Origin of the sequence: Microcoleus sp. M2_D5 (assembly GCF_036701935.1) — a bacterium.
Classification (GTDB): domain Bacteria; phylum Cyanobacteriota; class Cyanobacteriia; order Cyanobacteriales; family Microcoleaceae; genus Microcoleus.
This window is the reverse complement of the sequence record NZ_JAUBRP010000039.1, coordinates 15,327-62,651: the sequence shown is the minus strand read 5'-3', so window position 1 is coordinate 62,651 and position 47,325 is coordinate 15,327. Positions and strand designations below refer to the sequence as shown.

General features: G+C 46.7%; 29 protein-coding genes. 14 read left to right on the top strand and 15 right to left on the bottom strand.

Going from position 1 to position 47,325, the window contains the following annotated elements; all coding sequences use genetic code 11:
* Window positions 1-102 precede the first annotated feature (102 nt).
* From QUA50_RS17395 to QUA50_RS17370, 6 genes are all read left to right on the top strand, one after another.
* Window positions 103-1,254 (top strand): transposase, encoded by a 1,152-nt coding sequence (locus QUA50_RS17395; RefSeq protein ID WP_333298559.1) that lies wholly within the window; start codon window positions 103-105, stop codon window positions 1,252-1,254.
* A gap of 35 nt (window positions 1,255-1,289) precedes the next feature.
* Window positions 1,290-3,254: a PAS domain S-box protein gene (locus QUA50_RS17390; protein ID WP_333265240.1), complete on the top strand. Its 1,965-nt coding sequence runs from the start codon at window positions 1,290-1,292 to the stop codon at window positions 3,252-3,254.
* Between the two features lie 9 nt (window positions 3,255-3,263).
* Window positions 3,264-3,851 (top strand): response regulator, encoded by a 588-nt coding sequence (locus QUA50_RS17385; protein WP_333265241.1) that lies wholly within the window; start codon window positions 3,264-3,266, stop codon window positions 3,849-3,851.
* A 262-nt stretch (window positions 3,852-4,113) separates the two neighbouring features.
* Window positions 4,114-4,872 carry an SDR family oxidoreductase gene (locus tag QUA50_RS17380; protein WP_333265242.1) on the top strand — a complete coding sequence of 253 codons (759 nt, stop codon included), beginning with the start codon at window positions 4,114-4,116 and terminating at the stop codon, window positions 4,870-4,872.
* A 136-nt stretch (window positions 4,873-5,008) separates the two neighbouring features.
* Window positions 5,009-6,106: a DJ-1/PfpI/YhbO family deglycase/protease gene (locus QUA50_RS17375; RefSeq protein WP_333265243.1), complete on the top strand. Its 1,098-nt coding sequence runs from the start codon at window positions 5,009-5,011 to the stop codon at window positions 6,104-6,106.
* A gap of 735 nt (window positions 6,107-6,841) precedes the next feature.
* Window positions 6,842-7,546: a rhomboid family intramembrane serine protease gene (locus QUA50_RS17370; RefSeq protein WP_333265244.1), complete on the top strand. Its 705-nt coding sequence runs from the start codon at window positions 6,842-6,844 to the stop codon at window positions 7,544-7,546.
* A gap of 256 nt (window positions 7,547-7,802) precedes the next feature.
* On the opposite strand, the gene QUA50_RS17365 is transcribed toward QUA50_RS17370, so the two are convergent.
* From QUA50_RS17365 to QUA50_RS17355, 3 genes are all read right to left on the bottom strand, one after another.
* A complete protein-coding gene (locus QUA50_RS17365; protein WP_333265245.1) occupies window positions 7,803-10,880 on the bottom strand; it encodes an Ig-like domain-containing protein in 3,078 nt (1,025 codons plus the stop codon).
* A gap of 34 nt (window positions 10,881-10,914) precedes the next feature.
* A complete protein-coding gene (locus QUA50_RS17360) occupies window positions 10,915-14,205 on the bottom strand; it encodes an Ig-like domain-containing protein (RefSeq protein ID WP_333265246.1) in 3,291 nt (1,096 codons plus the stop codon).
* Window positions 14,206-14,584: 379 nt separating this feature from the next.
* Window positions 14,585-16,795, bottom strand: coding sequence for a recombinase family protein (locus tag QUA50_RS17355; protein WP_333265247.1), 2,211 nt, complete (start codon window positions 16,793-16,795; stop codon window positions 14,585-14,587).
* 52 nt (window positions 16,796-16,847) lie between these two features.
* Between QUA50_RS17355 and QUA50_RS17350 the strand changes: the two genes are divergently transcribed.
* Window positions 16,848-18,212, top strand: a complete 1,365-nt coding sequence (locus QUA50_RS17350) for a proton extrusion protein PcxA (protein WP_333265248.1) — start codon at window positions 16,848-16,850, stop codon at window positions 18,210-18,212.
* 516 nt (window positions 18,213-18,728) lie between these two features.
* On the opposite strand, the gene QUA50_RS17345 is transcribed toward QUA50_RS17350, so the two are convergent.
* From QUA50_RS17345 to QUA50_RS17300, 9 genes are all read right to left on the bottom strand, one after another.
* A complete protein-coding gene (locus QUA50_RS17345; RefSeq protein WP_333265249.1) occupies window positions 18,729-18,866 on the bottom strand; it encodes a hypothetical protein in 138 nt (45 codons plus the stop codon).
* 10 nt (window positions 18,867-18,876) lie between these two features.
* Window positions 18,877-20,136 (bottom strand): rod shape-determining protein RodA, encoded by a 1,260-nt coding sequence (gene rodA, locus QUA50_RS17340; protein WP_333265250.1) that lies wholly within the window; start codon window positions 20,134-20,136, stop codon window positions 18,877-18,879.
* Between the two features lie 459 nt (window positions 20,137-20,595).
* On the bottom strand, window positions 20,596-20,943 hold the full coding sequence (locus QUA50_RS17335) for a VOC family protein (RefSeq protein WP_190661613.1): 348 nt from the start codon (window positions 20,941-20,943) through the stop codon (window positions 20,596-20,598).
* A 1,504-nt stretch (window positions 20,944-22,447) separates the two neighbouring features.
* Window positions 22,448-23,308, bottom strand: coding sequence for a class I SAM-dependent methyltransferase (locus QUA50_RS17325; RefSeq protein ID WP_333265251.1), 861 nt, complete (start codon window positions 23,306-23,308; stop codon window positions 22,448-22,450).
* Window positions 23,309-23,351: 43 nt separating this feature from the next.
* A complete protein-coding gene (locus QUA50_RS17320) occupies window positions 23,352-25,019 on the bottom strand; it encodes an ABC transporter ATP-binding protein (protein WP_333265252.1) in 1,668 nt (555 codons plus the stop codon).
* A gap of 844 nt (window positions 25,020-25,863) precedes the next feature.
* Window positions 25,864-27,567, bottom strand: coding sequence for a tetratricopeptide repeat protein (locus QUA50_RS17315; RefSeq protein WP_333265253.1), 1,704 nt, complete (start codon window positions 27,565-27,567; stop codon window positions 25,864-25,866).
* Entirely contained in the window at window positions 27,507-28,400 is an 894-nt protein-coding gene (locus QUA50_RS17310) for a sigma-70 family RNA polymerase sigma factor (RefSeq protein ID WP_333265254.1), read from the bottom strand. Before QUA50_RS17310 ends, QUA50_RS17315 begins: the two co-directional genes overlap by 61 nt.
* 196 nt (window positions 28,401-28,596) lie before the next feature.
* Window positions 28,597-30,813 carry a transporter substrate-binding domain-containing protein gene (locus QUA50_RS17305; protein WP_333265255.1) on the bottom strand — a complete coding sequence of 739 codons (2,217 nt, stop codon included), beginning with the start codon at window positions 30,811-30,813 and terminating at the stop codon, window positions 28,597-28,599.
* Window positions 30,814-31,031: 218 nt separating this feature from the next.
* Entirely contained in the window at window positions 31,032-31,421 is a 390-nt protein-coding gene (locus QUA50_RS17300) for a hypothetical protein (protein ID WP_333265256.1), read from the bottom strand.
* Between the two features lie 484 nt (window positions 31,422-31,905).
* Here QUA50_RS17300 and QUA50_RS17295 point away from each other — a divergent pair, with 484 nt between their 5' ends.
* Window positions 31,906-33,144 (top strand): response regulator, encoded by a 1,239-nt coding sequence (locus QUA50_RS17295; protein WP_333265257.1) that lies wholly within the window; start codon window positions 31,906-31,908, stop codon window positions 33,142-33,144.
* Between the two features lie 200 nt (window positions 33,145-33,344).
* On the opposite strand, the gene QUA50_RS17290 is transcribed toward QUA50_RS17295, so the two are convergent.
* A complete protein-coding gene (locus QUA50_RS17290) occupies window positions 33,345-39,845 on the bottom strand; it encodes an AAA family ATPase (RefSeq protein ID WP_333265258.1) in 6,501 nt (2,166 codons plus the stop codon).
* A 493-nt stretch (window positions 39,846-40,338) separates the two neighbouring features.
* On the opposite strand from QUA50_RS17290, the gene QUA50_RS17285 reads away from it, so the two are divergent.
* Window positions 40,339-40,698 (top strand): polysaccharide deacetylase family protein, encoded by a 360-nt coding sequence (locus QUA50_RS17285; protein ID WP_333057338.1) that lies wholly within the window; start codon window positions 40,339-40,341, stop codon window positions 40,696-40,698.
* Window positions 40,699-41,069: 371 nt separating this feature from the next.
* Here the strand turns inward: QUA50_RS17285 and QUA50_RS17280 are convergent, their stop codons facing one another.
* Window positions 41,070-41,294: a hypothetical protein gene (locus QUA50_RS17280; RefSeq protein ID WP_333057337.1), complete on the bottom strand. Its 225-nt coding sequence runs from the start codon at window positions 41,292-41,294 to the stop codon at window positions 41,070-41,072.
* A 127-nt stretch (window positions 41,295-41,421) separates the two neighbouring features.
* Window positions 41,422-41,583: a hypothetical protein gene (locus QUA50_RS17275; protein ID WP_333057336.1), complete on the bottom strand. Its 162-nt coding sequence runs from the start codon at window positions 41,581-41,583 to the stop codon at window positions 41,422-41,424.
* 121 nt (window positions 41,584-41,704) lie between these two features.
* Between QUA50_RS17275 and QUA50_RS17270 the strand changes: the two genes are divergently transcribed.
* The 5 genes from QUA50_RS17270 (at window position 41,705) to QUA50_RS17250 (ending at window position 47,151) form a co-directional block, all read left to right on the top strand.
* Window positions 41,705-42,868, top strand: a complete 1,164-nt coding sequence (locus QUA50_RS17270; RefSeq protein ID WP_333057335.1) for a GuaB3 family IMP dehydrogenase-related protein — start codon at window positions 41,705-41,707, stop codon at window positions 42,866-42,868.
* 738 nt (window positions 42,869-43,606) lie between these two features.
* A complete protein-coding gene (gene trxA, locus QUA50_RS17265) occupies window positions 43,607-43,930 on the top strand; it encodes a thioredoxin (RefSeq protein ID WP_006631199.1) in 324 nt (107 codons plus the stop codon).
* Window positions 43,931-44,119: 189 nt separating this feature from the next.
* Window positions 44,120-45,187: an LOG family protein gene (locus QUA50_RS17260; protein ID WP_333057334.1), complete on the top strand. Its 1,068-nt coding sequence runs from the start codon at window positions 44,120-44,122 to the stop codon at window positions 45,185-45,187.
* A 310-nt stretch (window positions 45,188-45,497) separates the two neighbouring features.
* Window positions 45,498-46,703, top strand: a complete 1,206-nt coding sequence (locus QUA50_RS17255) for an urease accessory protein UreH domain-containing protein (protein ID WP_333265259.1) — start codon at window positions 45,498-45,500, stop codon at window positions 46,701-46,703.
* Window positions 46,678-47,151, top strand: coding sequence for a hypothetical protein (locus tag QUA50_RS17250; RefSeq protein ID WP_333265260.1), 474 nt, complete (start codon window positions 46,678-46,680; stop codon window positions 47,149-47,151). Before QUA50_RS17255 ends, QUA50_RS17250 begins: the two co-directional genes overlap by 26 nt.
* Window positions 47,152-47,325 lie beyond the last annotated feature (174 nt).

Below are 47,325 nucleotides of genomic sequence, written 5' to 3'. Positions count from 1 at the left end.
AACGCATTAAATTGAGAGCCGACCGTCCTACTTAATGTTTTGTTACATACTTATAAATTTTCCCGCCGACCTACTTAAGGTAATTGTTTTCATGCTGTCATTATGCTATCTGTATGCTATCATGTTAGCATGAAAACACTGAAGTTCAAATTCTACTCCCACAAACCAAACAGATACCTGAAGCGGGCTATCAATGCTTCGGGTAAAATCTGGAATCACTGTATAGCACTGCACAAGAGGTATTATTCGATGTGGGGTAAGCATTTGAACTGTGCAAAACTTCAGAAGCACATTGCCAAACTGAGAAATAAAAATAAGCTCTGGCAACTGGTAGGAGCGCAAGCTGTACAAGATATTTGCCAGCGAATTGATAAAGCCTATCAGCTATTTTTCAAACACCATAGCAAAGGAGTTAGACCCCCCTCATTCCAAAAAGTTAAAAAGTATCGTTCATTCACTTTGAAGCAAGCCGGGTATAAGTTTCTAGGTGCTAACCGAATTAAGATCGGAAACAAAGTCTACCAGTTTCATAAGTCTAGAGAGATTGAAGGGACTGTAAAGACTGTGACCGTGAAGCGTTCACCCCTGGGAAAACTATTTTTAGCCGTTGTGGTAGATGGTGTAGACAATTCGATCTTCAAGCTCAAGTCTGGTAAAGCAGCAGGGTTTGATTTTGGATTGAAACAATTTCTAACCGTTTCTGATGGCACAAAAATAGATTGTCCTGAATTTTTCAAAGGGTCGCTTAGCTTGATTCGGAAAGCATCAAAGGAACTTAGCAGCAAAAAGAAGGGATCGAAAAGTTGGGAACGCGCCAGGAAAAATCTATGTAGACGCTATGAAGACATCACCCATAGGCGTACTGATTGGTTTTGGAAGCTTGCTCATGACTTAACCGATAAGTATGATCTGCTGTGTTTTGAAAACCTCAACCTTAAGGGGATGCAACGTCTTTGGGGAAGGAAGATCCAGGACTTAGCATTTGCTGAGTTCTTGCAGATATTAAAATGGGTTGCCAAGAAAAAAGATAAGGTCATCGTATTTATCTATCGCTGGTTTCCTTCCTCTAAAACCTGCTCTAAGTGTGGACGTGTCAACGAAAAATTAGAACTTTCCGATCGTTTCTGGCGTTGCCCTAGTTGCAACACAGGACACGATCGCGATGAGAATGCTTCAGTAAATATTTTGAACGTAGGGACATCTACGTTCGGGTTAGGGGATGTTAGACAGGCTTGCCCTGCGATCCCTGCTTGAGTCCTTAGAATCCTAACCCTGAGCGGGCGGGGAGTATGTCAAGAAACAGTGAAGAGCAGTTTCGCCATGCGTTTGAAGATGCCTCTATCGGAATGGCGATCGTTGCACTTGATGGGCACTGGATTAAAGTCAATCCTGCCTTATGTCAGATTCTTGGCTACTCCTCAGAAGAGTTGTTAGCGTTAACTTTCCAAGACATCACCCATCCTGACGATTTAGACCGGGATCTTAGTTATGCACATCAACTATTAGCAGGAACTATTTCAACTTACCAACTGGAAAAACGGTATTTCCACAAACAAGGACATATTATTTGGATTATTCTTAATGGTTCGCTAGTACAAGATGGACAAAAAAAGCCACTGCATTTTCTTTCTCAAATCCAAGAAATTACAGCTCGAAAAGAAGCTCAAAAAACGCTAGAACTTCAAAGCGTTATCATGAATAACATGGCAGGAGGAGTGTGCTCGATCAAAGCCTCAGACCTCACGATCGTCTACACCAATCCAATCTTTAATGCTATGTTTGGCTACCCAGAGGGCGAACTAGCAGGTCAACTCCTTGGTGTCTTGAATTATGTCAATACAAATTTTACACCCGATGTAACAGTTCTAGATATCGTCACTCAAATTCAACATAACGGGGAAGCGAAATATGAAGTCCAAAATAAAAAGAAAGATGGAACTCTCTTTTGGTGCAGAGTTAATACATCCATGTTTGAGCATCCTGAATACGGAACTGTATATGTTGCCGTTCAGGAAGACGCAACAGAGCTAAAACTGGCTGAGCAAGCCTTGCAAGCTACCACAAATCGCCTCAACTTTCTTCTAAACTACAGCCCCGTTGTCATTTTTAGCAGTAAACCAGCCGGCGATTATAGCGCAACTTTCATCAGCGAAAATATCAAAGATATATTGGGCTACGAAAGCCGCGAGTTTTTAGAAGATGCTAAATTTTGGGTGAATCACTTACACCCCGATGATGTAGAACCAGTGCTGAATGGCTTAGCAAATCTATCCGTTAATGATTTTTACTTCCACGAATACCGTTTGCGTCGCTCCGATGGGGTTTATCGCTGGATGCTGGCTCAGCTTAGGCTAATTCGAGATGATTCAGGTACACCAGTAGAAATCTTGGGATATTTAATTGACATTGGCGATCGCAAACAAGCTGAGTTGGAATTTCAGCAGGCAAATGAAGCAAACCAAGCCAAGACTGTCTTCCTTGCCAATATGAGCCACGAACTCCGCACCCCCCTCAACTCAATTTTGGGATTCACGCAATTGATGAGCTATGAGAGCAATCTGACTCCTTCTCTCCAAGAACGTTTACAGATTGTCAATCGTAGCGGTAGACATTTATTAGACTTAATTAACGATATTTTAGATTTATGCAAAATAGAGAGCGGACGGCTGACACTCAATCCTTCTGAGTTTGATTTGGCAAATTTGCTGACATCTATTGAAGAAATGTTCCAAGTTAAAGTCCAATCTAAAGAATTACAGCTAGTTGTCGAGCAAGAGCCAGACATTCCTCAATTTGTGCATACAGATGAGAAAAAACTATATCAAGTCTTGACAAATCTACTGAGTAATGCGATTAAGTTTACCAATCAAGGAAGCATCACCCTACGGGTAAGAACAACACAAAGAGACCAAACGTCCTGTCACCTATGTTTTGAAGTTGAGGATACAGGTGTCGGAATTGCGCCTGCAGAAATTGATAAATTATTTAAGGTTTTTGTGCAAGCCCAAGCTGGAAATAATTTGAGTCAAGGCAGCGGGCTTGGTTTAGCCATCACTCAAAAACTCGTCAAACTTATGGGCGGTCAGATTCGGGTTAAAAGCACTTTAAACCGAGGTAGCACTTTTTCCTTTGAGATTGGTGTACAGTTACCTCAAGCAGAATCCTTACCCCCAGAATCAATTAATCAAAGAGTAATTGATTTAGCTCGCGGACAACCAAGTTACCGCATTCTTGTTGTTGAAGATTTAGAATAAAATCGCCGCTTGTTAGTCGATAGCCTTACCTCGGTTGGTTTTGAGGTGAGAGAGGCAAAACAGGGAGTGGAGGCACTCTCACTGTGGGAGAGTTGGCGGCCGCACCTAATTCTGATGGATTTGCGAATGCCGATCGTGGATGGCTACACTGCTATTAAATATATTAGAAAATTTCCTAAAAGCCAAGAAACTGTCATTATTGCTTTAACTGCCAGTGTTTTTGAAGAAGAGCGAGAGAAAGTTCTTATGGCGGGCTGTAACGACTTTATAGGCAAGCCATTTCAGCAGAGAGACATTTTTGACAAAATCGCTAAGTATTTGGGAGTGCAATATATTTACGAAGTCGTAGAACCAACTACCAAAAAACTATTTGTTGAAACGCTGTCTGTAGAATATCTATCCATGATGCCCCCTCAGTGGTTAGAACAAATGTATCACGCCACTTACTATCTCGATACCGAAGTTATGAACGAATTAATTGAACAAATTCCCGAATCTAAAGCAGGTTTGTCCAAGGCACTCACTAATTATATCAATAATTTTAATTCTGACCGAATTATGGAGTTAATTCGACCTCTGCTGCCGAATCCACTGTAGTTATCGAGTTTAAGGACAAAGAAGCTATAGTGCTGCAACCAGTGACTATATTTCCAATAGAAACCAACAGGGGAAAGGATTTGGATTTTTTTGGAGATGTGTGTTGCAGATATCCATCAGCATGAGGTAAAGTCATATAAATTAGATGGAATGTGCTGTATCATATAGCAATTCTATTTCGTGTGTGAAGGGGATTTATTTTTTTTATTAACCGCAGAGGGCGCAGAGGGCGCAGAGAAAGAGAAAAGATAGAGATAGAGAAATGATTGATTTAACCGGAAAGGTAATTTTAGTAACTGGTGGCTCGAAAGGGATTGGTGCAGTGACGGTGCGGACTCTGGTTAATGCTGGGGCTGAGGTGATTTTGCATTACTTTCGCAGTCAGAAAGAAGCTGAAGCGATCGCAGCAAGTGTTGGGCGCGATCGCTGTTATTTATTGGCCGCCGATTTGATGGTGGAAAATGCTGCCTCGATTTTGTGGCGAGATGCTTTAAAATGGCGGGGTCGTATTGATATTTTAGTTAATAATGCTGGAATTATGCAGTCAGCGGGTATAGAGGACGAGTTCGATATTTGGTCTTCTGTTTGGCAGCAAACTCTACAAGTTAATTTAGTTGCCGTTGCCGATTTGTGCCGGGAAGCAATTATTTATTTTAAAACTCGCAGGGTCGGTACAATTATTAATATAGCAAGTCGCGCTGCTTTTCGCGGTGATGACCCGAATTATCTGCACTACGCCGCCTCAAAAGGTGCTATTGTTGCTTTAACTCGCAGCATTGCTAGAGGGTTTGCGGCTGATAATATTTTGGCTTTTACAGTTGCACCGGGATTTGTCAGTACAGAAATGTCTAATCAGTTTATTCAGGAGTTCGGTGAAGCTGATATTATTCGCGATATCCCGATCGGCAAAATCGCTCCTCCTCAAGATGTTGCCAATGTTATCGCGTTTTTAGCGTCGGGTTTGGCTACGCACGCTACCGGAACTACGATCGACATTAATGGAGCCTCTTACGTGCATTGAGACAGTTCTGTAAAATACCTCTCAAGGCTCACCCCGATCTCTTTTAAAACTCACTAATTTATCACTTTAGCAAGACGCTAAAAACATCATAAATGAATTAGTGTTATATGAAAAGATAGTCTGAGGAAAGTTGATTGTGACAACAGATAACGGCACCAACACCAAACGAGTTGCCATACTCATCGAAAATGGAGTTGAAGATTCGGAATTTCTAGTTCCTTACAACGCTTTAAAACAAGCAAATTTTGATGTAGTTGTCCTCGGTTCGCGGACAAACGAAAAGTATGCAGGGAAACAAGGAAAAGTTGCCCAGCAAGCTGACGGAACTACCACTGAAGCAGTGCCTGCAGAATTCGATGCAGTGATAATTCCCGGCGGCATGGCTCCAGATAAGATGCGGACTAATCCCAATACAGTAAGGTTTGTACGAGAAGCATTTGAGCAAGGAAAAATCGTCGCTGCTGTTTGCCACGGCCCGCAAGTTTTGATTGAAGCCGACTTGCTGAAAGGCAAAAATGCGACTGGTTTCTTGGCAATTAAAACAGACATGACTAATGCCGGGGCTAACTACATTAACGAAGCTTTAGTAGTTGACGGCAACTTGATCACTTCCCGCCAACCGGGAGATTTAGCAATATTTACCACCGCCATTATGGCTCGCCTCGGTTACGGCGGAAAAGAAGTCGGTTTGCCCGAAGAAACTGACACAAATGCAGAATGGTGGAAATTAGCTAATGGTTGGGGAGGTTCTACACAAGGCGACATTGTTAAAGGTTTGAATACCGCCCTCGCAGGGGAACGCTATGCTTGCGAAGCATTTGAACATTATGCGGAAAAAACCCAAGATAGCGATTTGCGATCGCTCTTGAGAGAGATGATTCAAAATAAACAGAACCACATCCTCGCTATCGAAAAGCGCCTCAACGATTTCGGTGAAAAACCCTCAATTCCCGCCCAAATTGCTGACAAATACGCTAAATTAAAAGCCTCGATGCAAGGAACCGATGAAACGTTCTTGCTGCGGAGCACTCTGGGTGATTTGCAAACCGGTGTTGTCGATATCAACAACCTGCGGGTGAAGTTCACAGATCCGGTATCAACGGCCATTTTTACAGAAATTGAATCGGATTTGTCTAAGTGTGAACAAGTCGTTGCTAAACTCTTCCGCGCCCGTGCAGTTTCCCAGGAAATTAAAGCTCCCAAACCTTCGACTAGCCCTGCTGTAAAAATGTAATCAGCAAGGGGATAAATAAGTTTGTACTTTGGTTTAGAGGTGAAAATCAGTACCAATATCGCAACTACAAACTTCCCCTGCAATCCTACAATATACGCCTTTGCGGTAAAATAAAACCCAACACTAAAAAGCAGATATTCAACTAACTGCAAGGTGGAGGGTTTTATTAAATGGGTTTTATTTTTGTTTCACCGGAACACGGCGGGTTTGAAGGAAGCTTGCGGCATCCGGGGGCGGTACAAGCCCCCCGATTCATCCGTGTACAAATAAAAAATATAGTATCCGATAAGCAGCCCCCGGATACCTCCGTAATATCATGTCCGATGGATTAATACTAATTATAAAAAATCATGCAACAGTAGCTGTAGGGTGCGTCGCTACCCTTAAATTATCAAAAAAAGCGACTATCTTACAGCGACGCACCTTACTCATAACTGTTGCATGATTTTGGAGAAGTGGTATAACCCTAGTATCCCGGTCGGGGCGGGTTTTTGAGATTGTCAATTATTGGCAGGTATTGTTGGTGAACCCGCCCCTACAACAATCGCGTTCCCTCGACCGGAAATGATATGAGGTCGCTTTCTTCAATTCTTTAAATCTTCAATTCTTTAAATCCAAAATCTAAAATCTAAAATCTAAAATCGATTGGCTTGTCCCCTCTTCCTTTAGACAGGAGACACATGGGCTATAAATGCGCTACTGTGTTGCCAATATTTTGATGAGGAAAAAAAGGCTGTGGTTCCCTTACGCGATGAAAATCCAATTACTATCACTCCCTACGTCACCTACGGGCTGATTGCCGCAAACATATTAGTATTTTTGTACGAACTCAGTTTGGGCGATCGACAATTAACCGAATTTTTCTACTCTTGGGCCGTAATTCCTTGCCAGTTAAGCAATATGTGTCGGGTTGCTCTGCCAGTTTCGCCATTTCCCGAATGGACGACACTAATTAGCTCCCAATTCCTGCACGCAGGCTTTCTCCACATTGCCGGAAATATGTTATTTTTGTGGATTTTTGGCAACAACGTAGAAGACCGTTTAGGACACGTCAAATTTATAATATTTTACCTTACTTGCGGCGTTTTAGCATCACTAACTCAGTGGTTTTTTTCCTCAGCATCGGCCATTCCTTCCCTGGGTGCTAGCGGCGCGATCGCAGGCGTCATGGGAGCTTACATTCTCAGATATCCCCAAGCCAAAGTTCTGACACTGCTGCCCTTGGGAATCTTTATTACCACCGTCAGAGTCCCCGCTTTCTTCTTTCTAGGATTTTGGTTTGCACAGCAAGCATTAAGCGGCCTGGCGTCCTTGAATGCCCCGGCAAGTGTCGGCATGGAATCCGGGGGAGTTGCCTACTGGGCCCACGCTGGTGGCTTTGTTTTTGGCGCTATTCTCGGCCCTTTGTTGGGATTGTTTTCTGAAGATAATCAGATTTAATTTTTCACCGCAGATGAACAAAAATTCACGCAGATAAACTGCCCAGGAAATCGGCGTTTATCCGCGTTTATCTGCGGTTTCAAACCTCTGATTTTTCTCAAATTTCGGCGCTATTCTCTTGCCTTTGCTGGGATTGTTTTCTGAAGATAATCGGATTTGATTTTTCACCGCAAATGAACGCAAATAAACGCGGATAAACTGCCAAGAAAATCGGCGTTTATCCGCGTTTATCTGCGGTTTCAAACCTCTTATCTTCCTAGATAAACGTTAAGTCAAATTCCGAAAGAGCAGAAACCCCAGTTACACCATTTAACTTCGCCAAAATGCGAGAATCGCTGCCGGTGAGGTTATTGCCATTGCCGTCATAAATGATGTAAGTATTGCCGCCGGAATCGTAGGCAAACAAGAAAGCAGTTCCTCCCAGAATATTTGCAGAAACCGTTGTCTGCACATTCAGCAGAACTTGGGTGTTACCGCTGAGATTGGCAAATCCGGGGGCAAAATTAAACTGATCGGCGATCGGCACACCGAGACCGCTAAAATCAGTAATCACATCGTATCCGCCCGCCGCGATCGCAGCCTCGATCGCCGCCGAAGAAGCGGCATCAAAAGCCGGCCCACCTTGTGCAGGGCTGGTATAGCGGAATAGATTGCTGCCGCCGCCCCCTGTCATGGTATCTGCGCCGAGGCCGCCTACGAGCACGTCGTTATCCAAACCGCCGTTAATCGTATCGTTGCCGCCTTGACCATCAATAGTATCGCTGCCCGACAAACCGTCCAAATTGTCCGGCAAAGAACCCCCCACTAAATTGTTAGGCCCGCTATCAGCCGGCAAGATTTGAACGGTGACAGTACCTACGCCCGGAACTGTCCCGAATCCGTCGCTGACGCTGTAGGTGAAAGCAGTTGTACCCGCTACGTTGCCGGGGATGAATTGCACTTGAGAGACAAGATTTACAGCTACGCCCAGTTGCGGTGTGCTGACATTGATAATGCTGAGTGTCCCTTTTTGTGGGCTGGAATCGTTCGCCAGTACGTCGATGAAAGTGGGCAGCAAATTATTCGTATTGGTAAAGACGATGCCGTCATCGACAGCAATCGGCGACAGGATAGTTGGAACAGTTACGGAGGTATCGAAAGAATTGATGTTAATCGCCACTGACGCTGCTGCGGTGCCGCCTTGGTCGTCAGCTACGCTGTAGCTGAAAGAACCGGCTTGCCCGATCGCGTTTGTTCCAGGTTGGAATGTCAGCCCGAGTAAATCCTGAACGGTTAACTTTTGGTTCACGGCGATCGGGTTCGTACCCGTAATTACCTGACCGAAAGTAGGATTGGGAAGTCCGACTACCGCGATCGACAGCGGCTGGCCCTCCGGGTCGCTGGGCGCCGAAATGCTCAGAGAAAGAGGCAAATTCTGCAAACCAGTCACCGTCTTGCCCGCTTCCACGATCGGCGGCTGGTTAGGAGTCGGAGATGTAAAACTCGGCGGAGTCGGCCCCCCGCCCAAAGGCGGAGGAGTTGGGGGCGCCGCAGTTGGAGTCGGGACTATGGAAGGGATCGGACTCGGAGTTGTCCCGCCCGCAGTCGGAGTCGGACTTGGACTCGGACTCGGACTCGGAACCTGTGTCGGCAATGTCCCCGGCGATGGAGTTGGACTCGGAGTTGTCCCCGGCGATGGAGTTGGACTCGGAGTTGTCCCCGGTGATGGAGTTGGACTCGGAGTCGGTGCCGGAGTCGGACTCGTTGCCGGAGTCGGAGTCGTCGCCGGAGTGGGAGTCGTCGCCGGAGTGGGAGTCGTCGCCGGAGTCGGAGTCGTCGCCGGAGTCGGAGTCGTCGCCGGAGTCGGAGTCGTCGCCGGAGTCGGAGTCGTCGCCGGAGTCGGAGAAGGACTTGTCCCCGTTGCCGGAGTCGGAGAAGGACTTGTCCCCGTTGCCGGAGTCGGAGAAGGTGTTGTCCCCGTTGCCGGAGTCGGAGAAGGTGTTGTCCCCGTTGCCGGAGTCGGAGAAGGTGTTGTCCCCGGTGCCGGAGTCGGAGAAGGTGTTGTCCCCGGTGCCGGAGTCGGAGAAGGACTTGTCCCCTCAATGGTGAAAGGATTGTCGTCTACGCGGGGTATTTGAGCTGTAGTGAACCGAGATTCATCTAGCGAGTTCGATCGAACATCAATCAACACCGCCAAAAATTCCCCAGTTCGCCTGTCCCTAATAATCGTGTTGCTAGAATTCGAGCCTTGGCCTTGGAAAATTTCTAACTCTGTAAAGTTCAGACCTCCAGCCAGACCGATCGAATCTCCCGCATTAAAATCTCTAATTACATCAGCATCGCCGATTTCGCGGCCGCCAGTAGTGAGAAACCCGTTGCTACCGGGCGACGTGCCCACCCTACCGAGAACAAAGATATCCGATCCCTCGCCTCCTGTCAGAGTATCAGACCCGCGATCGCCCGAAAGAATATCATCCCCAGCATCTCCAGACAAAGAATCATTGCCATCGCCCCCGAAGAGCAGGTCATCACCCTCGCCCCCATCACCAGTATCGTTACCAACACCGCCGGTGATAACATCCCCGCCCTCGGAACCCAACAAAATATCATTGCCAGCGCCACCTATCAGGCAGTCGTTACCCGTGTCGCCAAAAACAGTGTCACTGCCCTTGTCGCCAAAAATCAGGTCGTCCTCCCCACCGCCGCGCAGACAGTCATTGCCTTTACCGCCGTACAGCGAGTCGTTGCCTTCAGCACCCAAGACAAGATCGTTGCCCTGGTCGCCAAAAGCTACGTCACCGCCCTCGTCGCCAGAAACCAAGTCATCGCCTTTGCCGCCCCGCGCCGTGTCATTGCCGCGCCCGCCCTCAACAATATCTTTACCAGCGCCGCCGTTGAGAGAATCGTTACCGTCTTCGCCCCTGAGTAGATCGTCTCCGTCCCGACTCAAAAGTGTGTCGTCGCCGGCACCCCCGGCAATCGTGTCATTGAACAAGCTGCCGATTAAATAGTTACTGCCCTCATTTGCGACAACTAAGCCATCGACAAAAAGTGGCTCTGGGGGAGGCGTCGGAACTGTCAGAGGTGGCCGCGGCACCGGGGTGATCGAAATGTCCGGGCCCGTCCCCGTCACCATCGGCTCCGTCCCCGTCATCATCGGCTCCGTCCCCGTCATCATCGGCTCCGTCCCCGTCATCATCGGCTCCGTCCCCGTCATCATCGGCTCCGTCCCCGTCATCATCGGCTCCGTTCCCGGCGACGGCGTAGGCTGCGGCACCGTGCCGCTATCCAAACTATCCGCGTTTTCATCGGGTAGCCGCCCTTCGAGAAAAATTAGTGGTACTGCACTTGGCATTGTTCCGACTCCTTGCGACGCTACTCAAAAACTACTAAATAAACTTAAAGTCAGATGCAGTAATGACGGTGCTGAGCGCTCCTGGCACTGTAGGAATAGAATTCAACACTGCCAAATCGAAAGCTGGGAGACTGTCATCTGCCACATTCGGGTCGAAGCCGAGAACGTACTTGTTAAAAGTATTGTTCAGGTACACGAAGAAAGCTCCCGTTTTGCTCGAACCGTTTTGATTCTTCAACACTGCATTTATTGCTTGAGCGTTGTCAAATTTAGATTCAAACAAAATGACTGATTGCTTGCTAATGTCGTCGCCGCTAGACCCGATATTCCTGACGATAAAACTGGTGAAATCGAGAGTAGTTCCTGAGTTGGTTAAACCTGCGAAATTTGACGACCTGAACAAAAATCTGTCTGTCTCGCTGCCGTTAGCGTTAAAGTCAGCAATCACGTCCACGCCTTCGCTGGGAGTTTCGTAGTAGAAGAAATCATTGCCAGCATCGCCCGTGAGCAAGTCAGAACCGTTGCCACCGCCCAAAATGTCATTGCCGGCACCCCCGGAAAGCGAGTCGTTGTCATCGCCGCCCAATACCAAGTCATTGCCGAAGGCGCCGCTGAGACAGTCACTGCCGGCACCGCCGTCGAGAGTGTCGTCGCCCGCTTGGCCGTCGAGGGAGTCGCTGCCGGCCTCGCCCAACACGTAGTCATTGCCGGAACCTCCGAGTCCCGTGTCGCTGCCTTCTCCACCCAAAATCGTGTCATCGTTGTCGCCGCCCAAGATGGAATCGTTATTGATACCGCCGTCGAGCAAGTTTCTGCCCAATCCACCGTCGATGATGTCGTCGCCTGCACCGCCGTCGAGGGAGTCGTCGCCAATTCCCCCCAATAAGGTGTCGGTGCCGGTGCCTCCAAGTATCGAGTCGTCGCCGGATTCTCCCAACATCGAGTCATTGCCTGTGCCGCCGTCAATGGTGTCGTTGTTGTCACCGCCGCCTAGGATGTCATTGTCATTGCCGCCGAACATCAGGTCGTTGCCGAGTCCGCCGATGAGCGAGTCTATGCCGTCTTCGCCGTCTAGGGTGTCGTTCCCGAGTCCGCCGTCAACGGTGTCGTTGCCGATCGCACCCACCAGCGAGTCGTTGCCAGCTTCACCGAATAAGAGGTCGTTGCCGCCACTGCCATCCATGATGTCGTTGCCGTCGCCCCCAGAGAGGGTATCGTCGCCGGCCCCGCCCAGGATGAAGTCGCTGAGGTTGCTACCTGTAAAGCTGCTGGCCGGGAGTGCGCTGCGATCGACAATATTATCCACCACCGTGATGCTGAAGGATGCCGGCCCGATAGTTGCAGACCCGTCGGAGGCTGTAAACGTAAAACTGTCGCTGCCGCCTTCTGCCAGCAAGTTGTATTTGACGATGTTGTTGTTGATATCGTCTTGGCTGAATTTGCCGCCCACGTTGAGAAACGTGCTACCCCTTTGGACAAAACCTCTGCTAGCATCGGGGGCTTTGGTAATCGTGTAAACGATTTCCAAGGGGCTGTTGTCGGGATCTGTGATTAACAAATCGGCGGCAGTGATTGTCTGGGTAGGATTACTTTTTGCAACCACCACACCGTCGTTAATTATTAGCTGCGGCGGGCTACTGACGTTGATGGTTACTACCGCCTTACTGGTGCCGCCGCTGCCGTCTGAGATCGAGTAGCTGAAGCTGTCAGTACCCGAGAAGCCCGGATTCGGGGTGTACTTGAATACGCCACCGCCCACTGGAACCAGGCTCCCTTTGCTTGCTGGAGCAAAAGTCGTTACAGTCAGAGCGCTTTGTTCCTGGTCAGTGTCGTTCAACAGAACGTTGAAACTGAGTTCTTGACCCGCAACCGTGGTGAAGTTATCGTTAACGGCTCTTGGAGGTTGGTTAAAGATGGGCGGTGTTGGTGTCGGCGTCGGACTGGCTGTCGGCGTCGGACTGGCTGTCGGCGTCGGCGTCGGCGACCCCGGGAACATCGGCACCGGCTCGTCTGGGGGTGTCGGTGTCGGTGTTGGCGTCGGTGTCGGAGTCGGCGTCGGTGTCGGCGTCGGTGTCGGTGTCGGACTGTCTGTCGGCGTCGGTGTCGGCGTCGGCGTCGGACTGTCTGTCGGTGTCGGCGTCGGTAGGGGAAGCGGAGTTGCGCTGCCGGGAACTGTGGGGGCAATTACAAATGAGCTTCGTCCTAGGGTTCTGCTGTCTACTCCGGGCAATACTGCTAAAAAGTCGCCGCTGACGCCGTTGCGAATAATCGTACTGCCGGCTTTGGTTTCGGTGCTTTGGAAGATTACCAAATCTTCAAACTTGAGGTCGCCACTTAACCCGATTAAATCTTCCCCTTGGCGAAAGTCTGTGAAAATGTCGGCATCGGCGAGATCGGGCCCGCCTGTGGTGATAAATGCCGCGTTAGTGCCGTCGCTGCTGCCGCTGGGGGAACTGAATGCACCGATGACGAAGACATCTCTGCCTTCGCCTCCTGCCACTACGTCTTTGCCTGCTTCGCCCCAAATAACGTCGTTGCCAGCACCGGCGTCCACGATGTCGTCGCCGTCACCGCCAAATACTATGTCATCGCCGTCGCCGGAAAAAATTGTGTCCCCGCCGGCGTTTCCGTAGAGCCAGTCGCCTCCTTCGTTGCCAAATAGCAAGTCTTCGCCGTCGCCACCGAAGAGCGAGTCGTTGCCTTGGTCGCCCCAGAGGATGTCGTCGCCTCGATCGCCCAAAAAGCTATCGTCGCCAGATCCCCCGCGCAAGCTGTCGCTGCCTTTGCCGCCGTAAGCCGTGTCTCTGCCTTCGCCTCCGATTACCGTGTCGTTACCGTCATTGCCGTACAGCAGGTCAGGGTTATTTCCCCCATCGAGGGAGTCGTTGTCTTTGCCTCCGTACAGGGTATCGAGTCCTGAACCGCCGTCAAGAACGTCGTTGCCCTCATTGCCGAACAGCACGTCGTCATCGTCGTTGCCAAATAGTAAATCGTCGCCTCCGACTCCTTGCAAGGTGTCGTTGCCTTGCAGCCCGGAAATCACGTCTGGGCCGGGACTGCCAGCTAAGGAGTCGTTGCTTTCTGTGCCGCGGACTACGCCGCCGATGACGGCAGGCGAGGTACCTTGGCCTCCGCCCAATGTGTCGTCTATGCCACCAAAGGTGTCGTCCCCGGAGGGAGGTGGTGTTGGTGTTGGAGTCGGAGTCGGAGTTGGTGTTGGTGTTGGCGTCTCTGGTTCTGGCGTCTCTGGTTCTGGCGTCTCTGGTTCTGGTTCTGGTGTTGGTGTTGGAGGTGGTATAATTACTAATGGCACTGCACTTGGCATTATTTTGGCTCCTTTAAACGACGATCCCGATTTACTTTAAGAACTGATTAGTATCAGTTTGTTGCCACAAATGTGGCTTAAAATTGATTAATAACCCCATCATTTCTAACATACTAAATCAAAACTGCCACGGCTATAGATATTTTTTAAGCCGAGCATCTTTCGATATCAAAATATTAATGATTGCACGTTTTGATGCCTATGTTGGGTATACTTTAATATCGCGCCAGTTCGAGAGAACCTAGAAGTCGGGCTTGGAGTCAGCCCGGTTTATTTATCCACACTCAGAAAAAATAAAAATCTTCGCCGTCATAATTTTTTCTTTCCGAATGTCGAATGCTGAATACAGATTTGCCTTTTGCCTGCAGAAGTGAATGCCTTATGCTGACTGCTGACAAGAAACAGAGCTGTTAATTAGGGGCAGAAGCGGCCCGGTTTGTTCTTGTCCGCTGACGGATAGTTCGCTGTGGCAAAGGTAAAGCAGGGAACAGCGACTTAACAAATCTAGCAGAATTCGCCGCAGTCGCTGTTGGTCGGCCGCTGTTTCCTCTTCGGTTTCCCAGGGACGCCCCTGTTGCGATCGCAAAAATAAGGGAGCGCCAAACAATGTCGCCGCACCGCCGCTCAGCCACAGGGGCGAGCCGGCATCCAGCCAAAAGTGCCATTTGTGGGCGCGGCGACTGCTGCGGTACTGGAAGATGTTGGCGAGGGTGACGGCTCTGGCTGCTGGGCCTTCGGGACGCACTGGAAAGGGGTTGGCGGTGACGGTTCCTTGGCGCAACAACTGGATGAACCGGGCGATGGTTTCTGAGTCGCCGCCGTTTGTGGGTTCTACGCGCTGCATTCGCCCGTTGATTTCCCAGTAGTGGGTGGCGGTTTCCATTAACTCGCGCAGGGCTGCTAGCCGATCGTAGGGCAGGTATCTGTCGTTCATGAGAAATTTCTGGATTGCTCGATCGAGTAGGGCAATTGGGCTCGGCAACAGCCGCTCCTGCTGTTGCGATCGCTGTTGTTCGATCCACTCGACAATGTGCTCGTAGGCCCTGGCTGCTCGATGTCCCAGTCTGTCCCAGCGGGGAAAGGCTGTAATTGGCAGCAATTGAGGTCGATCGATATCTGGACAAAAACAGTGATCGGCGATTAAACCTGCTCTCACTGGGTCGATCGATTTTGGATTTTGGATTTTGGATTTTAGATTGAACATAAGGTTGGAATCTTCAGGTTCCATTTCCCCGTGTTTCTGGCTTCCCAACACTACCAGCATTTCGGCTGCGCCGTCTCGATCGACTAAACGGCCTAGTCCCGGATAAACTAAGGCTAACAAAGTCAGCAAAGCTCGAATCTCTGGGGTAGTCGAGAGGGGACGCTGATCGTTGAGAGATACGGCGGCGATACCATCTCGCGCCAGAATTTCCGTTAAACTGTAACGGGCGATCGCATCCATCCCAGGGGCAATTACGGCGATTTCCTGTGGTTCCACGGCTTCTGACTTCACCGCATCTACGATGATTTCGGCAGTTTCTCGCAGCAGTTGAGCCCGGGAAGTGGTTTGGAGCGATCGAACTTTACCGGGCAAACTCAAGCCTAAAGGATAAAAACCCTCAGAATTAACTGCTAAACTTACCGCTAACTCTCCAATCTCTGGGGCTAAACCCGCTTTTGCGTCCAAATTTTCCACAGTTTGACAGCGGTTTTCGAGTCGGGCCAGGTATTCCGTGTCAGCCCCCAAGCCCAAACGCACCCCTCCATCCCGATTGTAGGAGAACGCCCCCGCTGCACCGAAGTCGAGCATTCGATCGAACAAATGGCAACTTATCGCCGGATAATCGTCAACATCGTCTGCAATGACAGCTTGGTATCTAGAGGCCAAATGCTGCTGGTAACTGACATCCGGCAACAAATAGCGCCAGTAGAGTTCGCAAACAATCCCGTAAGTCAGGAGTCCCCGCGTCAAGCACCATTCCCGCCACCTTTCCAGCAACTCTCCCATGCTAGTCCACAGGTTTGTCGAGCCGCCCTCACCAGCAAATCCCTGTTCCAGAATGCTGGGAATCTCTTCTCTCGGCGTACCGCTGACAGCAGCAAGTTGTAATAAGTCTAGTGTTCGACGCACCATTCGATTTGGACTTACCCCTGTTTTTTGCAAAATGCCTTCGTCTAGTTCGCGACGCCAGAGTCTCGCGGCAAGTTCCAGTTCTGTTTCAGGTTGCAGCCGTAGGGGAAATTGAGCTCTCAAATCCAGCGACTGAACTAGCAGGGGCCAAAATAACAATACTTCCTGCTCAAAAAAACCGAAGGGCGTTGTGGAGTGAAAGGTATATTTTCCTTCGGTAGCGACGGCGATGCGATCGGCTAATTCTAGCCGGTTGTCTCCGTTAGCTGCTAATACTAAAATTGCTGGGGCAGTTTGTCCAGCCCGCCGCCGCCCGGAGATCGATCGCCCTGAAACTGTTGCAGGTAGAAGCTTGACAGTTTTGCTCCAAATGCAGAACTGCTCGACTAAGCGAGTGGTTTTGCCGCTGCGGGCAGATCCGACAATCCAAATTGAATCTTGGGTGGCAGTTCTCAATTTATGTAAATTTGTTACCATACCGTGAATACTTTAATCACTAATGTCTACAGCCAACTAACCAGCTTTAGCTATGAATACTTCTCCGTGGAACAGGATTGTAAAATATCTCTACAGCCTTCACCAATGGTATCGAGAAACGCCTGAGAGGGCTCTAGAACAGGCCTACGATGCTGCGTTAGCAATTAAGGCGATCGAAGACGAGCATTTTGGCGGTCAAGAAATCTCTGAGCGATCGGGAGATTACGGACAAAGCACCCTGTCTTACTTTAAATCCGAACTGCAAAAATACCTCAAGGTCATCCAAACCCGAATGGTTGAGTTTAATGCTAGCCGTTCTTTTTTGGAACTGCCGGAGCGAGTGGGGGCTAAACCCAAAACTGGGCACAGCGCTGATTATCACCACCACGGATTACATCTCAACAATAAAGATAGAGAATCCCTTATATTTGAGAAGCTAAAGTTTATTGATGGAGTTATCTACAAGTATATTGATAATAGTAGATCGACGGCAATTGTTCCGGTTGTCAGTTCAGTAAATCTGCAGGCAAAATCTACAAATAGCAGTTCTCCACCCGATCCAAAAAATAAAGGTTCAGCTAATTCTGTTCAAATTCACGATGGTGAGGTTGACACTAACTATGAAGAAGTAAATTTATTACCGCGATCGCTTTTGGGAACTTTAAATCGAATCACTAAAGATTTAGACCCTGGAGCTGAAAAAGAAGTAGTCAAGAATTTTCGCAATTCCAAAGTAAAAACAATTATTTCCCTCAGATTTATTTTGCTTTTGATTTTAGTTCCGCTGTTGACGAATCAAATCTCCAAAAACTTTCTAGTCGGCCCGATAGTTGACAATTTTAGAGGTCAAGAAAATGCTCCACTTTTCATAAATGTTAACCTGGAAGAAGAAGCATTTCAAGAACTGGAGAGATTTGAGCAGCGCCTCAAATTTGAAAGGTTAATAGGCATTGCTCCCTCGCTTTCTTTAGAGGAAACGGAAAATAAAATTGCCGCGAAAGCAGTTGAACTAGCGGAGGAATACCGCGCTGAAAGTGGTGGAGCCATTAAAAATATTTTTGCCGATTTGATTTCCTGCATGGCTTTTGCCGCGATTATCGTCACTAACAAGAAAGAGATTGAGATTTTAAAGTCTTTTATGGACGATGTGATTTACGGCCTCAGCGACAGTGCGAAAGCTTTCGTAATTATTTTGTTTACGGATGTGTTTGTGGGATTCCACTCGCCTCACGGTTGGGAAGTAATTCTCGAAGGTTTATCGAGGCATTTGGGACTGCCAGAAAATAGGCAGTTCATATTTTTGTTCATTGCAACGTTTCCAGTGATCTTGGATACGGTATTTAAGTATTGGATATTCCGTTATTTAAACCGGAGTTCGCCTTCGGCTGTTGCTACTTACAAGAATATGAACGAGTAATCAGAGGCGAAGGAAGTTCGGCAACGGATTATGTAGCGGATGTAAAGGATAGAAGGAAGAAGGAAGAAGAAAAAAAGATGTAATAATAACAAGGGGTTTCAGGCATTGATAACGTCCTCAGTTGGGCGTCCGCTGCACACATAGTTGCTTACCCATAGCGCACAAAAGCATTTATTGTTTGCGTCAGGAGTGGTTTAATTAATTTGATGTATTTAAGCTGTTGAACCTCTAAGAATCGGGACTTAAATAACTTATAGCGGTTCTCAAAAAGATGAGGTAGGAATGACACCTTATATAACCATAATAACGTATAGGGCCGGGGCCCAACTACGTCCGCGAATCTTTCTGAGAACCGCTATATAATTTTAATTGTTATTGTGGGATGGGCTCTTATAGCCCGTCCTTAAAAGACGGGCTATAAGAGCCCATCCCACTTTCAAGAGTGGAAGTTATTTAATTCTCATTACTAAATTTTATTTGGGGGCGGTTTCTCGCGCGCGCCTCACAATAATTTTATCAAACTAGACTGTCATAAAGGCTCCGCTCAGGAAGCGTAACATTTAGATGCGGCCGATCGACAAAAAAGGCGATCGCCCGCAGAATCTCTCGAAAGAAATCAAAAGGGCGATCGCATTCCCAAAACTCATTACCCATTACCAATGACCTAATTCCAACGCTTCTTGCGCTGTCGCTGGCTGGCCACAGCCTCCACCAGTCCCAGGCCGAGAAAATTACTCAGCAGCGACGCATTCCCGTAACTTAGGAAAGGCAGCGGAATGCCCGTAACCGGCGCCAAGCCAATGTTCATCCCAATATTTACGAATACCTGAAAAATCAACATTGACAGTACGCCGATCGCCAGCAAAGAACCAAAATTATCGTTAGCAGTTTGAGCGATCGTCACCAACCGGAAACAAATTAACCAGAAAACAAACAGCACGCAAATACAGCCAATAAACCCCAATTCTTCGCCAATAGCTGAAAAGATAAAGTCTGTATGCTGTTCGGGAATAAAGTTAAGCTGAGTTTGCGTTCCCTGAAACAAACCCCTGCCTTTGAGTTCCCCGGCCCCAATAGCAATCCGAGATTGAATCAAATGATATCCGCTACCTAAAGGGTCTTTCTCTGGGTTTAAAAAACCTGTCAGACGCATTTTTTGATAATCCTTGAGTACATTCCAAAAAAGCTGTCCGACTTGTCCAGAAACAACGTTCACCAACACAGCACCGAAAGTCCCCAACCAGGGCCAAGGCAGGGTTCGCCAAGCGATAATACCTGCAACAACTACCCAGGCTACCCAAATCGGTGTATACAGGTTATTGAGGAGAACTGAGATGAGAGGAGAGAATAGCAATATTAGCCAGCCGGGATTGACATTTCCCCAGTAAAACATCCCCATTGTGATCGCGCCGAAGACTAAGGAAGTACCTAAATTTGGTTCCGCAAAGATCAATCCCCAGGGTACAGCCATAATCGCCAGCATCCTCAACATATTACCCACCGTGGGGACAGTCTTGTCGTGCAGGAGAGCTGCTAAAGTGATAATCATGCCTACTTTGGCAAATTCTGACGGTTGCAGGTAAAAGCCGCCGATGTTGATCCACCGCTGGGCACCGAGCCCTGTAGTACCGATAAACCGCACTGCGATCAGGGACAAATTGATTAATATATAAATTGGCCATTTCCACTCAATCAGTGTTTGGTAACGGCATCGGGAAATGATGATAGCGAGGAACAAACCAACTGCCCCAGTTATCCAGTGCCGCCACCAGTCGATCAGCCCCTGGTTGATTTCGACGCTGCGGATCATGACTCCCCCGAAGATGGTGAGGGCGATGCAAGCGCCAAACAGCCAAGGGTCTGCTTCTTCCCAGGGTTTGAAAATTGATTTCCAGCGGTTTCTGACTTGTATTCTCTGCAGCATGAGGATTTTAGATTTTAGATTTTAGATTTTAGATTATCGAGCCGATTTTCGGAAGTTGTGGATATATTTTGGATTCACAGCCTGCACCTTACTTGAGAAGCCTCGGTGTGAGTACCTCAGATTATTCGGGGAGTTGTAGGGATGTTCCGGGAACGGAAGAAGGAACGCCCAACCGGGTATCTGGGTATTCTATTTTTTTCTGGGCGCTTACTTAATTTAGGATCGTCAATTAAATAATTTCCCTTTTTTCTTGTGGGGTGGGCCTGAAAGCCCGCCCAGAAAGGACGGGCTTTCAGGCCCATCCCACAACAGTCATGGAAAGTGGATTTTATTTAATTCTCATCCCTTAGTTCGCGCACGTGTTCAGAAACCGGGTTTTTGTCGAGAAGACGCACTGCAACTCGCAGAAACCGTTAAAAACCCGGTTTCTTGGGTTTTGATTCGTAAGCCCTAGAATTGTCAGGCCGGTTCGTAAAGATATTCAAAACCGTTCCCATCTGGATCTCTGCCGTAGAAGGATGCAGTACCGTCGCGGTGTTCGTGGATGTGGGTGACGGAAACACCATCGGCTTTGAGTTGTTCGTAGGCGGATTCCATTTCGGTACGATCGTCAAATACAAACCCAAAATGTGGCCCTGCTTGGTCGTAACTCGGACTCAACAGCGCCAATCCGTCCTCTCCTGCTTTCAAATAAGCCCAGTCTGCATCTTTCCAGACTAACTCCATGCCCAAGTTGCGGTAGAATTCAGCAGACTTCTCTATGTCTTGCACGCAGACGGCTACGTGTCCCAATCGTTTTAGTTTCATCTCTACAAAGTTTATGGTTGTTCTTTCGTTTATTGTATCTATTTTATGATTTATTGCTCGATTAATTAGGTATTTTTTCAGTTTTTTGGTCGCGGCTAACTGTACTTTTTCTACTTGTTTGCTAGCGTCGATTTCGCTGAACACTTGAATGGCGCGGTCAAAATTTTCTTGGGTTTTCTTGATGTTACCCAGTTTTTGTTCTGTTAGTGCTAGTTGATAGCAAGCTTCGGCTCGGTCTAATTTAGCGCTGGCTCGATCGACTATTTCGATTGCTTCTGGATGGTGCAGCAGGGCTCGGTCAAATTCTCCCGGTTCTCGGTACAGCGCTATACCGCTGAGAGATTTGGCTTTGATGCTGCTGTACTGGTTTTGGTCGGCGATCGCGATCGCTTGGCGGTACAAGCTCAAAGCTTTGTCTGTCTCTGGCAGGTTTTGATAGGTGGCGGCGAGAAAAACTAACTTGTATCCCGTACCCACCAACTGACTGTTTTCCCGATCGGCATAAAGTTTTTCGGCGAGTTCTTCCGCCTCTTTTTGGGTTCCGATACAGGAGTTGAGGAAAGCTAACCCGACATCGATCGAATAGCTATTACTCCCGATTTCGTCCCGCGAATTTGTCAGCTTGACAAATATCTCCATAGCTGCTTTTAATTCGCACGTTTCTATTTGACAAAAACCTATATTAATGGCAGAGTTAACTTTCCAGAATTCCAGATTAGCTTGTTTGCCGTTTTCCGGCTCGCTGCTTTTCGCTATAATTTGCAAATATTTAGTAGCTTTGATTTCTGAGATTTGATGGCATTCTATGGGTTGATTTATTTCGCCTAAGATCCGGTAAAAAACGCCTAAAATACTGTATACACCGCTCAAATAATAATCAGAAGTCAGATTGTTAACGAGAATAAATTCGGCATGATAAATGCGGTCTCGTCCGCTTCCAAAGCAGTTGGTGGCCGGCTAAGTGCGATCCTCTTTGAGGGCTTCGCTAACGAAAAATAACTTTGAAACCGGGTGACGTGGTTCGCGTCGCGAGACTTGACAACATTACTTTGATAGTTGAAGCGTAGTTGGGAAACCATCGGGATGTGGGGAGTTATCGGAGGGTAGAAAAAATAAAGTTGCGATCGCGCTTCTATTTCGATACATTTCTCTTCAAAAGGGCGATCGTACTTCTGGCCTCTGTTAATTTCAATATTCTAGAGTTTAACCTCAACCACAACTCACCGCTGACAGTCGCCAGTCCGCCAGACCGCCAGGGAATGAATTCCACGGGGCTTATAGCTAAAGTCCTCGCTATGAGGACTAATGAGTTTTTCAGTCCTCATAGCGAGGACTGTCTTCTTTGAGGCAGGGGTTTCAACCCTTGCCGGACTGCGGGTTTAACCTAGTTGTTGACACGAAGAGGGACAAAGGCTTTCGCCGTGTCCCTACTTACACAAATCCTATGTGTCATGCTGAGTGAAACGAAGCATCTCGCTCGATGCTTCGCCCAAATACCTAAGTCCTATTTTTCATAACGAACTAGAAGATGCCAGAGAAAAATATCCGGGTCGTCATGCTCGATCATCTCTTTAAACATCGAAACAAAAGGCTCATAGTCCAAAAACTGCATCTCCAAACTGAGTTGTTGCAATCCCGCTTCTTTAAAGATGCGATTTAACCGCAAGGGAGTGTAATAAATCTGGGCCTCTTGCCACTCAGCATCCCAAACTTTATTGCCGTAGACATCGATAAATCCCTCTGTAACACAGTGAGCGTGTTTGCGACTAAAATAGGCAATTTCTAAAAAGCATAACGTGGTTGGGAAATATCCGTATATCTTGCCACCTGGCTTGAGAACTTTACCAAATTCCCGTATCATCTCGCGGTTGGTTTTATCCTCACTGGAAACCACGGAATTTGCGAGTAGGACGTAATCAAATTTATCGTTCCACTCCGGTTTTTGTTCGGTGATTAGCGTGGAGTCTACTTGCTCAAACACGATTTGCTGATTGTTCAGTCGGGAATCTCCATCTGCAGTTTTCCAGTCTGCTTGTGCTTTTTCAATCGCTGTTTTGGAAAAATCGGTACAGTAGATTTGTCCAATTTGGGGGCAAAATTCTAGTAAGGTTTTCTGAAGATAAATTTCCGAGCCGCAACCGGGAATTAGGACTTTGATGTCAGGCGAGTTGGGAATATCATAGCCGGGAGAACGCTCTGGACGGATTAAGTTTTTGCAGATTTTGGGGTCTTGGGTGATGCTGAAAGCGGTGTTGGTATAATCTTCGTGGCTTTTATCCCACATCTCTTTCTCTTCTTCAAGAGATTTCGAGCCTAGGTTATGAGAAGAGGGAATTAGCCATTTGTAATCATTTGTGCCGGTCATAATTTTTAACTCCAAAATATTCAGTACAGGTCAAATCTGTGTGTCAACCGCTAACAACCAAGCCGCCGTTTTCCAGCACGTACATGACATCCGCACGCAAGGCATGGGCCATCCGGTGGGTGATCAAAATTACGGTGCGTTCTTTGGTGATGCGCTCGATGGTGGCGAGGATTTCGGCTTCTGTGGCGGGGTCGAGGGCGGATGTGGCTTCATCCAGAATCAGAATTGCTGGATTTCTCACCAAGGCTCTAGCTAAAGCGATTCTTTGCCGTTGTCCCCCGGATAACTGTCCGCCCCTGTCACCAACAAGTGTGTCGTAGCCTTGGGGTAAGGACAAAATAAATTTGTGAATCTCGGCGGCTTTGGCTGCGGCTTCGACTTGTTCGTCAGTGGCTTGTAGGTAGCCCATGCGGATGTTTTCCCGCACGGAGCAATTAAAGAGAATTACATCCTGAGAAACCAGTCCAATTTGAGAGCGGAGGGAGCGTACTGTGGCATGACGCAAATCAATTCCATCAAACAGAATGCGTCCTTTATCCGGGTCATAAAATCGCGTCAGCAAGTTGACAATTGTACTTTTTCCTGCTCCACTTTCACCGACAAATACCGCGAATTCTCCTTGGCGAATCTTCAGGGATAGATTTTTAACTCCTCCTCTATCTTGGGAGTAGCTAAAGGTAACATTGTCAAAGTTAATATCGCTGAAAAAGTGAGGTAAATCAATCGCATCCGGTGCATCCTGAATTGCCGGAGTTTCTGATAAGATATCGCTGATGCGTTGCAGCCCTGCTAGTCCATCGATAAATGCAGGCAGTGACGAAGTTAAACCGAGGATATTGAGATTCAATCCTAGCATTAAAACTTGAAAGGAGGCAAGAGTGCCTACGGAAATGATATTCTGGTATGTCATGAAAGCACCGATACTTAAAACGATAAGCTGCGTCAGGACAAAACCAATCATGGGAGCTTTCTGTACTAAGTAGGACAGAAAGGTTGCGCGGACATAAACCTGTTTTAAGTCATTCAAATCGGTGGCAAAATCCTCAGTCATTTGGTTTTCCAGCCCGAATATCTTGACAACGGTTTGCGAGAGGATATTCTCTTCGATAACGCTGGCAATCTGTCCTTCTTTTTGCAGCAACTTATAGCCGACTTCTGTGGCAATGCTGGCAATTTTTGCTGGGGCAACTGTGCAGATGGTTAAACCGATTAAACTGAGCAGGGCTAATTGCCAGTTGAGGAAGAAGAGGAAAACCAGAGAAAATAGGAAGTTAGACAGTTCTAAAACAAGGACTGTCAGCCCCATTGTAATTACACCATTTTCCACCTTTTGGACATCGGCGATGAGACAATTGACAATATCCCCGGCTGAACGCCGTCCAAAAAACTCCATTGAAAGGCTTTGGAGATGCTGGAATAGAGAGTGTCGGATATTGTTGGTGATTAAAATGCCCAAACGCGCTCCTAGGAAAATTCCTAGCAAACCGATGCAGGCATATAGAATTGCTCCGACAACTAGCAATGACAGGATTAGAACCAGAAGACTATAGTTTTGGGGAACGATGGCGGCATCGATGATAAATTTTAAGCTGGCTCGGAAGACTGAATCGAATGCTGCGTCGAATATCAGGCAGATAAAGAGTAAAATGAATTGCCATTTGTAGGAGGCAATGTATTTGTTGAGGGTTTTAAAGAACCAAATAAGTTCCATGAGTTATGGGAGTTTGTCTACAGGCACGATTTATGCTTTGACGTAGCATTTATCCAGGTTTGGATTGGATTCAGTTGCTCTTTTTTTGAGGCTGCATCCTTTCCATGTCTCTATCATGACTCCCCTACCTTGCTCCTGTCAGTCGGAAAAGTCGGATCGTAAAGTCGGAAAAGTCGGATCTTTGCTTCATTGATATATTTCTGAGTGACTGGTTACAAGATCACGCGCTAAAAGACATCGGTAATAATACTGAAAATTAATCGAAGTGTCTGTGCTAATCGGCGGATATTTTTACTTTATAGGAATAATAGGAATCAAAGGTATCAAGCCTTGTCTTTTTCCATTGGGTTGTCTATCTTCGTGGGGTACTTAACTGGCTATGTTGAACTTTTACACCCTTAAGACGATTCCCAAAGTCAATTTCTGAATTTTTCGAGTTATAGGCTATTTCCCTAACTCAATGCACTCTATAAAACCTACCTCAAATACGAGAACTATAATTTCTACCCATTGCACCAGATTTTGTTATTGAATTAAGGTCAGCAACAAAAGATGTAGAGTGAGCAGTGCCCACCCTACATCTTTAAATCACATTTAATCAGCTTAGAAATGTAGTTTTGCTGAAAAAATATTGGTTTTAGAATCTACGACGAAACATAATTAGCCTCCTTTGAGATTAGTTTGATTTTGCTTTTTATTCGAGACTAAATTTTATTTTTGTCTCTACACCCATAAGACGAATCCAGAGGTCAATTTCTGAATTTTTCGAGTTAGAGGCTGTTTTTTCCTAACTAAATGCACTCTGAGAGGTTCAGATCCCCGACTTCCCTAAGAAGTCAAGGATCTACGCTTTAGCCCGATCGCCCTTTCGCCTCTTACCTTTCAACCGTTTCACAGCCTCCTCAACCTCCCCGCGAAAAGGGTAGAGCAACCGCCGACTCAGCGCACTTCGATAAGCTTCCACAGCCTCCGTCACATCCCCCAACCCCAACAACGCTCTTCCTTGCCAGTAACCAGCCATCGCCGGGTCAAACTCCATCAATTCCCGAGCGAACTGACAAGCCTTTTCCAACCATTTCCGACTCGCCACCTCATCCCCCAGCCCTCGATAACTCTCCCCCAGCCACACCGCAGCAGACACAGATTGCAGATAACCCCCCTCTTCCGGTAGCAACTGCCATCCTTGCGCCAAAGCCTCCACCGCTTCCCGGTGTTTCCCCGCCAGCACCAACACCCGCCCGTGACTAAACCAAGCATCAGGTAACTGCGGTTCAAGTTGCGTCCCCCGCACAGAGACACCACACCCTCGATCGATCTCCTGAAAACTTTCCACCAACACCCGCCCCGCCGTCGTCCAAACACTCCAACGTTCGGGAAAACGATCGAGCATCTCTTCTACTATTGATGCCAGGGTTACTTGATTGTTCGATCGCCCTAAATCCCCCTTATCAAGGGCGACTTTGAGACTGGTTCCCCCCTTTTTAAGAGGGGCGGAGGGGGGATCGAGAGCAACTGGGGGAGAGGCAGCAGGCAAAATCTGACACAACGCCCGATAAATTTCACAATCCTGGGGATACAGACGATAAGCTTTCAGCATCGCCTCAGCCGCTTTCTGATATTCCCCCGTGTGAAACAAGTAACGCCCGTAGGAATACCAACCCCTAGGATGATTCGGGTGTTCCTCAGTAAACCGTTCCAACACCCCAACCCCGTTAGCCGACTCCCCCCGGAAAACGTGATAATATGCCAGCAACTCGCGGGCATCCGCCGCATCAGGAGCCAGTTGCAGCACAGAACTAATTATCTGTTTAGTCTGTTTGCCCTCCTCACCCGATACCAATCTCATCCGGCAACGAGTATCCGCCAGTCGTTTGAGCGCTCGGAAATCACCCGCAGCCAGCTCTAGCACTTTGCTCAACCGCCGCTGCGCTTGGCGCACATTCCCCACCGCCTGACTCGCGTCGTAGCTGTCAATCAGCGCTACAACATCATCCGGGTTCAGTGACAAAACCCGATCAAACGATCGCAAAGCTGCAACCGCATCCCCTCTCCCCCTTTGCACCTGCCCCAACGCCAGCCAGTGAGCCGCATTATCTGGTTCTAGGGAAGCCGCAGACTCAAAAGCCAGTATCGCTGCCTGAGTGTCATCTCTACAGAGTGCGATCGATCCGCTGATATGCTGTCGAGTCGCCTCATTGCGTGCATGGGCCGAGGCACTTTCATAAACCGCTATTGCCTCAACCTCTCGTCCCATAAGCTGCAAGAGTTTCGCCAATTGCAAGTGTACGCCGATCGATGGTGGTTGCTGCCGATCTATTACTTGGCGATATTCCTCAACCGCCTGCTCGATATGACCCATTTCATACAGCAGATTCGCCAATTCCAACCGTTTCTTCCACCCAGATGGATACTGCTGCACGTACTCACTTAATGTTTTCAGCTTCTGCTCTTGTCGGGTTGGCTTGGAGTCTGCAACCAGGTAAGCATTCAACTCCACCCCAGAGGACTGAGTGAGGGATACCACCCGGAATGTAGTGTTTCTAGACATATTGCTGTTACCTGATAATTTATTGTCTCGCCACTGTTTTGAGGGATGGGGGCGATCGAGTCGGATGCGATCGTTTCATCGAATTGTCGGGGCAATCCCCCCGCGTCAAGCGAAGCTATCCCGTAGGGAATCGCCCCACCATCTTGACGCGGTAGGCACGGGGGCACTACCCCTGTGGCAAAATCATCGCTGCTAAAGGCAACGTCCCCCTTTTTAGACGACTCCGAGGAATCTGACAAACCATCATCCAACCCTGACAAATACCTGCTCAAACGCTTTTGCAGAATCTCTCGTGCCTGTTGGATGCGCTTGTAAACGTTATTGAGCGAGAGAGCAAGTTGTTGGGCAATATCTTGATAGGCAATCTGGTGGCAGTAACGCAGGATAAACGGATTGCGTAATCGAGAAGGAAGAGTATCAATAGCGCGGCGAATGTACTGTCCCAACTCATGATGTAGAAGTGCTTCTTCAGGAGAGTTCAAACCCGAAATAAATGCTGAATTTCCTGTAGCAGCTACTTCTTCAATATCCTCCATCTGCATTGCTTTCCGGCGGCGTTCTCGGTGTATATCTATACATAGATTATGGGTTAAGCGAAGCAGCCAAGCTCGGAGGTTGGTGATTTTTTCGGCATAGTCTGGTAATTTATTCCAAGCTTTGAGCATGGCGCGACTGAGCACCTCTTCGGCATCAGTAGAATTCCCTCCCATCCACCTGAGACAGCAACGGTAAAGATAATCTCGGTTCTGCTGCCATAGCTGCCAAAATGCTTTCTCTATATCTTCTGGACAATACCGAATGTCTGTTGCAATAACGGATTGAGAATTTGACATGATTTTAAAGGTGGTGAAAGATAGATGTGAAGAAACATTTTTGTGTTACTTTTTTCGTTGCACCCAAATCCCGCAAACATCTAGCTGAGTCTAGTCTGAGTATTTATCCGGCTAAAGATTGGATTCAGTGTCGTTAGCCAATATTCAAGGTTTATTGTTGTCAGGGTGATTCATGAATCACCCCGATTCAAGCCAATTAAGCAAAAGGAACCGAGAACAAGACACCGCCCTCGGTATAAGGCGCTTCAAAAGGGCTAACAGGAATACCCGGGAAGTTTCGGTTAGTCATCTCGCTATAGTTCCCCACTGCGGAAATCGCATTCAAAGCAAAATTATTCGACAAACCCAGACTTTCACCCACATTTCCTTCCACTCCCAAAAAGCGGCGGACAACTGGATCTGAGCTATTGATTTCCTGGCGTACATTTTCCGAAGTTAAACCCAGTTCTAACGCTTCATAAAGAGAATAAGTAACTCCAGAAACCACATCCTTCCACTGGGATTGATTATCGTCCACCACCATTGCTAAAGGCTCCTCTCCCAAGACTTCTGGAAAGGGCTGATGCTGGTCTCGCTGGTCTGGGGGTAAGGTGAGAAGACGAGAGATAATCAGACCTCCATCGCCGGTGATCGCATCCAATTCGCCCTTGATATAACTATCAAATAGAGTCTGGAAGCTATCTAAGGCTACGATTTCCGCATTAATGCCCGAAGCACTCAACTTTTCTCGCAGAGTTGCCTCAGAAGTGGTATTTGCAGTCACGCCAATTCGGCGACCTGCAAGCTGTTCAAAAGAGGTAATTCCGCTGGCGGTTGGTGTTACTACAAATTGAGCATCGTAAGTATTAATGGGGGCAAAATCTACCCCCAGCAAAGCATCCCGTTTGAGGTTGTGGGTGGCGTTACGGCTAGTTACATCAACAATGCCATTGGCGACATCGCTGAAGCGCTGAGCACCCGTTTTCTGAATCACGAATTCCACTGCGTTGGGGTCGCCAAATAGGGAAGCTGCTAGTCCCCGACCCAAATCCACATCAAATCCGGTTAAATTGCCGTTGGGGTCAGCAAAACCGAGTCCAGGTGCATCATTTCTCACCCCAACGCGCACGAACCCCCGGTCTAAAACTTCCTGTAAAACGTTGCGGTTGTCGTTATTTACTAAGGGTACACTTAATTCGTCAGTCCCCGAAAAGGGTGGATAATAAAGCAGTCCCCCAGGTTCGACAAACATTAGTTCATTGAGCTGGCGCGGCAGCACTTCGGGATTGAAATTGCGATTGTAAATCTCTTCGTAATTACCAATTTGTTGGATAACTTTCAAGGCAAAATCATTTTTGAGTCCCAGAGATTCTCCTAAATTCCCTTCCACGCCTAAAAAGCGCTTACTGGCAGAATTTCCATCAAGAAATTCATTCACATTCTGGGAGTTAATGCCAAAGAATTCGGCTTGGATGGGAGCGTTGACCGCCCACCGCACCACATCAGCCCATTCAGACTGATTTTCCGGCACGATGAGTGCTAAAGGCTCTTTAGAAATGGCTTCATTCAGAATGACTTGATTTCCTGGATTGGATAAGGTGGGAATGCGATTGCTCAGCACCCCGCGATTAATCGAAACTGCACCGATTTGTCCCGCATCGTAAGCGCCAAACAGAGCATCTTGTGAGGGGAAAGTTTGGATGTTGAGGGCGATTCCGGCACGTTGGGCGGCATCTATTAAATTTTGCCCAGAGCGCGTTCCTGCTAATACGCCGATGGTTGTTCCTGATAACTGCTCAACAGAACTAATTCCACTATTACCGCGCACCAATACCGCTTGAGTGTCGAAGAAAACGGTAGGCGAATAATCTACTCCTAAACTGGCATCGCGGAGCACAGATTGAGTGGGCAAAGTAGCGGCGATATCCACTGCGCCACTGGCAACACTGTTAAAGTCTTCACCGGCTTTGACGACTGCGAATTCTACTGCATTCGGGTTCCCAAACAAAGCAGTGGCAATGGCGCGACTAAAATCAATGCCAATCCCGCTAAATGAACCGTCGGCTTCTCGGTTGCTAAATCCGATCGCATCTTCGTTAACTGCAACCCGCACAAACCCGCGTTTTAAGATTTCTTGAAGTTGAGATCCTGTGGGTGTGGTACTGGCAACGGGAGCTCGACCTTCAGCCGCTCCAAACCGCGCATAATGTTCAAATCCGCTTGAGAAACTACCGTTGGCAACTGCTGCTGCTACCTGGGGGTTAGCATCTAGATAAAATTGCTCGTTGAAGGAAATTTGTGGGTTTCTTTTTTCAATAAAACCAAACTTTACCCAATGCTCGAAGCCGTTGGGAATAATGCCTGAAGCTACGGCTTGTGCCACGTCGGGATTTTCTTGCAGGTAGGTGGTTTCGTTGTAGTTAAGAATGGTCATACTCCTGTCATTAGATAATTTGTGCGTTCAATTAACAGGGGTTCCGATCGAGGCTAATTTCTGCTCCAACCGCAGCCTATTCCGGCACGTTGCTATTGTTGGATGGTTTTGTTAAGCAATAGGTGAATTATGCTATTGCTGTTGTGTTAACGGAGCGATCGCTTTGACTTGGAAAACAGCTAAGTGCACCCACTTTCCTCCCAATCTTTCCGCACCTTTCAAAAAGAGCGTTGCATATTTGCGGGATGGTTTTGAATTTTATCAAAGCTGAAAACCCTTATTTTTCCGGCGGAATCTTCGATCGACCCTACAAGATTCATCCCAAAATGATGCAATGCTTTTTCTTGAGGCTGTATCCTTTCCATATCTCTATCATCGCTCCCCTCCCCTACCCCTGTCAGTCGGAAAAGTCGGATCGTAAAGTCGGAAAAGTCGATCGCCCTGGTTTTACTATCTATCTTTAGATGGAGCAGATCGACAGCATGACTTGTACTGTTATCTGTCTTTTGGTAGATGCTATTAATAGTATGTTTGGGATGTTGGCATAAAGCAAGTCGGAAAAGTCGGATCGTAAAGTCGGAAAAGTCGGATCTTTGCCTAATGGGCATATTTCTGAGTGATAATTACACTATCACGCGCTAAAATACATCAGTGATAATACTGAAAATGAATGAAATTGTCGGCGCTAATCGGCTGATATTTTTCCATGACCATATAAAAACTAATAGAGGCTTGTCTTTTGGATCAAGACAAGGCTTGGTAGTGAGTTATACGGTTGTCCGCTAGGTAGCGAACTCAGATTTATGAAAAATGAACCCGTTTTTCAGATTTGTTAACAGCTTTATATATGTCAAAGAGTCGATGTCGTAGGCGTCGAGGGGGTGACAAGCAACTTAAAAGCCTTGTAATGACAAGGGTTTAAGCCGATCGCCCTCACAAAGAATTAAGCGGGCGCGATCGCTACTTTTGCTTCGACAAGGTAAAATGAGGATTGGGGGCGATCGTCCAGGAGCGTAAGTGTCAATAAGTCTGTCATAATAACTATTAGGAATTTCTCCACCGAGTTACTACGGTGTATAACTCAAAGCTAGGGTGCAAAACAGAAAAACCTTACCCGATGAGATAGATTTGTATATGACTTTTGAAGAAGCACTAGAATTTCTAGAATCAGCCTTAGAGTCCAAAACCAGTAAACCGTTAAATTTTCTCGAGCAGGAAATCTTAAAAGCTGCTTGGAAAAACACAACTTATAGTGCTGTTGCTGACAGCTTGTACCTCAGCATAGGACATATCAAAGATTTAGCAGCCATCCTGTGGCAGCGCCTTTCAGACGTAATGGGAGAAAAAGTTACGAAGAATAACTTTCGCTCTCTGCTAGAGAAGCAAAACACCACAAGTGAGCTCGCCGATGCCAAAGGCGAAGGCAAACTTATGGCGATGGCTGCGGCTGAAACAAGTGACATCAATCAATTAGAAACTCCCAAAGGTAACATCTTAATTGTTGATGACCTCCCAGAGAACCTGCGTTTTCTAACAGAAATTCTCACTAAAAATGGGTATAAAGTTCGCTGCGTAACCAATGGTGCGATGGCCTTGAGAACAGTTCGCAATCATCCCCCCGATGCTATATTGCTGGATATAAAAATGCCAGACATAGACGGCTATCAAGTCTGCGAAGCCCTCAAATCAGATGAAAATACCTCAGAAATTCCGATTATTTTCTTAAGCGCACTTGACCAAGTATTTGATAAAGTCAAAGCTTTTAAGGTAGGAGGAGTTGACTATATATCTAAACCTTTTGAGCCGGAAGAAGTGCTAGTTAGGCTCGATACTCAGGTAACTATCCAGCAGCAAAAACGCCAGCTTAAAGAAGCAATCGAGCGACACCAGCAAACCGCAGAAATTGCCTACCAATCTCGCAGCCTGCTGGCAAATTTGCTAAATTCATCTCTGGATGGAATAGCCGCAGTGCAGGCGGTGAGGGGAGATATCGCTGGAGAAATTGAAGATTTTCGCTGCCTGGTAGTTAACCCTGTCTTTGCCAGACTCTTAGGGAAAAAACGAACAGAACTCGCGGGGGAACCCGTGCTGAAAAAACTGTTTAATCAATTGAGTCCCGGAGTCTTTGATTTATTAGTAGAAGTTGTTGAGACTGGAGAATCGCTTGAAGGAGAGGTTCATCTAGAAAGTGATTACCTGGGCAAATGCTATTATTTCACTGCTGTTAAATTGGGAGACGGTTGCTCAATTACCATCCGCGACCTTACAGACTTGAAACAGTCGGCATTAAAGTCAATGATGCAACAGAACCAACCCCGTGCTATCAAATAGGATAAACGGGGCTTACGCAATCTTACCCAAGAAACCGGGTTTATTAGCGAATCAACGGGCTGCAACGCGTCTTTTCGTCAGGATTTACGCACTCCGACGCCTAGAAACCGGGTTTTTTAGCGAATCTAGGGACTGTAACCAAGTATTATCGTAAAAAAACCCGGTTTCTGACCACCCGTGTGTAATTCCTAAAAATATCATCATTCACCAACCAAGGATTCAGTTAAATCGAGAATCTTCTCAAACTGAAACCTCGTCACCCAATTTCTAAGAGTTTGAAGCTCGAAAGCGCGAGATTCAGGAATCTCCTCTAGGAGTTGACAAACTAATTCCGCATCAGCGTCAATAGCTGCTTCATATAATTTTACTATCCATTCTTTTGACATCGCTGCTAATAAATCCGTGAAATTTAACGGTTCTCCAGTCACATTAGAAGTGGGAGAGGGTAGCTCTTGCTCCTGATAAATATAAAGGACGCCCAAATGTTTAGCCATGATGTCAAAGATGGCTTCTGTGTGGAACGGTTTTCGCACAAAATCATCGCAGCCCGCCGATAAAATAACAGCCTTTTCTTCTTCCCACACGCTAGCAGTAATAGCAATAACAGCAGTAGCTTGACCTTTGATAGTGCCTTTAATGTGTTTCGTGGCTTCATAACCATCCATAACGGGCATTCTCATGTCCATCCAGATCAGATGGGGTGAGTAGGAATCCCAAATTTCAAGCGCTTCAATACCGTTACTCGCTTCTTGCACTTCAAAACCAACAGGTTTGAGGAGTTTAACTAACAGTTGGCGATTGTAATCTCGATCGTCCACCACGAGGATGCGATATTGGGGTTGGTTAGGCGCTAGCGCAACGACGCGACGACTTTGGGGTTGATTTTGAATTGTGCTGGCATCAGCGATGCCCACAGGAATGTCAAATTTAAATGTTGTACCCGTTGTGTCTTCAAAAAATTCCTTGAGAGGAATTCCAGGGGTGAAAACTTTACCGTGACTAATGACTGTTATTTCACCTCCCATCAAGCGGACAAATTGACGGCTAATCGTCAGTCCTAATCCGGTTCCTTGCTGCACTTTTTGACCGGATGCTGTTTGCACGAAGGGTTTGAATAGATTCTCCATTTCCTCTACTGCAATGCCAATTCCCGTATCTTTTACTTCAAAGGTAATGGTTGTTGATTGTGGGTTGTTGGTTGTTTTAGTTTCGGCTTCTATTGGGGTTTTTACCTGTTTGTTTTTTACTTTTAAATACACGCTTCCCGAAGCGGTAAACTTAACGGCATTACTGATTAAATTAATCAGCACTTGCCGCAACTTAATTTCATCAGCGTAGATATATTTAGGAACATCGGCAGCACATTCAAATCGTAAATCTAAGCTTTGAGCGGTGGCTTTTAAGGCAAACATATCCTCAATTTCAGCTAAAAAATGATGAATGTTCAAATTATTTTTAGATAGCGTCATGCGTCCCGCTTCAACTTTGGAAAGGTCAAGCACCTGATTAATTAGAGATAATAAATGCTCTCCACTGCGCTGAATGATGTTAAGGTTCTCTTTTTGTTCAGTTAACAGATTGGTATCCTGATTCATCAGTTGCGAAAAACCCAGAATGGCATTCATGGGAGTTCGCAATTCGTGGCTCATGTTGGCAAGGAAAATGCTTTTGGCGAGGTTGGCGGCAACGGCTGCTTCTTTGGCTCGTTCGAGTTCTGCTTCAACTTTTTTGCGCTCACTAATTTCCTGTTCTAAGCGGACATTTTCGATCAGCGTTTTTTCCGCTTGCTTGCGATCGCTAATATCTTGAAAAGCTGCGATCGCGTACTCTACATTACCCGTCTCATTGAAAATTGGCGTACTCGTTGCTTCTACAAAAATGCTCCCGTCGCTGTGGTGGAGTTCCAAGTCATCCGCCTGAGCTTTTTCACCGCCAAGCGATCGCACCAGGGGCAACTGTTCGACTGGATATATCTCCCCTGTCCCTGCCCGATAAATGTGATAGGTTTTTGAGAGTTGCTCGATTTGGGCTTTTGGTAAATCTTGAATATTCAGTAACTGCTGTGAAACTGGATTGGCGTAAACCAGTTGTCCTTTGGCGTCGTGAACGGAGATGCCTAGAGGTATAGCATTGAGGAATTTATTCAGGCGATTTTGGGTGGATTGTACTTGGGTGTAGAGTGTAGCGTTGGTAAGGGCGATCGCCGCTTGACTTGACAGCAGTTTAATTAGTTCCAGGCGATCGGGTGTAAAAACCCCATCTGCTAAATTATTTTCCAAGTAAACAATTCCAATTAATTGCCCTTGATTGATCAGAGGCGCGCACAGGATAGACTTGGGCTGCTGTGTTTTGATATAAGCATCTTGGGTAAATCTGCCTTCACGGGCAACATTGTTTTCAATCAATCCTTCCTGAGTCCTTTCAACATAGTGAATAATCGACAAAGGCAGGCAGGTTTCTATAGGAGTCGATTGCAAAACCATCACCCGATCTGAGTTAGCCTCACCTGACGCTTCGACTCGCAGTTGTCCTTGAGAATCTAAAATTAGATAGCCAGTTTGTGCGCCGCAGCTTTCCAGCAGGATTTTCATCAAAGTGGTGAGGAGTTTATCTAGCTCAATTTCACTGGCAATTGCCCCTGATGCTTTCATCAATGCTGCCAAATCCAGCGTTTCACCTGAAATGCTGTTAGATGTATCAGACAGGATGTTGCGCGATTTATCCGAAAAATTGGCTTTCGTAAAGCGCTTTAAAAGTTCTGGATACTGTTGTTTCAAATCAGTCATTTTAGCGGTTGCACCCCAACGTAAATAACAGTAGTAAGCATTTGTCATATAGGATCGGGCAACTTGCTCTTTTCCCCAAGCGAGGTAGAATTTGGCAGCCAGTTCATTAGCCAAAGCCTCTTCGTTGATGTACTCATGCTCTTTGGCTAAGGCAATGGCGCGATCGTAGTAGTCGATCGCCCTAGCATTTTCCCCCAAAACTCGATATCGCTCTGCCTCCACTAGATAGAATTTATGGAGGTGAGTCATCGGAGCAAACTCCGCCCATTTCTCGATATTTTTCTGATTGGCTTTCACCTGCTGGAGGATGAGTTTTTGCTCGGATTTTGGTGCGTCAGAATAGATAGCCAGATAAACTAAAGAATTGTAGAAATGGTAGAGAGGAATAGTACCTACAGCGCTATCGCTATATTTTTCTGCTGATTTAGCATTTTCTATAGCTTGCTGATAGTCTTGAAAAAGATAGCAGAGAAATAGCTTGTAAAAATAGACCGAGCGACAAAGATTTTGAGCATTCGCCTCTCGATGCAGGGGTAACATTGTTGTTTCGTCATAGTTTTCACCGATTAAACGGCATTTATCTTCAGCCTGTCCCATCAAGTTCAATAAAACCTGTCGATTGAGTTGGTTATAGTAATATGATGTTTCTTGCTTCAGTTGGCTGAGGGTATTACTGTACATTGCCATTTCGGCCTCGACTGCTGGCAATTCCTTCCCCAATACATAAGAATGATAGCAGTATACACAAACTGAATAAGCTGCATATTCTAAGTCTCCAGTCTCTAGGGCGATCGAGTAAGCATTCTGCAAAGGGTTTAAAGTTTCCCTAAGATGCTCTTTCCAATGTTTGACAAAGTAATTAACAATAAATATGGTGCGGGCTGTAAGTTCTTTAGTATTAAACTTATCGAGGAGCAAGATAGCAAGTTTCCCAAATTGATAACCAGTCTCAATGTCTCCTACGGTTTCCCCAGACAGAATTAGTCCGTAAGTAGCATAGGCACAAGAAGACACAGAAGTATTTCCGTATTTGATTGATAAATTGACCTGTTTAAACGCAATTAACGGTAGCAATTCAGGTCGGGCTAAATGGGCCGCAGAAAGTATACTTGATAGGATACGCATTGCTGCCAGTTTATCAGGATTAGTCATCACTGGTAGGTCGATTAAGTCCTCAACTGACTTCCCTACTAAACTTAACTTTGTCTTCATCAGTTCAAATAAAATATTTAATTTTGTTGGTTTTTTGGGAAAACGGATACCCAACAACTTTAATACTGAAAGTGCCGTATCTATCGCTTCTAACGGTTTGTTTTGTGCTGTATAGGCTTGAATCTTGACTTCATAGACTTTCACTTTGTCCAGCAATGAAGTAGCTTGTTGAAGCACTATGTCAGCCAATTTTTCCATTTCCTCAACGTGGCCACTCAAGATAGCAGCTTCTACTGTTTCCACATACAGTGCCAGAGTTAGGTCATACTGACAAAGCCAACTATCTGCACTCAAGCAATTTATACCAATTATTAAGTAATTCCAGGCGGGTTTCCAAGCTGCTGATGCCTTCGCTTTTTTGCCAGCAATCAGATTTAATTGAGCAAGTTTATCTTTTTCTAACTCGATGTCAATTGCTTCAATACCGAAGTTGAGTTGATTGACAATATCAAAAATCTTTTGTTGGAGTACCTGTGGTGGGGTATTTTCTAACAACAGTTGCCCGACTTTCCAGTGAACCGCTTGCTTGTCGTCAGGGGGAATTAGGGAATAGGTGGCTTGCTGAATGCGATCGTGAGCAAATTTATAAATAATTTTTAAGTCATTCGCCTCTCTGTTTGTTTTCAGAAATTTGTAATCATCCCCAACGGGTAAAATCAATCCTGCTTGAATGGCATTCCATAATTCATCAGCCGTTTGTTTTGGAGAAGTTTCATTAATTATTGAAAGAGTTAGTAAATCAAATTGGTTGCCAATGCAAGCGGCTAATCGTAAAATTTTTTGTGCAGATTCTGATAAGGTTTGAATTTGCTCTGCCATGAACTCAACAACGTTATCAGTAATATTCCTAGTTATAATTTGCTCTAAATCCCAATGCCAAGCCCCAGCATTCAAATCAAAAGTCAGCAATTGCTCTGTATAAAGTGACTTGAAAAACTCTTTAATAAAAAAAGGATTACCTTGTGTTTTTTGCCAAACCAACTCGGCTAATCTTTGCGTAGGAACCCACTCGGTTTTCAGCGTATCCGCAATGAATTCATTAACCTGGTTTAAATTTAAGGGTGAAAGGGAGAGATGATTAATTACTACTCCCTGCTTTTTCATTTCAGATAAAGTCAGCATTGCAGGATGAGTTGCAGTGACTTCGTTATCTCGATAAGCTCCGATTACAAACAGATATTGAGTAGTAAAATCTGTCATTATCAACTGGATCAATTGCAACGTAGCGCTGTCTGTCCACTGAAGATCGTCTAGAAATAGGACGAGAGGATGTTCTTTTTGGCAAAAAACTTGAATAAATTTTTGAAAAGCTAAATTAAACCGATTTCGTGCTTCTGTTGCGGGTAATTCGGGGACGGGATTCTGTTTGCCAATAATCAGTTCAACTTCGGGAATGACATCAATAATAATTTGTCCATTGCTTCCTAATGCCCGTCGAATCTTTTCTCGCCACTGTTGTAATTGCCCTTGAGTTTCTGTGAGTAGTTGTCGCACCAATTCTTGGAAGGCAGCAACTAAAGCTTGATAGGGAATATCGCGCTGCAACTGGTCAAATTTACCTGCAATAAAGTAGCCGCTTTTTTGAGTGATGAGCTTATACAATTGCTGAACTAAAGCTGATTTCCCAATACCAGAGTATCCAGAAATTAGCATGAGTTCAGTTTGTCCTTGTACGGAGAGATTTTGTGACTGAGTTGTCGTTGGGTTACTCAGATTATTTGCTAAACCAGCCCCTACTTGTTTTTCTTGTCCCGACGCTACACGATCAAATGCACTCAATAATGACTCAATCTGTGATTCTCTTCCGTACAGTTTTTGAGGGAGTTGCAATTTAGGAGAAATATCTTGGTATCCCAATAAAAAAGATTGAAATTTACCATTTATCAATTGAGCCAGACAAGTTTTTAAATCGGCCTTAATTCCCCAAGCACTCTGATATCTATATTCTGCGTTTTTTGCCATTAATTTCATGACAATTTCTGATAAACTCAAGGGGATGCTTGGATTTATTTTATGAGGTGAATTCGGTTGTTGGGCAATATGGCAATGGACTAATTCAAGTGCATCGACGGATTCAAAAGGCAACTGGTTGGTTAGCAGTTCATAGAAAGTAACGCCGAGAGAATAAAAGTCGGTGCGGTAGTCTAGTGAGCGGTTCATCCTGCCTGTTTGTTCAGGAGATATATAAGCCAATGTCCCTTCTAGAAGATTAGGACTTGTGAGGCTGGGATTCTCTTGGCATAGGATGGTAGATAAGCCAAAGTCAATGATTTTTATTTGTCCTGTTTGAGGATTCAAGACAATGTTAGATGGATTGATATCTTTGTGAATGACCTTTTTTTGATGAACTTTGCCTAACGCATCTGTGATTTGGATGGCTAGGTGGAGAAACTCTGGTAATCCCAAGGGACGGCTATCCAGCAGGATTTTTAAGGACTCTCCTCCAAAATCTTCCAACAACATGAGTTGTGTGTTATCGTATTTTCGCAGTTCGTAGGCTTTAATCGTTTCCTCTAGGTTGAGAAGGCGAGTGATTTCGTATTCCTGCTGATAGCGGTAGAGTTCGGCTGGTGTGGGATAATCCTCTTTGAGGAGTTTCAAAATCAAAGGTTGCTGATTTGATTTGAGGATGCCTCGGTATACGAGGGAATTCGCACTTTCGTAGATTTGGCTGACTATTGTGATATCTGGCAGTGAAATCATGTTGGGAATTATTGCTGCCTAAAAAAAATAAGTATACCAATAAATATAACATGGCTAGGAGCGGGTGAGAGCAGCAGTAAACTCGCTGCGAATATAAATCCTTGCCTTACACCCCTTATAACTTCCGATCTTTTATTATTGCTTTTTTGCTCTGGACTTACTTACGCTATATAGCAATCCTAAATCATTTGCATAATTATTGTAGGGGCAATCCGACCCCTACTCCCCGTGGTTGCCCGATAGATAGGGGGTAGGCACGGGGGGTAGGGGTAGCACTACCCCTACAAATTTATCTGAATCATTTAGGATTGCTATATTATATGTAGCGTACAAGTGTACTGGCACTTGAAGCGTCTAGGTACTGTGCGATCGCCCCAACTGAAAAATTTCGGAACGGATAATAATTAATGATAAAATAGCTTAAGGATTCAGCTCCCCAATTGTGGTAATCTGACAACCATTCACTTTCCTTCTCGATCGAGTGCGTGCAGCTATGCGAATCGGTAAAAATTTACCAAAGTTTCGGCTTTTCACTATGGCGTTATTTTTCGCAGTATCGCTGTTAATCAAAGTTACTAAATTTCACAATTATTTCGGCATCAACCGCGCCGATCCCGAAGTGAAAGTTGTTGCCCTCACCTACGAGGACGGGCCATATCCTCCCTATACAAATCAGCTTTTAGATATCTTAGACCGCTATCAAGTTAAAGCAACTTTTTTTGAAATCGGCCGCAATATTGAGAAACATCCAGAAATCGTGAAAATGATTGTCGCGAGGGGAGATGAGTTGGCAAACCATTCTTACTCTCACAAATCGCATTTGCCATGCGGATCGCGCCGCAATATCATCTAATTCAGGCATCAAAGTCGGAACTAAAGCTGCCCGAAACTGCATCGGTACAGTAGAGTTACTAGCAATTTCTTTAACCAGTTCCAGGAGCAAAACGAGGTTGTTAGTGGCTTCCAGGAGGCGAGAACCGGGGAGAAGGGCGATCGTCCGAACTGCGGGAATTAACTGCAAATCTTTGCCCGTAGAATTGAGGTTGTCCATGACAGGATTGCCGACAAACTGAGCTTTCTTTAAACCCTGTCGGTTTAAGTCAGCAGCAGTCAAAGCATCTCTAGTAAAAACGGCCAGACATTTCTCTGAGCAAAGCAACTGCCACAAGATTAAACCCAAATCGACTCGCCCCTCGTAATAACTAGAATGAGCCGACAGAAAAATTATATAGGGGCAGTTGCTGGCATGGGCGATCGCCCCGGCGACAATATCCCCAGTGGCCACGTGGCCACCACCAAATCGCAGCGGCGCGAATGCGTCCAAACAGCTTGCAATTGCTGCCAAGTCAAAGCAATCAGCCCCGCCCCAATATCTTTGAGGAAAAACAGGGGATTCATGTAAAAAACTCCCCCAGACGGCATTTGACTGGTGGGCCCAATAATTGGCACGGTCGATCGGCTGTAAGCAGCCCCGTCAATCGATTTTAGATTTTAGATTTTAGATTTTAGATTGACTTGCGCGAGATAAATGCGGGGGCTTGAGGATTTTCGATTTTGGATTGATTCCACGGATAAATCACGTGGCGGGTACCACATGAAGAAATTCGTGGTCACCGACAACCGGCATCGCCGAAACATCAACATCCGCGCCAGATGCTCTCAAAGCTTTGAGAATTTGACAGTTAATCGCGTCTTCCCCGTGCCCGTTGCTGAGGAAAAGTATCCCCTTCGATTTCATATAATCAGAATACAATCAGAATCAGTGCCGAGCTTTTTTAAAGACAGCCGTGCGATAGCTAAACTCGGGCGGGCTAACTTTTTGTTAGTCTAATTTAAATACATTGTGGAAGTGAAACAGCGTGAATATTGAAATTGGGCGGGGCAAAAGCGCTCGCCGAGCTTACGGCATAGATGAAATTGCGCTTGTACCCGGACAGCGCACCCTCGATCCGAGTTTGGCAGATACCAAGTGGCAGATTGGCGGGATCGATCGAGAAATCCCGATCATCGCCAGCGCCATGGATGGAGTAGTCGATGTCCGCATGGCGATTTTGCTGTCGGAATTGGGAGCAATGGGCGTGCTCAACCTAGAAGGAATTCAAACCCGCTATGCCGACCCCCAGCCAATATTAGAGCGCATCGCCAGTGTGGGGAACCACGAATTTGTTTCCCTGATGCAGCAACTCTATGCCGAACCCATCAAGCCAGAATTAATTGACCTGAGAATTAAAGAAATTAAAGCTGGAGGAGGGATTGCCGCCGTCAGCGGTACACCGGCTGCTGCGAGCAAATACGGCCGGGCGGTTGCTGAATCGGGAGCCGATATATTTTTTGTGCAAGCAACAGTAGTCTCGACAGCTTTCCTTTCCCCTGAAGCGATCGCACCTCTAGACTTAACTAAATTCTGTCAAGAGATGCCGATCCCAGTAATTTTGGGCAACTGCGTCACCTACGAAGTCGCCCTGAATTTAATGAAAACTGGCGCTGCGGGCATTCTCGTGGGCATTGGGCCGGGGGCTGCTTGCACATCTAGGGGCGTATTGGGTGTCGGCGTTCCCCAAGCCACAGCGGTAGCAGACTGCGCCGCCGCGCGGGACGACTACTATCGCGAAACTGGCAAATACGTGTCGGTGATTGCTGACGGCGGTTTAATTACCGGCGGCGATATCTGCAAGTGCATTGCCTGCGGTGCCGATGCAGTGATGATTGGTTCGCCCTTTGCCAGGGCCGCCGAAGCTCCTGGCCGCGGCTTTCACTGGGGGATGGCGACTCCCAGCCCGGTTTTGCCGCGGGGCACTCGCATTCGCGTGGGGACTACGGGTACTGTGGAGCAAATTTTGCGCGGGCCTGCGGTACTAGATGACGGTACGCACAACTTGCTCGGAGCTCTGAAAACTAGCATGGGCACCTTGGGCGCTAAGGATCTTAAGGAGATGCAGCAGGTGGAAGTGGTAATTGCTCCTTCTCTGCTGACTGAGGGTAAAGTCTATCAAAAAGCTCAGCAGTTGGGCATGGGTAAGTAGATTTACCGATCGAATACCAGCATACCTTGACAAAATTTGTTCCACAGTCTCGAAATTTACAGAATATTGTGGAATTATCGAGAAGGAGATGTCACAATAGAAGAAGCGGAGACGCATGTTTCCGTTCACTCCTCACACCACACTCCGCCCGGACTACTGTTCGGGCGGTTCCTTTTTTGCCGGAAATCTTGGCTCTTGCTTACTAGATACACAACTGAGGCTTTTACCTCCGGAGAGGGGGAGAGGGGGAGAGTCTGGGGGTGGGAGAATTTTTTTTCTACATAAGTGCATTCTGCCTTGGGAAACATCAGTGCCTTGTTCCTTAAGGAATGAGAATTAAATAACTTCCAGTCTTGAAAGTGGGATGGGCTCTTATAGCCCGTCCAAAAAAGACGGGCTATAAGAGCCCATCCCACAATAACAATTAAAATTGTAAGTTATTTAATTCGCGATCCTCAGAAACCTTGTGCCTTCTTCCTTCTACCGTCTTCCCTCTTCCTTCTTCGTTCAGAAGCCTTCTCTTGAAATCGTTGACCGAAAGCAGACTCAGGACTGGTGAAATAAAAAACCTGTATCCGAGGAAACTTGCCGAACGTATTTATCCGTGGGGTCAATTCTAAAATCTAAAATCTAAAATCTAAAATCTAAAATCTAAAATCTAAAATCGATTGACGCAAGTGGTTACACTTTTTGCTAGACTTGTTATCCGAGAAATAGTATTTACAAGGATGGCTAGGGATGTCAGCAGCCGCGCAAGTAACCGACTCTACCTTTAAGCAGGAAGTGCTCGATAGCGAAGTTCCAGTTCTAGTGGATTTTTGGGCTCCCTGGTGCGGGCCCTGTCGGATGGTGGCGCCCGTCGTAGACGAAATTGCCCAGCAATATGAAGGGCAGGTCAAGGTAGTAAAAGTTAATACCGACGAGAATCCTAACGTCGCCAGCCAATACGGTATCCGCAGCATTCCGACGCTGATGATATTTAAGGGCGGTCAACGTGTGGATATGGTAGTTGGGGCAGTTCCGAAAACTACTCTGGCCAACACTCTGGAAAAGTACATTTAACTGAACTGCGAGGGGTTTCGCGCTGTTCTTTGTGGGCCGCGAAAGCTAACTCGCTTCAGAACCGGGGCTAAGCTACGGGAAAAGTTATTAGTACCCAGCAGAGCAATTTGCTGGTGGCTATTGGCTTCTAACTTTGGCTTGCCCCTTAATTTTTAGTCGCGACAATTTGTTACCGTTTCGGAAAAATTCATGATTCCTTCTGGGTATGGTCAAGGTTTTGAGTCTCTCCAAGCTGAAGTGATGGAGTTGCTCGATCGCTTGCCAAAGTTGAAGCACTCTGAGTGGATCGAACGATCGCTCTCTACTATAGTGCAAATGGCCGGAGAGGATCTCGATCGGCTAGACTGGAAAATTATTGCGGCGTCGCTCCGAGATATGGAGAACGCTTTTGAGATGTTTTATCCTTACCGCCACGTTCGCAAAATTGTGATTTTTGGTTCGGCGAGGGTGTCACCGCAATCTGTGGAATATTTGATGGCCAGAGACTTTGCGCGGGCGATGGCCCAGCAGGGTTTTATGGTGATTACTGGCGGCGGCGGGGGAATTATGCAGGCGGGGAACGAGGGGGCGACTGCTGAAGGTTCTTTTGGGCTGAACATTCAGTTACCTTTTGAGCAGAGTTCTAATCCTTTCATTGCCGGCGATCCCAAATTGCTCAATTTTAAATATTTTTTCACTCGTAAGTTATTTTTTCTCCGGGAGAGCGATGCTTTGGCTCTGTTTCCGGGCGGTTTTGGCACTCTGGACGAGGCTTTTGAGTGTCTGACTTTGACTCAAACTGGCAAGTTCGGGCCGGCTCCTTTGGTATTGATCGATCGACCCGGAGGAGATTATTGGCACGATTGGAATTATTTTGTGCAAAAACAATTGCGGGGCCGGGGCTTGATTTCAGTCAACGATCGCAGCCTGTATACGATTACTGACGATGTAAATGTCGCTTGCGAGGCGATCGGTAGTTTTTATCTGGTTTATCACTCCTGCCGCTACGTGCGCGAAAAACTGGTAATTCGTTTGAAAACAGAGCTTTCTGAGGAGAATGTCGATCGGCTAAATACTGATTTTAGCGATATTGTCGTCACCGGAAAAATTGAAAAAACTCAAGCTTTGGAACCGGAAATAGGAGATGCAACTTTCGATCTGCCGCGCCTAGTTTTGCATTTCAACCAGCGGGATTTAGGGCGGCTTTATCAGCTAATTGCTACCATCAATCAAATGGGTGCAGCTTCGCCGGCTGCGGCGCATCCAGAAAAAAAGTAGTTATTAGTCAACAGTCATTAGTCATTAGTCAACAGTCATTAGTCAACAGTCATTAGTCATTAGTCATTAGTCTGTTGGGGCGGGTTTCACGAGAAATATTTCTAACTTACTCAGGGGATAAATAAACCCGCCCCTCTGATGGAGATAAATTTGACCACGAATTTCAAAGGTTGTACAAACCCCCGCATTTATCCGTGGAATCAATCCAAAATCGAAAATCGAAAATCCTCAAGAAAGAGCATTTATCTCGCGCAAGTCAATTCTTTAATCTAAAATCTAAAATCTAAAATCGATTGACTACTAACTCAAAATGCTAGACCTGCTGCTAATTGCAATTTTGGGATTTCTCGGCAGTTTCGGTCACTGCGCGGGGATGTGCGGCCCGCTGACAATGGCGTTTTCTCTTTCTAATTCCCGCAACGATAAATTAGCTGCTTTCCGCTTTCATTTGCTGCTAAATTTGGGGAGAATTGCTGCTTACGCTTTGGTGGGTGCAGCAATTGGCGGAGTGGGTTCGGTGTTAATTGCTGGCGGACTTTTGGCAGGTACGGGCAGCGAATTTCGGCGGGCGATCGCACTTCTCACGGGCACGATGCTGATTTGGTTCGGAGTAGTGCAAATTAAACCGAACTTGCTGCCGAGATTGCCGCTGCTGCACCCAATGTCGCACGATCGAGTCGGACAAGCAATGAGCAAGCTTTCGGCACAAAAAAAATGGTGGGTGCCAATTGCTTTGGGTTTGCTTTGGGGTTTGATTCCCTGCGGTTTCCTATACGCGGCGCAGATTAAGGCGGCGGAAACGGGAAATTCGGTTTTGGGTGCGGCGACGATGCTGGCTTTTGGACTCGGCACCTTGCCAACTATGCTGGGAGTGAGTTTTTTTGCTGGCAGATTGAGCGCGGACAAGCGCAGTCAACTGTTTCGTGCGGGTGGGTGGGTGACGGTGGCGATCGGGATTCTTACCTTGCTGCGAACCGATGAAATGGTTGATTTTACGGGCCACGCAGCGCTGCTGTGCTTGATGCTAGCACTGTTGGCGCGTCCGGTTAGCAAGTTTTTGCCGCAACTGTTGCGCTACCGCCGCGCCTTGGGTGTGGGCGCGTTTGTCCTCGCAGTCGCCCACACGTTTCATATGCTGGATCATACGCTGAAATGGAATTTTGATGCTGTGTCCTTCATGTTGCCGCAGCATCAGTTGGGAATGGCGGCGGGGATGACGGCGCTACTGTTGATGTTGCCGGCCGCGGTTACAAGTGTCGATCGTATACAAAATTTTTTAGGCAAAATGTGGCGAAGGCTTCACCTGTTAAGCGTTCCAGCTTTCCTGCTGTGCGCTGTACACGCCGCACTCATCGGTTCCCGCTATCTCGGCGGCTTTGAATGGAATTGGCACAATCAACTGCTGACAGCCGTGTTAGCGGTGATTGCGGTGTTAGTTATGTTCGTGCGATCGCGCTTTTTTTGGTCAATTTTATCACTGGAGAAGTTCTATGTTTCGCCTGTCAAACAAAAGTAAAAATTTGGGATTGTTAGTTTTTTTGGGATTGCTAATTGAAGCAACAATTCCCAATGCGCCGCAGTTCAACTCAATTTCTGTTTTGGCGCACGAAGTCGAAGTATCGGGAGATGTCGCCGCTACCTTTCACCTAGAACCCAATCACAATCCCCGCGCCGGACAGCCTGCCAAAGTGTGGTTTGCCCTAACTCGCAGGGGCGGTCAAATTATCCCACTAGAGCAGTGTAATTGCAAATTAGCAGTTTATCCGAAAGAGCGTAAACAAGGGGATAAACCGCTGATGCAGCCGCCGTTAAAAGCCATCTCTGCGGAAAAATATCAAGGAATACCGGGAGCAGATATCGTGTTTCCCAAGGCTGGGATTTACGAACTTGAATTGAGCGGAACAGCCAAAATAAAAGCTAATTTTAAACCCTTTAAACTGACTTATACAGTCACGGTTCGCTAAAATAATCTTTCCATCACCGAACATAAATCTTGTAGGGGCGGGTTCACCGAAAATAAATGCCTAAAACCCACAATCTCCTAAACCCGCCCCCACCCAACTAAAATAATCTTTCCATCACCGAACATAAATCTTGTAGGGGCGGGTTCACCGAAAATAAATGCCTAAAACCCACAA

What these genes read in the sequence shown, in the direction of transcription:
- QUA50_RS17395 (WP_333298559.1), top strand. Translation starts at nt 103, where the DNA reads ATGCTATCTGTATGCTATCATGTTAGCATGAAAACACTGAAGTTCAAA.
- QUA50_RS17390 (WP_333265240.1), top strand. Translation starts at nt 1,290, where the DNA reads ATGTCAAGAAACAGTGAAGAGCAGTTTCGCCATGCGTTTGAAGATGCC.
- QUA50_RS17380 (WP_333265242.1), top strand. Translation starts at nt 4,114, where the DNA reads ATGATTGATTTAACCGGAAAGGTAATTTTAGTAACTGGTGGCTCGAAA.
- QUA50_RS17365 (WP_333265245.1), bottom strand. Translation starts at nt 10,880, where the DNA reads ATGCCAAGTGCAGTACCACTAATTTTTCTCGAAGGGCGGCTACCCGAT.
- QUA50_RS17360 (WP_333265246.1), bottom strand. Translation starts at nt 14,205, where the DNA reads ATGCCAAGTGCAGTGCCATTAGTAATTATACCACCTCCAACACCAACA.
- QUA50_RS17355 (WP_333265247.1), bottom strand. Translation starts at nt 16,795, where the DNA reads ATGGTAACAAATTTACATAAATTGAGAACTGCCACCCAAGATTCAATT.
- QUA50_RS17350 (WP_333265248.1), top strand. Translation starts at nt 16,848, where the DNA reads ATGAATACTTCTCCGTGGAACAGGATTGTAAAATATCTCTACAGCCTT.
- QUA50_RS17345 (WP_333265249.1), bottom strand. Translation starts at nt 18,866, where the DNA reads ATGGGTAATGAGTTTTGGGAATGCGATCGCCCTTTTGATTTCTTTCGA.
- rodA (WP_333265250.1), bottom strand. Translation starts at nt 20,136, where the DNA reads ATGCTGCAGAGAATACAAGTCAGAAACCGCTGGAAATCAATTTTCAAA.
- QUA50_RS17335 (WP_190661613.1), bottom strand. Translation starts at nt 20,943, where the DNA reads ATGAAACTAAAACGATTGGGACACGTAGCCGTCTGCGTGCAAGACATA.
- QUA50_RS17325 (WP_333265251.1), bottom strand. Translation starts at nt 23,308, where the DNA reads ATGACCGGCACAAATGATTACAAATGGCTAATTCCCTCTTCTCATAAC.
- QUA50_RS17320 (WP_333265252.1), bottom strand. Translation starts at nt 25,019, where the DNA reads ATGGAACTTATTTGGTTCTTTAAAACCCTCAACAAATACATTGCCTCC.
- QUA50_RS17315 (WP_333265253.1), bottom strand. Translation starts at nt 27,567, where the DNA reads ATGTCTAGAAACACTACATTCCGGGTGGTATCCCTCACTCAGTCCTCT.
- QUA50_RS17310 (WP_333265254.1), bottom strand. Translation starts at nt 28,400, where the DNA reads ATGTCAAATTCTCAATCCGTTATTGCAACAGACATTCGGTATTGTCCA.
- QUA50_RS17305 (WP_333265255.1), bottom strand. Translation starts at nt 30,813, where the DNA reads ATGACCATTCTTAACTACAACGAAACCACCTACCTGCAAGAAAATCCC.
- QUA50_RS17300 (WP_333265256.1), bottom strand. Translation starts at nt 31,421, where the DNA reads ATGCCCATTAGGCAAAGATCCGACTTTTCCGACTTTACGATCCGACTT.
- QUA50_RS17290 (WP_333265258.1), bottom strand. Translation starts at nt 39,845, where the DNA reads ATGATTTCACTGCCAGATATCACAATAGTCAGCCAAATCTACGAAAGT.
- QUA50_RS17285 (WP_333057338.1), top strand. Translation starts at nt 40,339, where the DNA reads ATGCGAATCGGTAAAAATTTACCAAAGTTTCGGCTTTTCACTATGGCG.
- QUA50_RS17275 (WP_333057336.1), bottom strand. Translation starts at nt 41,583, where the DNA reads ATGAAATCGAAGGGGATACTTTTCCTCAGCAACGGGCACGGGGAAGAC.
- trxA (WP_006631199.1), top strand. Translation starts at nt 43,607, where the DNA reads ATGTCAGCAGCCGCGCAAGTAACCGACTCTACCTTTAAGCAGGAAGTG.
- QUA50_RS17260 (WP_333057334.1), top strand. Translation starts at nt 44,120, where the DNA reads ATGATTCCTTCTGGGTATGGTCAAGGTTTTGAGTCTCTCCAAGCTGAA.
- QUA50_RS17255 (WP_333265259.1), top strand. Translation starts at nt 45,498, where the DNA reads ATGCTAGACCTGCTGCTAATTGCAATTTTGGGATTTCTCGGCAGTTTC.
- QUA50_RS17250 (WP_333265260.1), top strand. Translation starts at nt 46,678, where the DNA reads ATGTTTCGCCTGTCAAACAAAAGTAAAAATTTGGGATTGTTAGTTTTT.